This is a genomic window from Streptomyces sp. CB01580, assembly GCF_001905795.1.
Classification (GTDB): domain Bacteria; phylum Actinomycetota; class Actinomycetes; order Streptomycetales; family Streptomycetaceae; genus Streptomyces.
In genome coordinates this window covers 114,082-171,752 of the sequence record NZ_LIXJ01000007.1, presented here as the reverse complement: position 1 = coordinate 171,752, position 57,671 = coordinate 114,082, and the positions used below count along the sequence as shown (strand labels likewise).

Below are 57,671 nucleotides of genomic sequence, written 5' to 3'. Positions count from 1 at the left end.
GCGAGGTCACATGTTGAAACTTGAACAAGGTAGCTGCTACAGTCATTCTCGTTGAAGGTTAAACAACACCTCGATCGCCGCTCGCCCAGTCCCCCGAGGAGAAGCCATGGCCCTGTTCAGCCGCAAGAAGAACGACACCCTGTCCGCCACCGCCGCCGCCTCCCCCGACGTGGACCCGGCCCTGGCCGCCCTCACCGGCGAGTACACGATCGACCCGGCCCACAGCAGCATCGGCTTCACCGTGCGGCACGCCATGGTCACCAACGTGCGTGGCGCCTTCGGCGAGTACGAGGGCAAGCTGGACCTCGACGGTCACGACCCGGCCCGCTCCAGCGCCTCGATCGACGTCAAGATCGCCAGCATCGACACCGGCATCGCCGACCGCGACGGCCACCTGGTGAGCGGCGACTTCTTCGACGCCGAGAAGTTCCCGGTCATGACGTTCCGTTCCACGCACGCCGAGCAGCTGGGCGGCGACAAGTACCGCATCGCCGGCGACCTCACGATCAAGGACGTCACGCGTCCGCTCGCCATCGACCTGGAGTTCAACGGCTCCGCCACCGACGTCTACGGCAACGAGCGCGTCGGCTTCGAGGGCAGCACGGACATCCTGCGCTCCGACTGGGGCCTGACCTGGAACGCGGCGCTGGAGACCGGTGGCGTGATGGTCAGCGACAAGGTCAAGCTGAACTTCGACATCTCCGCGATCAAGGCCGCCCCTCAGGCCTGACGCCGCTGCCGCGTCCTTCTCCCCCTCGTGCTCCCCGCCCCCGGTCGGTCCGGGCCGGAGCACGACCACGAGCGCGCCCGCCTTCCCCCTACTCCCCCGCCAGGGCCGGAAGGCGGGCGCTCGGCATGCGTGGCGCCGGGCCGGTCACCGGTGGCCCGGCTCGTCGTCGCCGCCCCGCCGCCCACCGTCCCCGCCGTCCGGGGCTCTCCCGCCTTCCCCACCGGCCCCGCCGTCCTCTCCGTTCCCGGCGCCGGTGTCCATGTCGAGGCCGTCGGTGCCGAGTCCGTCGAGGTCGAAGCCGGTGCCCGTGTGGTCCTCGGACTGCCCCCCGACCGTCTGCTCCGACCAGATCACCTTGCCCGTCTCGGTGTAGCGCGTGCCCCAGCGTTCGGCGATCTGGGCGACGAGGAACAGGCCCCGGCCTCCCTCGTCCGTCGTCGCCGCGTAGCGCAGATGCGGCGAGGTGTTGCTGGTGTCGGACACCTCGCAGGTCAGGCTGCGGTCGTACAGGAGGCGGACCTCGATCGGTCCGGTGCCGTAACGCACCGCGTTGGTGACGAGTTCGCTCAGGATCAGCTCGGTGGTGAACGCCTCCTCGTCCAGGCCCCGGTCGGCGAGCCATTCGGCGACGTTCCTGCGGACCCCGGCCACGGCCGCCGGATCGGTGGCCACGTCCCACTGCGCGACCTGGTCGGGATCGAGGATGCGGGTACGGGCCACGAGCAGCGCGACATCGTCGGTCGGCGGGTCGGGCAGCATCGCTTCGAGCACGTCGTCGCAGGTCTCCTCCGGCGTGCGGTCGCGGCCGGCGAGCGCGTCGCGCAGCAGCTCCAGCCCGGCGTCGATGTCCCGGTCGCGGCGCTCGACGAGACCGTCGGTGAAGAGGACCAGCCGACTGCCCTCAGGCACGTGGAACTCGGTCGCCTCGAACGGCATCCCTCCGATGCCGAGGGGCAGACCGGCCGGGCCCTCGGGGAACTCGACGGTGCCGTCGGGGAGGACCAGCGCGGGGCCGGGGTGGCCGGCGCGGGCCACCGAGCAGTTCCCCGACACGGCGTCGTAGATCGCGTACAGGCAGGTCGCGCCGCTGACCTCGGCGCCGCAGTCGTCGGCCGCCCCGGCCAGGTCCATCCGGCCGACGACCTCGTCCAGGTGTCCGAGAAGCTCGTCGGGGGCCAGGTCCAGGGCGGAGAAGTTGTGGATGCTGGTCCGCAGCCGCCCCATGGTGGCGGCGGCGTGCAGACCGTGTCCGACCACGTCGCCGACGACCAGCGCGACCCTGGCTCCGGGCAGCGGGATCACGTCGAACCAGTCGCCGCCCACCTCGGCCCGCGCCGGCAGATAGCGGTGTGCGATCTCCAAGGCGTTCTGCTCGGGCAGGCCGCGGGGCAGCAGACTGCGCTGCAGCGCCACCGCCATCTCGTGCTCACGGGTGTACCGGCGGGCGTTGTCCACGTTGACCGCCGCCCGGGCGACCAGTTCCTCGGCGAAGGACTGGTCGTCGTCGTCGAACGGTTCGGCTCCGCCGAACCGCCAGAAGTTCGCCAGGCCCAGGATGACGCCGCGCGCGTGCAACGGTACGGAGAGCACCGCGCGGAACCCGAACCGGCGAAGGTTCTCGGCCCGTTCGGGATTCCAGTTCCGCCACCCCAGCCGGGCGATCACATCGGGCCCCAGCCCGCACTCCGCGATGTCGATGCGCATGGCCGCGGTCCTGCTGGGCAGCAGGCCGACCTGGTGGCCGACCGGATAGAGGGGCTGGCGCGGATCCGTGGACGCGATGGCGGTACGGCGCATGTCCAGCGGGACGGCGGCACCGATGGCGGTCTCCTCCCCGGGCGGTGGGGGGTCGGCGAGGTCGACGGTGGTGACGTCGGCGAATCCGGGGGTCGCGACATCGGCCAGCTCCTGGGCCGTCCGGGTGACGTCGAGAGTGGTGCCGATCCGGGCACCGGCCTCGTAGAGCAGCATCAGCCGCTCCCTGACGAGGGCCGCGCGGCCGGTGACGGCGCTCAGCTCCGTGGTGTCGCGCAGTGTCACCACGGAGCCGACGGGGCCGCCGTGCTCGTCGGTGTGGCGCACGTTGACGGCCAGCAGCCGGTTGCCGCTGCGCAGCACCTGGTCCGTGACGATCCCGCCGCCGGTGAGGAGCGCGGTGGCGTCCGCGTCCAGCCCCAGGTCCGCCACCGCCCTGCCCTCCGCATCCGGAGGCAGGTCGAGGAGCCTGCGCGCCTCGTCGTTCGACAGAGTGAGCCGCTGGTCGGCGTCGACGATCAGGACGCCTTCGCGTACGGCGTGCAGCACCGCGTCGTGGTGTTCGTACATACGGGTCATCTCGGCGGGTTCGAGCCCGTGCGTCTGCCGGCGCAGTCGTCTGCTGAGGAGGGCCGCGCCGAGCGTCGTGATCGCCGCCGTGGTGAGGGCGGTGGCGACGGCGAGCGGGACGTACCGGTCGGCCACGCTGTTCACCGACCGGTCGGTGAGCCCCACCGACACCACTCCGGCGACCGATCCGTCGGGCCGCACGACGGGCACCACCGAGTTGACCGAGGGGCCCCAGCGGTTCCGGATCAGCTGGGTGACGCTCCGGCCGGCCAGCGCCTCCTTGTACGGACCGACGAGCCGCTTCCCGATCTCCGAGGGGTTGGGGTGCGTGTAGCGGATGCCCTGGGGCGTGGCCACCACGACGTAGTCGACATGGGTCGACCTGCGGACCTCCTCCGCGCGCGGTTGCAGGTCGGCGCTGGGTTTCCCGCCGTCCAGCGCGGCCACGGTTCCGGGCGCCTGCGCGAATGTCTGGGCCACGCTGAGGGCGCGCGTCCGGGCCTCGTCCAGAGTGGCCCGGCGGCCCTGTGCGACCAGGGCGATCGCCCCTCCGACGACGAGCAGGAGGACGAGCACGAGCACGAGGCAGAAGACCTGGCCGGCCACGGTACGCACCGTGAACAGGGAACGCAGTTCGCGGACCGGGGAGCGGTCCGCCGCGTCCTCCCCGGGCGGCGGCGCGGGTGGGGCGGGGCCCGGGTGGCCCTCCTCGTGCTGATCCGGCCGCCGGACGGAGCGTCGCAGCCTCGCCCGGAATCGACCGATACCAGACATGGATCCAGGTCTAGCACGAATCACCCATATCCGAGAGGCCGTCCATCCGTGGGACGACCGGCGGTCCGGCGGCTCGGCCCTCGGAGGGACCGGCGACCGGCCACCTGGGAGATCCGGGCGGTCGGTCGTCCGGGGACCGGCGTCCGGCGGCTCAGAATCCGCCGCCGTCGAAGCCACCGCCTCCCCCGAAGTCGCCGCCCCCGCCGAAGTCCCCGCCGCCGAAGCCTCCGCCGTCGAACCCGGACGGGTCGAAGTCGGAGCCGGAGAAGTCCCCGCCGCCCCAGCCGCCGAAGTCGCCGCCGCCGTACTCCGCGGCGTACGCCGGGCTCGACAGCATGGAGCCGAGCACGGTGCCGACCAGCAGACCGGGGAGCAGTCCGCCGCCGAAGTAGCCGCCCGCCCAGGGGCCGTAGGCAGGGCCCGCCTCCCAGTACGGGCGGCGGCCGTCGTCCGTCTCGACGGTGCGGCTCAGCGGCTCCTCGCCCGCGCGCAACCGGGCCTCGTCCGCCGCGCAGACCGGAACCTCGCGGGCCGTCCCCCCGGAGGGGGACCACCGGACGTCGGTGACCGAGGGTCCGTGGCGCGGGTCGAAGAAACACGGCGGGCGCCGGACCGGCGGTTCGCGGCCGGTGCGACGGGCCTCCAGCACGGCGAGGGAGAAGCGGCCGTCCTCCAGAGCCCGCGTCACCGCGCGTACGTCGGAGGGGTGGCGGGACCGGGCCATGAGGACCTTCGCGGTCTCGTAGGAGTCGAGGGCCCGTTCGTAGTCGGCGCGCATGGCGTCGTCGGCACCCGGCTCGGCGGGGTGGAAGTCGAGGCGTTCCAGGGTCTCGCCGTACGCGGTGATGTCCTCGTCGACGACCACCCGGAGCTTGTCGAGGGCGGCCCGCTCCTCCTCCGCCCTGCGCCTGCGGCCCCGCCGGGCAACCAGGTAGGCCGTGCCGCCGCCCAGCACCAGGATCGCGCCGAGCACGATCAGTCCGGCGGCGGGGGGCCCGCCCCGCCCGGTGGAGCCGCCCCAGGAGGCGGGGGCGCTGCCCCTGGCCTGCTCGACGGCCCGGTCGACGAAGGCGTTCAGCTGGGTCGCGGCAGCGGTGTCCGTCCCGGGCGCCTTCACGGCGGTGGTGAGGTTCCGGACCGCCTGTGTGGGCATGACCTGCGGGTCGGCGCCCGCGGCGAACCCGTCGCCGAGGCGGACCGCGTAGACACCGGTGATGCCGGTGTCGGTGCGCAGGGTGGGCAGCACGGTCCGTTCCGGGAAGGCCGCGGTACGCGGCAGGACCGCCACGAACACGGGTTTGTCGGCGTCCTTGATCTTCCGCGCCAGGGCCGCCGCCTGGCTCGGGGAGAGCTGATCGGCGGCGGCCGGGTCGACGTACACCGGGCTCTTGCGCAGCGCCCGCGCGACGTCCTCGACGGTCGACGCGCCGACGGCCGCCCCGCGCCCCCGGTCCGACACGGCTGGGACGGACACGGCCGCCGGGACCATCGGGGCGGCCGGGGCGTGCGCCGTGGCGGGCAGCGTCGACGACAGCACCAGCAGGAGCAGCCCGGCCAGGTAGATCAGGAACGCCCTGTTCCGCATACTTCGACGCTAACCCGGGCGGGCGAACCGTGCTCCGCCGGCCGCCGCGCCACCTGCCACCGACCGCCCCGCCCAGCGCCGCCCGCCGCCGTGCCGCCGTGCTACTCCGTGGGCTCGATCCCGGCCCGCAGCAGCCCGTACGTGTACGCGTCCTCCAGCGCCTGCCAGGACGCCGCGATGACGTTCTCCGCCACGCCGACCGTCGCCCACTCGCCGTTGCCGTCGCTCGTGGTGATGAGGACGCGCGTGGTGGACTCCGTGCCGGTGCGGCCTTCGAGGATGCGGACCTTGTAGTCGACCAGTTCCAGCTTGGCCAGCTGCGGGTGGATCCGCTCCAGCGCCACGCGCAGCGCCCGGTCGAGGGCGTTGACCGGGCCGTTGCCCTCGGCGGTGGCGACGATCCGCTCGCCCTTGGCCCAGAGCTTCACGGTCGCCTCGTTGGCGTGCGTGCCGTCGGGGCGGTTCTCGACGATGGCCCGCCAGGATTCGGTGCGGAAGTAGCATCGGCGGCGGCCCTCGGCCTCGGCGCGCAGCAACAGTTCGAAGGACGCGTCGGCCGCCTCGTAGGTGTAGCCCCTCAGCTCGCGCTCCTTGACGCGCTCGACGACCCGGCCGACGAGTTCGCGGTCGCCGCCGAGGTCGATGCCGAGCTCCTTGCCCTTGAGCTCGATGGAGGCGCGGCCCGCCATGTCGGAGACCAGCATCCGCATGGTGTTGCCGACCAGCGCGGGGTCGATGTGCTGGTAGAGGTCCGGGTCGACCTTGATCGCGGAGGCGTGCAGCCCGGCCTTGTGGGCGAAGGCCGAGACGCCGACGTAGGGCTGGTGGGTGGACGGGGTGAGGTTGACGACCTCGGCGATCGCGTGCGAGACGCGGGTCATGTCGGCCAGCGCGCCCTCGGGCAGGACGGTCTTGCCGTACTTGAGTTCCAGCGCGGCGACGACGGGGAAGAGGTTGGCGTTGCCGACGCGCTCGCCGTAGCCGTTGGCGGTGCACTGGACGTGGGTGGCGCCCGCGTCGACGGCGGCCAGGGTGTTGGCGACGGCGCAGCCGGTGTCGTCCTGGGCGTGGATGCCGAGCCGGGCGCCGGTGTCGGCGAGCACGGTGGAGACGGTGGCCTGGACCTGGGCGGGGAGCATGCCGCCGTTGGTGTCGCAGAGGATGACGACGTCCGCGCCGGCCTCGGCTGCGGCGCGGACCACGGACTTGGCGTACTCGGGGTTGGCGCGGTAGCCGTCGAAGAAGTGCTCGCAGTCCACGAAGACCCGGCGGCCCTGTTCGCGCAGGTGGGAGACGGTGTCGCGGACCATCTCCAGGTTCTCTTCGAGGGTGGTGCGCAGGGCAAGTTCCACATGGCGGTCGTGGGACTTGGCGACCAGGGTGATCACCGGGGCGCCGGAGTCCAGGAGCGCCTTGACCTGGGGGTCCTCGGCGGCCCTGCCGCCCGGTCTGCGGGTCGCGCCGAAGGCGACCAGCTGGGCGTTCTTGAACTCGATCTCCTGCCGGGCGCGGGCGAAGAACTCGGTGTCACGGGGGTTGGCACCGGGCCAGCCGCCCTCGATGAAGCCGACGCCGAAGTCGTCCAGGTACCGGGCGATCGTGAGCTTGTCAGCGACCGTCAGATTGATGCCTTCACGCTGGGCCCCGTCGCGCAGCGTGGTGTCGAAGACATGGAAGCCGTCGTCGGTGGCCTGGGCCGTGGCCTTGGTGGTCATGCTGGTCTGACTCCTGTCGGATGAGTGGATCCGGACGATCTGGCTCCACTTGCCCCCATCATCCCGCGTGCCTCGCCCCGGCCGTGGTGAGGGCCGGAAAACGAAAAAACCCCTCGCGGGTGCGAGAGGTCTGCGCGCGGGTCTGGGGCACGGTGGCCGTGCCGCACGGGTGGTGCGGGACGGTCACTGCGGACCGGCGCGCCTGTTGCCAATAATCATGACGAACGAGGGCACGGAAGCAGTGTCGCACAGGGTCGCCTCCGTGCCGCGCCGTGTCTCAGGATGCGGGCGTGACGCTCGTGGTCCCGGCGGCTCCGGAGGGCTCGGCCCGCTTCCCTCCCGGCCTTCCGGTGCCGACCCGCCCGAGGTCGATGTCCCGGGTCTCCCGCATCGTGAGATAGACGACCAGGGAAACCGCGGCGCAGCCGGCCACGTACCAGTAGAAGCCGGACTCCGCCCCCGCCTTCTTGAACCAGAGGGCCACGTACTCGGCGGTGCCGCCGAAGAGCGCGTTGGCGAGGGCGTACGGGAGTGCGACGCCGAGGGCGCGGACGCCGGTCGGGAAGAGTTCGGCCTTCACACAGGCGTTGATGGAGGTGTATCCGGTGACGACGACCAGGGCGAGGAGCGCCAGCCCGAAGGCGGGCCAGAAGGTTCCGGCGTGCCGGAGCAGCGTCATGATCGGCACGGTCAGGAAGGTGGAGCCGATCGCGAAGGTGATCAGCAGCGGGCGGCGGCCGATCCGGTCGGAGAGCAGTCCGGCGAGCGGCTGGAGGCACATGAAGACGAAGAGGGCGCAGAAGCTGACGAGCGAGGCGGTGGACTTCTCCATCCCGGCGCTCCTGGAGAGGAACTTGGTCAGGTAGGTCGTGTACGTGTAGTAGGCGACGGTGCCGCCCATGGTCAGGGCCATCACCAGGAACGCCTCGCGCCTGTGCCGCCACAGCGCCCTCAGCGTGCCCCGGTCCCGCTGCTCGGCGGCGCCCGATTCGGCGTACACCTCGGTCTCCAGCATCGAGCGGCGCAGGTAGAAGACGACCGCGGCGCCGAGCGCGCCGATGATGAAGGGGATCCGCCAGCCCCAGCTGTGCAGGGCCGCCTCGGACATGGTGCGCTGCATGACGATCTGGAGGCCGAGGCCGACGAGTTGGCCGGCGGTCATGGACACGTACTGGAAGCTGGAGGCGAAGCCGCGCCGGCCGGGGGCGGACGCCTCGGTGAGATAGGTGGCGCTGGCGGCGTACTCGCCGCCGACGGAGAGGCCCTGGAGGAGCCGGGCCAGCAGCAGCACGGCGACCCCTCCGTATCCCGCGGTGTCGTATGTCGGCGCGGCGGCGATGAGGATCGCGGAGGCCGACATGAGGGTGACGGTCAGGGTGAGCGCGGCCTTGCGGCCTCTGCGGTCACCGATCCGGCCGAGCAGCCAGCCGCCGACCGGTCTCATGAAGAAGCCCACGGCGAAGATGCCCATGGTGTTCATGAGGTTGGCGGTCTCGTTGCCCTCGGGGAAGAACGAATCCGCGAAGTAGACGGCGAAGGTCGCGTACACGAACCAGTCGAACCACTCGACCATGTTGCCCGCGGAGCCGATCCAGATCTTCTTCCACTGCTCTCGTCCCATGGTCCGTCACCGTGCCCGAACGGCCGGGAGCGCAACAAGGGCGCAACGGGCAACGATCACACGTACTTACGTGCGTTTCGTTCACGAAGACGCGGGCGGCTGCGGGGCGATGAGTGTTTCGTCGATGAACTCGCGCACCTGGCCGATGACTTGAGTCCGTCCGGTACCGGGCAGACCGACCGCGACATGGACGCTGAACCCGTCGAGCAGGGCCCGCAGCCGGGTGGCGAACCGATCGGCGTCGACGGTACGGAACTCCCCGCGCGAGGCCCCCTCCGCGAGCAGCGCCACCAGGTCCCGGTGCCAGGCGCCCTCGATGGCGGACTGCCGGGCGCGGGCGTCGTCGTCGGCGTTCTGCGAGCGGTTCCAGACCTCCAGCCAGAGCGTCCAGTGCGGGTCGCGGGGGCCGTCGGGGAGATACAGGCCCAGGTACGCGTCGAGCCGTTCGCGTACTGCCCCGGGCCCGGCCAGCAGGGTGCGCCGCCGCTCGCCGAGCCGGCCCTCGCTCCACTCCAGGGTGCGGAGCAGCAGTTCGTCCTTGGTGCGGAAGTAGTAGAGGAGATGGCCGCTGCTCATGCCGACCTCGCGGCCCAGCCCGGCCATGGTGAGGCCGTCGAGGCCCCGTTCGGCGATGGTGGCCATGGCGGCGGCCAGCACCTCCTCGCGGGGCGGGGCGGTGTTGCGACGGCGTGGGGCGGAGGGCACGGTTGGGACCTTCGGCTGCTGTTGTCGGGTGGCCTCGGACGTCGGGACCCTCGGCCGCTGTGGTGGCCCGGCTCCCGGAGCCCGTCGGGTGACCTTCGACCGGAAGGTCACCCGGGCAGGCTCTCAGACCTTCGGCTGCTGCTGGGTGATGCAGTGGATGCCTCCACCGCCCGCGAAGATCGTACGCGCGTCGACGAGGGCGACCGTGCGGTCGGGGAACAGTTCACGGAAGATCGCCGCCGCCTCCTCGTCGCGCGGGTCGTCGAAGGCGCACAGGACCACGCCGCCGTTGCAGAGGTAGTGGTTGATGTAGGAGTAGTCGACCCACTCCCCCTCGGCCTCGAGCACGGTGGGGGCGGGCACCTCCACGACGTCCAGGGAACGCCCCCGGGCGTCGGTGGCGGCGCGCAGGATGCGGACGGTCTCGCGGGTGATCTCGTGGTCGGGGTGGGCCGGGTCCGGCTGGACGTGGACGACGACGGTGCCCGGGCGGGCGAAGGCGGCGACGATGTCGACGTGCCCGAGGGTGCCGTACGTGCCGTAGTCGCCGGACAGTCCGCGCGGCAGCCAGATGGCCTTCTCGGTGCCGAGCCGGGCGTGGATCTCGGCCTCGACCTGCTCGCGGGTCCAGCCGGGGTTGCGCTCCGGGCCGAGCTGGACGGTCTCGGTGAGCAGCACGGTGCCCTCGCCGTCGACGTGGAGGGCGCCGCCCTCGTTGACGAGCGGGGAGCCGTGCACGGGGACGTCGGCGAGTGAGGCGACGGCGCGGGCGATGTGCTGGTCGTGCTCCCAGCGGGCCCAGTCCTGGGCACCCCAGCCGTTGAACGTCCAGTCGACGGCGGCCAGTCGGTGCCCGTCGGTGACGAAGGTGGGTCCGATGTCGCGCATCCAGGCGTCGTCGAGCGGGCGGACCACCAGGTCGATGTCCGGGCCGAGGAGCGCGCGGGCGCCGTCCTCCTGACCGGGGCCGACCACCATCGTGACGGGTTCGAAGCGGCGGACGGCGCGGGCGACGGCGGCCCAGGCGCGCCGGGCCTCGTCCAGTTCGGCCTCGGTGTCGAAGGTGGGGTTGGGGCCCGGCCAGGCCATCCAGGTGCGCTCGTGCGGGGCCCACTCGGGGGGCATGCGGAAGGTCATGGAGTGTCCTTGAGTGATTCTCGGGTGCTCGGGGAGGCGGGTCGCCGGAGGGCGCCCGGCCGTCGGACGGCGCCGAACGCCGGGGAGCACCGGGCGTGCGGCGGACGCCGGGCTCCGGGGGTGCGGGGCGTCAGAGGAAGTAGAGGCGGTTGAGGGAGACGGACTCGGCGGGCTCGGAACGCAGCGGGTCGCCGTCCAGCGTGACCAGGCCGCTGCGGGTGTCCACGTCGACCGCTCCGGTACGGGAGTTGTGGACGAGGTCGCCGGGGCCGATGCCGCGGGTGCCGCGTACGCCGACGCGGCGCCGTCGGGTGGGCATCAGGTCCGCGCCCAGCTCGGTCGCCGCCTGCGAGACGAAGGCCACGGAGAGATCGGCGGCGGTCGCCCCGTACGCCCCGAACTGCGGTCCGAGGACGAGGGGTTCGCAGGTGTCGGTGGCGGCGTTCGGGTCGCCCGTGACCCCGTACGCCGGGAATCCGGCCTTCAGCACGAGCTGCGGTTTGGCACCGAAGAACTCGGGCCGCCACAGCACGATGTCGGCGAGCTTCCCGGTCTCGATGGAGCCGACCTCGTGCGCGAGACCGTGGGCGATGGCGGGGTTGATGGTGAGCTTGGCGATGTAGCGCAGCACCCGGGCGTTGTCGTCCGCCGGTCCGTCGCCGTCCAGCGGTCCGCGCTCGGCCTTCATCTTCCCGGCCATCGCGAAGGTGCGGCGCACCGTCTCCCCGGCACGTCCCATGCCCTGCGCATCGGAGGAGGTGATGCCGATGGCGCCCAGGTCGTGCAGCACGTCCTCGGCGCCCATCGTCCCAGCCCGGATCCGGTCGCGGGCCATGGCGGCGTCGCCCGGCAGATCGGTCTTGAGGTCGTGCACGGAGACGATCATCCCGTAGTGCTCGGCGACGGCGTCCCGGCCGAAGGGCAATGTCGGGTTGGTGGACGAGCCGATGACGTTCTCGACGCCCGCCATCCGCAGGACGTTGGGGACGTGTCCGCCGCCGCAGCCCTCGATGTGGAAGGCGTGGACGGTACGGCCTTCGAGCACCCGCAGGGTGTCCTCGACCGACAGGCACTCGTTCAGCCCGTCGCTGTGCAGGGCGACCTGTACGTCGTGCTCCTCGGCCACCCGCAGCGCGGTGTCCAGGGCGCGGGCGTGGGCGCCCATGTCCTCGTGGACCTTGAAGCCGCAGGCCCCGCCCTCGGCGAGCGCCTCGACCAGGGGGGCGCGTCCGGAGGACGAACCCCGGCCCAGGAAGCCGATGTTGACCGGCCAGGCGTCGAAGGCGTTGAATGCGTGGCGCAGCGCCCAGGGCGAGTTGACGCCGACGCCCCAGACCGGGCCGAACTCCTGACCGATGATCGTGGTGACGCCCGAGGCGAGCGAGGCCTCCATGATCCGTGGCGAGAGCAGGTGGACGTGCGTGTCGACGGCGCCCGCCGTGGCGATCATCCCCTCCCCGGAGACGATGGTGGTGCCGGTGCCCACGACGACGTCGACGCCGTCGAGGGTGTCCGGGTTGCCCGCCCGCCCGATGGCCGCGATGCGTCCCTCGCGGATGCCGATCGACACCTTGCGGATGCCCTGCACGGCGTCGATGACCAGGACGTTGCTGATGACGACGTCACAGGTGTCGCGGACGGCCGCCGCCTTGAGGTGCAGCCCGTCGCGGGCGGTCTTGCCGAACCCGGCGAGGAACTCGTCGCCGTACGCCTGGGCGTCGGACTCGACGCGCACGGTCAGCCCGGAGTCGCCGAGCCGGACCAGGTCCCCGGCGCGCGGGCCGTGCACGGAGGCGTACTCGTGTCCGTCGATTCCGTCGATGCTCATCGCCGCCCTCCTCGTTCGGTGCCGTGTCCGGATTCCGCCGCGCCGTCCGGCTCCGGCGTCGGTACGTCCTCCCGTTCGGGCACCGGGCCGGCGCCCAGGTAGCCGCAGGCCGCCGCGCGCCGCAGGGCCTCCTCGCGCGCTCCGGGCGCGTCGAGCGGGCCGTCGACGAGCCCGGCGAACCCGATGGCGATCCGGTCCCCGCCGATGGGCACCAGCCCCACCTCGACGCTCTCCCCCGGACCGAACCGGACCGAGGACCCGGCGGGGACGCACAGCCGCGTCCCGTAGGCGGCGGACCGGTCGAAGTCGAGCCGGGGGTTCGCCTCGAAGAAGTGGAAGTGCGAGGTCACGGAGACCGGGACGGTCGCGGTGTTGCGGACGGTCAGTCGCGTCGCGGGCTCGGGCCCGGGGGTGACAGGACCGGGAACGACGGCCCCGGGCGCGTCCTCGCCGAGTCCGACGCCGTCGCCCAGCGGGCGGGGCACCACGGCGAGCCGCGAACCGTCGTCGAAGACGGCCTCCACGTGGACCTCGGTGACGACGTCCGCGACACCCGGCAGCACGTCGTCGGGCCCGAGCACGGAGCGCCCCGCCTCGATGGCCTCGGCGAGCCTGCGCCCGTCGCGGGCCGCCTCGCAGACCGTGTCCGCGATCAGTGCCGTCGCCTCGGGGACGTTGAGCCGCAGCCCTCGGGCGCGGCGGGCCCGGGCCAGTTCGGCGGCACCGAACAGCAGCAGCCGGTCCCGTTCCGTCGGGGTCAGTCGCACGCCTGCACACCTCCTGTTTAGAGCAGCACTCTAACCATGAGGGCAGGGAAATGGGAAAGATGCCTTCACCACATTCGAGTGCTGCTCGATAGGTCCCGGCGACGGGCGGAGCTGCGGTCGGTGCGACGGGCGGACACGACGAAGGCCGCGCCCGGCATGGAGCCGGGCGCGGCCTCGGGGCCGTACGCGATCGGGAACGCCTCACAGGACGCCCGCGCCGCAGAACATGGCGCGAACGCAGCGTCGCCCTTCCGAAGGGCGACGCTGCGTTCGAAAAAACGCACTAGTGCCGCTCCCGGCACTAGCCGAGCGGGTGCATCCAGCCGTGGGTGTCCTCGGCGACCCCGCGCTGGATGTCCAGCAGCCGCTCACGCAGCTTCAGCGTGACCTCGCCGGGGCCGCCGTCGCCCTGGGGCCACTCGCCGCCCTCGCACTTGACGGTGCCGACGGGAGTGATGACGGCGGCGGTTCCGCAGGCGAAGACCTCCGTGAGGGTGCCGTTCCCGGTGTCCTCGCGCCACTGGTCGATGGAGACGCGGCCTTCCTCGGACTCGTAGCCGAGGTCGCGGGCGACCGTGAGCAGCGAGTCACGGGTGACGCCGGCCAGCAGCGAACCGGTCAGGGTCGGGGTGACGATCTTGTTCCCGTACACGAAGTACAGGTTCATGCCACCGAGCTCCTCGACCCACTTGTGCTCGACCGCGTCGAGGTAGGCGACCTGGTCGCAGCCCTTCTCGCTCGCCTCGGCCTGGGCGAGGAGGGAGGCGGCGTAGTTGCCGCCGGTCTTGGCGTCGCCCATGCCGCCGGGGACGGCCCGCACCCGGTTCTCGGAGAGCCAGATGGAGACCGGCTTGACGCCGCCGGGGAAGTAGGCACCGGCCGGGGACGCGATGACGACGAAGAGGTACTCGTTGGCGGGCTTCACCCCGAGACCGACCTCGCTCGCGATCATGAACGGGCGCAGGTAGAGCGACTCCTCGCCGCCGTGTGCCGGAACCCATGCCTTGTCCTGCTGGACCAGCAGGTCGCACGCCTCGATGAACGTCTCGACCGGCAGCTCCGGCATGGCCAGCCGGCGCGCCGACGCCTGGAACCGCCGGGCGTTCGCGTCGGGGCGGAACGTGGCGACGGAGCCGTCGGGCCGACGATACGCCTTGAGCCCCTCGAAGATCTCCTGGGCGTAGTGGAGCACGGTGGTGGCGGGGTCGAGGGAGAGCGGACCGTAGGGGACGAGCTGGCCGTCGTGCCAGCCCCGGCCCTCGGTCCACCGGATCGTCACCATGTGGTCGGTGAAGTACCGGCCGAATCCCGGCTTGGCCAGAATGGCCTCGCGCTCCGCGTCGGACAGCGGGTTCGAGGAGGGCTTGAGCTCGATCGTGGGCGTCGTCATGAGTGCGTGTCCTTCACCTGTCGTGTGTGTGGGACCGCACTCGCGCCGCTCCTGCCGGGCGGGCCCCGGGACGTCCGGATCCGGACCGACCCGCACACGAAGGGTGGGCGGCACGGGTCCCGGTGCGCCTCTACGCCGTGGTGTCGCCCCTCAGCATGGTCGTGAATCGGCCATGTGCGGTCCGTCACCCGGCAGCCGCGCGCCTCGGTTCCCGCTCCGTTTTCCACCCTTCATGTGCCGGTCCGTCCGGCCGCGAGTCGCGGCCCCGTTCGATTATCGCTCCCGGGAGGCCGCGCACGAAATGACGCGAATGCGGTCCTGTGCTCGGTGGTGGCACCCGGGACCGCACAGAAGAAGCCGCCGGGTGCTGTCTGCGACCCGGCGGCCTCTATACGGAGTCGTCGGGTCAGCTCGCTACGCGTACCGCGAGCGCGTCGCCGATCTGGTCGGTGGTACGGGGCGAACCGCCGTCGCGCTCCGCCAGGTCGGCGGAGACGGCGTCCTCGATACGGGCGGCCTCGGCCTCGTGTCCGAGGTGGCGCAGCAGGAGGGCGACGGAGAGGATCGTGGCCGTCGGGTCGGCCTTGCCCTGGCCCGCGATGTCGGGCGCGGAGCCGTGGACCGGTTCGAACATCGACGGGAAGTCGCCCGTCGGGTTGATGTTGCCGGAGGCGGCCAGGCCGATGCCACCGGTCACGGCGGCGGCGAGGTCGGTGAGGATGTCGCCGAAGAGGTTGTCGGTGACGATGACGTCGAAGCGCTCCGGCTGGGTGACGAAGAAGATCGTCGCGGCGTCGACGTGCAGGTAGTCGGTGGTGACCTCGGGGTACTCGACCGCGACCTTGTCGAAGATGTTCTTCCACATGTGGCCCGCGTACACGAGGACGTTGTTCTTGTGAACGAGCGTCAGCTTCTTGCGCGGGCGGGCGGCGGCCCGCTCGAACGCGTCACGGACGACGCGCTCGACACCGTAGGCGGTGTTGACGCTGACCTCGGTGGCGACCTCGTGCTCCGTACCGGTGCGCAGCGAGCCGCCGTTGCCGGTGTACGGGCCCTCGGTGCCCTCGCGGACCACGACGAAGTCGATGTCCGGACGGCCCGCCAGCGGGGTCGCGGTGTTCGGGAACAGCTTCGACGGACGCAGGTTGACGAAGTGGTCGAAGGCGAACCGCAGCTTCAGCAGGAGCCCGCGCTCCAGGACGCCGGACGGCACGGAGGGGTCCCCGATCGCGCCGAGCAGGATGGCGTCGTGGCCCTTGAGGGCTTCGAGTTCCGCGTCCGGCAGGGTTTCGCCGGTGCGGTGCCAGCGCCGGGCGCCGAGGTCGTACTCCTTGGTCTCCAGCTTCACATCCTGCGGGAGAACGGCCCTGAGGACCTTGAGGCCCTGGGCCACGACCTCCTGGCCGATGCCGTCACCGGGGATCACTGCGAGATTGATGCTGCGAGACATGTCCGCACCCTACTGCGCGTCCCACCCCATGACACGACGCGTCCACCATGTGGACGCGTCGGTAGCCGTCACGCGGTCGGGGACCCGGCTGTTCTCAGTGACCCGTGGAGCCGCCGTTGTCCCTGCGGTCGAGGGCGCGCTGGAGGGCGGCGGCGGCGTTCCGGCGCTCCGACTCGGTCGGGCGGTGGGTGTGACGGACGCGGCGGGCGGTCGTCTCGGCCATGATGGATCGACTCCTTGAGATCGCGAGGACTTCGAGATCGAAAAACCGTGAACGTGATGTCGAGATCGGGATTTCGAGGCGCCGGAAGGGGCGGGGAGTCGGCGCCGCAGGGGTTGCCTGCGCGGGGCGCGCGCACTCACGACCGCCGGTCGCTGGATCGAGCGAGACGTTCGGCTCCTACAAAGCTAGGACAGCTCGGCCGGTCTGTCTCCACAATTACTCGGACTTCCTACTATCTGAGACGGAGAACACTCCGCCCGCCCACAGCCGCCGGCCCGCGTGCCCCGCCGGCCCTCGCCGTCACCGGCCGCGCCTCACCGGCCTTCCCGCCCCACCGGCCCGCGTGCCTCACCGGCCTTCCCGCCCCACCGGCCCGCGTGCCTCACCGGCCTTCCCGCCCCTCCGGCCCGCCCCGGCTCACAGCACGTCGCCGTCGCGCCAGTCGAAGACCAGCGCCCCGGGATCGGCGGACAGATCCCCGGGACCGGCGGGCGGGACGTCGGGGCGGCCTGCGGTCAGGTCCCCGGGGGGAACGGGCAGCGCCCCGCCCGCCACGCCCCTGACGTACGTGGAACCCTCCTCGTCCGGCAGCCGCTCGATCCCGTGCGACCCCTGCACGGCGATCCGTCCGGGCCACACCCACCAGCCGCGCCCGGCGTACATCGCGGCGCCCTCCTCCGAGGCGGAGAGGGCCGCGAAGGCGTACGCCCTGTCCACGACCTGTTCCAGGGCGGCCATCACCCGCCCGCCGAGCCCCTCCCGGCGCCGGTCGGCGCGGACCGCGACGGCCTCCACATAGCCGATCCGGTACGAGCGGCCCGCCAGGACCACCCGGCGCTGGCCCACGCTGCCGTGGGCGAGGATTCCGCTGTCGTCACGGATGTACGCGTGGATGCCGCCGAGGGTGTGGTCCCAGTCCTCGTCGCTGAAGTCGCCCTCGAAGGCGGTGTCCAGGAAGGCCCGGAGCTCGTCGAGGGCGGCCGGGGCGAGCTGATGGGTGTGCGCGGTACGCAGGGCGGGGGCAGTCGGCTCGGTCATGGTCGTCAGCCTGCCACGCGGAGAACCCGACGGGCGCCGAATAAGCCCCCCGCCCCGCGAGAGCCGCGCACGAGCACCGCCCCGTCGTCCACCGGACACTGACCGACGGTACGCACACGATCTGTCCGGCCGCACCCTGGTCCGGACCACCGTCCGCCCGTCACACTGCCCGCATGTCCGACATCACAGCCCCGCCCAGGCCCTGGGCCCCCGTCCACGGCGAGCCCTACCGCCCCGTCCCCTACCGGCCCGAACGCATGCCGGCGGACGAATCCCTCACCCGCGCCGCGGAGTTGAGGCGGCGGATGGACGAACGCAGGACCGTGCGCCGGTTCTCGGCGGATCCCGTCCCCGAGCAGGTCCTCAAGGACGCGATCGCCTGCGCCGCCACCGCCCCGTCCGGCGCCCATCAGCAGCCGTGGACCTTCGTCCTGGTCAAGGACCCGGAGGTACGGCACCGCATCCGCGAGGCGGCGGAGAACGAGGAGCGGATCAGTTACGACGGCAGGCTCGGCGAGGAGTGGCTGGCGGCGCTGCGCCCGCTCGGCACGGACGCCGTCAAGTCCCACATGACGGACGCCCCGGCGCTCGTCGTGGTGTTCCAGCAGCGGTACTGGCTGGGCGAGGACGGTACCAAGCGCAAGCACTACTACGTCGACGAGTCGGTCGGCATCGCCGTCGGCATGCTGCTGTCCGCGCTGCATCTGTCGGGTCTGGCCGCGCTGGTCCACACGCCGAGCCCGATGCGGTTCCTGGGCGAGGTACTGGGCCGGCCGGAGAACGAGAAGGCGTTCGCGGTGATCCCGGTCGGCTATCCGGCCGACGACTGCGAGGTGCCCGACCTGGTCCGCAAGTCGATGGACCAGGTGCTCGTGGAGGTCTGAGCCCGCGTGCCCTTGCAGACCCCGGGCCGCGACGGACCCGGCGCGCGAGGGGGCGCGATGGAAGCCGCCTCCCGGCCGGCAGGGGAACCGGTCGGGAGGCGGAGTTCGGGCGGGGCGCCGGTGGGGCGGCGCCCCGCGAGGGCGTCGCCCCCCGGCGGGGGCGACGCGAGGGATATCAGCCCTGGTGGGGGTAGGTGTACTCGGTCGGCGGGACCAGCGTCTCCTTGATGGCCCGGGTCAGGGTCCAGCGCTGGAGGTTCTGCGGGGCGCCCGCCTTGTCGTTGGTGCCCGAGGCGCGGCCGCCGCCGAAGGGCTGCTGGCCGACCACGGCACCGGTCGACTTGTCGTTGATGTAGAAGTTGCCCGCGGCGTACCGCAGCTTCTCCATCGTGTACGCGGCCGCGGTGCGGTCGCCCGCGATGACGGAACCGGTCAGCGCGTAGTCGGAGACCGACTCCATCTGCTCCAGCATCGCGTCGTACTGGTCGTCCTCGTAGACGTGCACGGCGAGGATCGGGCCGAAGTACTCGGTCGTGAAGACCTCGTTCTCCGCGTCGGTGCACTCGATGACGGTCGGGCGGACGAAGTAGCCGACCGAGTCGTCGTACGTGCCGCCCGCGATGATCATGCAGGACGGGTCGGCCGCGGCACGGTCGATGGCCGCCTTGTTCTTGGCGAACGAGCGCTCGTCGATGACGGCACCGATGAAGTTCGACAGGTCGGTGACGTCGCCCATGGTGATGGAGTCGACCTCGGCCGCGAACTTCTCCTTGAAACCGGAGTTCCAGATGGAGGCCGGAATGTACGCGCGGGAGGAGGCCGAGCACTTCTGGCCCTGGAACTCGAAGGAGCCCCGGGTCAGCGCGGTCTTCAGGACGGCGTGGTCGGCCGACGGGTGGGCGACGACGAAGTCCTTGCCACCGGTCTCGCCGACGAGCCGCGGGTAGGTGCGGTAGTTGGCGATGTTGTTGCCGACCGTCCGCCACAGGTGCTGGAAGGTGGGGGTGGAGCCGGTGAAGTGGATACCGGCCAGGTCACGGTGGTTCAGGGCCACCTCGGAGACGGCGAGGCCGTCGCCCGTCACCAGGTTGATGACGCCCTTGGGCAGGCCCGCCTCCTCCAGGAGCCGCATCAGCAGCACGGCGGCGTGGGTCTGCGTCGGGGACGGCTTCCACACCACGACGTTGCCCATGAGGGCCGGGGCGGTGGGCAGGTTGCCCGCGATGGCCGTGAAGTTGAACGGCGTGATCGCGTAGACGAAGCCCTCCAGCGGGCGGTGGTCCATGCGGTTCCACACGCCCGGGGAGTTGGCCGGGGGCTGCTCGGCGAGGATCTGGCGCGCGTAGTGCACGTTGAAGCGCCAGAAGTCGACGAGCTCGCAGGGGGTGTCGATCTCCGCCTGCTGGGCGGTCTTGGACTGGCCGAGCATCGTGGAGGCGGCCATCGTCTCGCGCCAGGGGCCGGCGAGCAGCTCGGCGGCGCGCAGGATGATCGCGGCACGGTCGTCGAAGGAGGTCGCCCGCCAGGCCGGGGCGGCGGCCAGCGCGGCGTCGATCGCGTCCTGCGCGTCCTGCTCCGTGGCGTTGGCGTACGTGCCGATGACGGCCTTGTGGTTGTGGGGCTGCACGACGTCGAAGCGCTCACCGCCGCCCATCCGCTTCTCGCCTCCGATCGTCATCGGAAGCTCGATCGGGTTCTGGCCGAGCTCCTTGAGCTTCGTCTCCAGGCGGGTGCGCTCCGGGGAGCCCGGGGCGTAGGTGTGGACCGGCTCGTTGACCGGCGCGGGGACCTGAGTCACAGCGTCCATGAGTGCCTTGTCTCCTCGTGTCGGGGTTCGGGGTCGGGGGTCGGCCGAGCGGGTCAGCTCTTGGTGAGGACGGAGCGGCCGAAGAACAGCAGGTTCGCCGGCTTCTCCGCGAGACGGCGCATGAAGTAGCCGTACCAGTCGGTTCCGTACGCGGTGTACACACGCATGCGGTGGCCCTCGGCGGCGAGCCGGATGTGCTCCTCGCTGCGAATGCCGTACAGCATCTGGAACTCGTACTCGTCCAGTTTGCGCCCTGCCTTGCGGCCCAGCTCCTGAGCGATGGCGATCAGCCGGGGGTCGTGCGACCCGATCATCGGGTAGCCCTCGCCCTCCATCAGGGTCCTCAGGATGCGGACGTACGCCTTGTCGGTCTCGGCCTTGTCCTGGTACGCGACGGAGGCGGGCTCCTTGTAGGCACCCTTCACGAGGCGGACCCGGCTGCCGGCGGCGGCCAGGCGGCGGGCGTCCTCCTCGGTGCGGAACAGGTACGCCTGGATCACGCAGCCGGTCTGCGGGAAGTCCTTCCGCAGCTCCTCGTGGATGGCGAACATGGAGTCGAGGGTGGTGTGGTCCTCCGCGTCCAGGGTGACCGTGGTGCCGATCGCGGCGGCGGCCTCGACGACCGGGCGGACGTTGGCGAGCGCCAGCTCGTGGCCGCCGTCCAGGGACTGCCCGAACATGGACAGCTTCACGGACATCTCGGCCCGGGTGCCCAGCTCCAGGTCCTTGAGACGGTCGATCAGCTCCAGGTAGGCATCACGGGCGGCGGCGGCCTGCTCGGGGGTGGTGATGTCCTCGCCCACCACGTCGAGGGTGACTTCGAGGCCCTTGTCGGCGGCGTCCCTGATGATCGGGACGACCTGGTCGACGGTCTCACCGGCGATGAACCGGTCGACGACCTGCTTGGTGCCGGGCGCGGCCGAGATGAAACGGCGCATCTTGTCGCTGCGGGACGCGGCGAGAATCACGGGACCCAGCACGGGGCACCTCCACGGAAAGTACGAACGAAGGCCGTACCGGTGCGGAGGGAAACGCGGCGGTACAGCACGGAGAACCACCGTGAAATCTAAGGATCGCTCCGATCCTGGGCCATCGACAGCTGTCACGCATCCGTTGCCCAGATCTCAGACATATGTCTGAAGGGGTGCGAGAATGGTCGGGTGAAGCGCGATTACCAGGAGCTGGTCGACGAGATCTCCGGACTGCTCGGCGCCCCCGCCACGCTGGAGAACCGCGATTTCGGCCTGGTCGCCTTCGGGGCCCACGACAGCGACGACGACACGGCGATGGATCCGGTCCGCACCCGCTCGATCCTGACCAGGCGCTCCACACCCGCCGTCCGTGCCTGGTTCGAGGGCTTCGGCATCACCCGCGCCACGGGCCCGGTCCGCATTCCGCCCGCTCCGGAGGCCGGGGTGTTCCGCGGCCGGATCTGTCTGCCCGTACGCCATCGGGGGGTGGTCCTCGGGTACGTGTGGCTGCTCGACGCGGACCCCGGTCCGACCGAGGAGCGGCTGGCGGCGGCGATGGACGTGGCGGCCCGGATCGGGGTGCTGCTCTCGGAGGAGGCGCGGGCCGGCACGGACCTGTCGCGGGAGTTCGGCGCGGTCCTCACCGCCGGGCCGGGCTGGCAGCGCGACATGGCGTTGGCCGCGCTGCGCGAGTCGCTGGGCCGGGACGCGGAGGAGCTTCACACGGTGGTGTGCGTGTCGCCGTGGCCGGGCGAGGCACCGTCGGTCGGTACGGTGCCGTCGGCGGCGGCGCTCTCCTCGGTCGCGGCGCCCGGACCGGGCGGTCCGCCCTCGCTGGCGGCGCTGGTCCGGCTGCGTTCCGCCGACTCCCTCGACCCGGCCCGCACCGCCGCCGGGCGGCTGTGCTCGACCGCCGGACGGGGCGCCACCGCCGGGATCGCGGCGGCCCGCCGGGGCCTGACGGATCTCGCGGTGTCCTGGCACGAGGCATCGGCGGCGGCCCGCGCGGCGGCGGCCGAGTCCCGCTTCGGGACGGTCACCGAGTGGTCGGCGATCGGCCCGTACCGGATGCTGACGGCGCTCCCTGCGGAGTCGGCCGCGGACCCGGCGGTCCGCGGCCTGCTCGCCCCCGCGCACGCGGACCTGGCCCGCACCGCCGAGGTGTTCCTCGACTGCGCGGGCCAGGCGTCGCGGACGGCCGCTGCGCTCGGCATCCACCGCCAGACGCTCTACTACCGGCTCTCCCGCGTCCACCAGCTCACCGGCCTCGACCTGAACGACGGCGAGGACCGGCTGCTGCTGCACATGGCCCTCAAGGGCGCCCGGCTCTGAGCGGCGAGGTGCGGGACACGAAAAGGGACACAAGAAGGGCAGGGCACGAGGCTCGAAGACGGCCGGCGGCACGGGGATGCCGAGCCGCCGTCGCGCGAACACGGCCGAGCACGGGTCACCGGGCCGTGGGGACGCGAGGCCGGCCCTCGCTCCCCGTCAGCGGTCGTCGTCCGGAGCCGTGACCGGGCGGTCGCTGACGAGAGCCGCGATCACCAGCGGGGCGTCGCCGTCGCTGTGGCCCACGGTCACCGCGGCCCAGCGGCCCGTACCGCCCACCGGGCCCCACACCACCAGGTCGCCGTAGAGGTCCTGCCGGAACAGCGCCTCGAACAGCGGATCCACCCGGGCGCCCTCCTGCCGTCGCAGCAGCGGCACATGGAGCCCAACCGCGTGATGCGGGCCCCAACGATGGTCCAATTCCGCGGCCAGGGCGGCGAGGTGGGCCTCCGCCGCCTCCTGCGCGTCGTTCCACTCGGGGGCGTACACCCCGGTCAGCGCATCGCCCTCCCACAGCGGGACGACGCGGAAGCCGTCTCCGCCGGTGCCGGTCCACTCCCCCGTCTCCGGATCGCCCTCGGCCACCACGGGCCCGGACCCCGGCAGCGGGGCCGTCAGCAGCGCCTCGACGTCGGCCAGCGCCCGGGCGAGGGCGAAGGGCTCCCCTGCGCGGCAGGTCACAGCACCGCCCGGTCCATCGGACGGGGCAGCGGATCCAGCGCACCGGCGTCGCGCAGCCGCTCGTAGGCCGCCACCACCTCGGCGGTCACGTCCGCGCCCGCGTCCGCGATGCGCAACAGCACGCCGCCTCCGGGCAGTTCCTCCCGGACGGCCTTCAGGTCGCCGGGCACGAGGGCGGCGCGCCCCGGGGAGAGGTAGCCGGCCCGGCCCACCACGGGGTCGCCGACGGAGTACCCGGCGTCGTCCTCCAGCGCGTCGAGCACGTCGTCGTCACTCACGTCGCCGAAGTCCGGCTCCCACTCCCGGGCGAGGACGGCGAGGAGTTCCGCCCCCGGGACCTCGGCACCGTCCGGCACCTGGAGCGTCATCACGAACGACTGGAGCAGGAACTCCGGTGCGCCCCCGGCCAGTCCGCTCAGCTCGGTCCGCAGACCGGGCGCGTCCGTGCGGTGCAGCCGCAGCGCCGTGCCCGTGAGATCGGACCAGCCCTCGGCCGCCTGCGCCACGCGCAGGGCGCCGAGCAGCGCCCCCTCGTCCGCGGGCAGTTCGGTCTCCGGGCCGGTCCCATGCACCTGCCGCCACGGGCCCGCCCCGGTGGCGCCGCCCTGTGGCACCGCCCCGGGGAGCAGTGCCGTGATCCCGTCCAGCGTCCGCTTCCAGCGTCCGGCGAGCGCCTCGGCCGACTCGGGCCGGGGCCCCCAGAAGGCCCGCACTACACGTCGCATGCACTTTCCTCCGTCGAGCTTCGTCCTCGGGCGCGGCGGGCGGTCCCGGCCGAACGCGGCCGGACCGCCACCGCGTGCAGGCTACTCGTCGAAGGCCCCCGGTTTCCTGGTGCTGTCGTTCGGCTTCGGCTTCGTGTGCACCACCTTGATCGGCAGGCCCTCGTCCCGGAACGCCTGACGGGCCGCCTTCGCCACGTCGGGGTCGGAGAAGTGCCACTCCACGGCCCGGCCGCCGGACGCCTCCACCTGGGCCCTCGCCTCGGCAACGAACTTGTCCTTGCCGGACTTGGTGAGCGTGCCCGGTTCGGTCTGGGACAGGTAGCTCTGGTAGCCGTTCTTGGCCTCCAGGAAGGTCTGCCTGCCGGAGTCCCAGCCGTCGTACTCCACGGCCGGCTTGCCCTCCTTGGGGTGCGGCACGACGTACTCCTGGCCCCGGTTGGTTCCGGTGACCTGCTCCTGGTAGCGAAGCCAGGACTCGTTCTTCCAGTTGGGCGCGGGGTTGCGGTCGCGGCTGGCCCAGTAGCCGTCGCCCAGGTCCGCGTCACCGAGCTTGCGGTCCTTGAGGTCCTCGGCCCAGGACGGCGGGTTGTAGTTGCGCGGGTCGGAGGTGTCGTTGCGGGTCGGCTCCGAGTACTTCTTCTTGTCCAGCTCGGCCTTGCGGGCCCGCTCCGGCTCCTCCAGCCGCTTCTGCTCCAGGTGGGCGGCCCGCTCCTCGGCGCGCGCCTTCTCCGCCGCGGCCTTGGCCGCCTCGTCGCAGCCGCCGTCCGCGAGGACGACCCGGCCGGTGGAACCGGACGCCAGCACACCGGTGCCGGCCCCCGCGACCCCCATGGTCCCGCCGCCGTGGCGCACCAGGGCCGGGCCGGACGCGATGACGCAGCCCGTGCGGCGCGCCGCGTCCTCCGCCGCGTCGGCGGCGTCGTCGGCCTCCTTGGCCGCCTTGCGCACGCCGTCGAGGTCGCCGAGTTCGGCGGCCTTGCGGGCGCGGCGGGCCGCGCCTCCCGCGTCGTCGACGGCCTTCGCCACCGTCTCGGCGATCTTGCCCAGCTTGCCGAGTTTGCCGACCTTGCCGACGACCTTCGCCACGTCATAGCCGGGGATGAAGAGGGAGCCGACGTTCCAGATCACGTCGGTGACGGCCCGGGTCTTCTCCCCGTTGTTCCAGCGGTCACGGACCTCGTCGCCGACGAAGACGTCGTCACCGACCTTGACGACGGTGTTGACCGACGCCGAGCCCCAGTCCCAGAGCGCCCCGAGGTAGTCGCCCTTGTCCCACTTGTCGGCGGCGTCCTTGGAGTCCTTCGACCACTGGTCGCCGAGCTGCTTGCCGTAGTCCGCGATGCCGGACCAGGTCTCGGGCTTGAACAGGTCGATGATCCCGGCGATGTCGCCCCAGACGCCGTCGACCGCCACGCCCTTGACGACCTGCGTCGTACGGTCCCAGGCACAGCCGAAGAAGCCCCAGCCGCTGCAGTCCTCCTCGTCGTCCTTGCCGCCGCCGTTCTTCCCTTCGCCGTCCTCGTCGGACGCGGGCGTGTCGTAGGCGGCCTCGGGCTCGTCGTTGTCCTCCGGGTACGTGTCCACGCCGCTGCCCGGCCGGCCGTCGTCGGGACCACCCGTGCCGCCGCTGCCGCCCGTGGAGCCGGACGAACCCGAGGAACCGCCGTTCGCCCCACCGCTGCCGCCGTCGGCGTTCCCGCCGCTCGCTCCGCCGCCGCTCGCGTTCCCGCCGCTCGCGTCGCCACCGCCGTCGCCCGCGCCGGAGGGGCCGCCGTCCGTGCCGCCGGTGACCGTCGCACCGCCGTCCGCGCCCGCGTCGCCTCCGCCGTCGGCTCCGCCGCTCGTGGCACCGCCGTCCTTCCCGGGACCGGCCTCCACATGGCCCGAGCCGTCCCCCGAAGCCGGGCAGGAATAGCCGCTCAACGAGCAGATCGCGGCCTGGAGTTCCGCGGTGATCCGGCCACCGAGGCCGCTCAGCGTCATGGCCGCGATCAGCGCGACGACGATCAGCACCAGGCCCAGGTACTCCAGGGCCGACTGCCCCCGGTCCCGGCGCCAGGTGATCATGTGGGAGAGCGAGAACCGGCGCTTCGCGCCGCGTTCCCCGACGGGCTTCGCGCCCCGCTCCACCGGCGGCAGCAGGAACCAGGAACGGCTCTGCGCCCGCGTCAGGAGGACCAGGATCAGGATGGGCAGGAGCAGCTGCACGAAGCCGCGCGCCGAGCCGTCCCCGATGTTGGCCACGCCGCCCAGGACCAGCCACGCCTGTACGGCGACCAGCCCCCACCAGACCCGTCTGCCGCCGGTGCGCAGGCGCCGGGCCAGCAGCAGGCCCAGCACGCCGGGCGCGGCGGCGTACAGCAGGATGCCGAGGACCTGGGCCCCCATCGCGTCCACCGCGAACGCCGAGCCCAGCAGGCCGAGCCCGCCCAGGACCGTCGCGCCGAACAGCACGAACAGCAGCAGCCGTGCCGTGTTGAGCGGACGCGGAAGCTCCCGGTGCCCCGGTCTCATCGGGGCCGGTCCCCCGGGAACCGGCACGCCACCGACAACAGACATACGTGCCCCCCGACCCCCGATGTCAGCAAGTCACATGACAGCGACTCACCCTAGGGTCGGGGCCGTCCCGCGTCATGGGTCTCAGGACCCAACGCCGGGCCCACCCCGAGCGCGTGAGCCCCCGTCACCGCCCGGTGAAGCGGTCGCCCGCACGCGCGAGCCCGCGCCGGCAGGGGTGCCGCGCGGACGGGAAAAGCGGGCGACGGGGTGGCAGGGGATGCGGGGAAAGGGGTACACGGGCAGGGGGCGCACCGCGATGTACGCGGGCAGGGGGCGCACCGCGATGTACGCGAACGTTCCGGTGCCGCTGGAAGCGCGCCGCGCGAGGAACGCGACGCGAGCGGCGTCGTCAGGACGCACGCCCTTCGAGGACCGCCTTCAGTCCGTCCGTCAGATCCTGTGCGGACGGCGCCGAATCGCTGTCCATCAGCCACTGCACCATCACGCCGGCGAGCAGTGCCTGGCAGAACAGCCCCGCCACCCGGGCCTTCTCGGGGTCCTTCTCGGGGTCGATGCCGAGCATGTTCTCGGCCAGCCCGTCCCGCCCCTCGCGCTGTGGGCCGATCAGCGCCTTCCGCAGCTCCGGGTCCTGGTCGATCCGGGAGATGACCTCCATCTGGAGCTGCCAGACCGAACGGGTCCGCTCGTAGCTGTCGATCACCCGCTCCCAGGTGTCACGGAACTGGTCGAGCGGCGTCCCGGGGGCCCCGCCGGCCTCGTCCGTGTCCTCGCCCCGCCGTTTCGTGAGCACATCGCCCCACTCCTCGGTCAGCTTGAGGAAGGCCAGGTTGAGCAGGGCCTCCTTGGAACCGTAGTGGTAGCCGATGGAGGCGAGGTTCGTGCCGGAGGCGGCCACGATGTCGCGCGCCGTCGTCCGTGCGTACCCCTTTTCCAGCAGGCAGCGCTTGGCGCCTTCGAGCAGATCCTCACGGTGTCCCATGAGAGCAGCGTACCCGGCATGCAGACGTCCGTGTAAGACGTACGTCTAGATGCCGGGCAGGCCGGGTCCGGGGGCGCCGTGAGGGTGCGGCCGTCAGTCGGTCAGGTTCACCGTACGGGCGGAGGTGGCACCGATCTCCGTGGAGATCTCGGCGAGCACCGAGGCCGGGACGTCGTCGTCGACGGTGAGGACGACCAGCGCCTCACCGCCCGCGCCCGTCCGCGACACCTGCATGCCCGCGATGTTCAGACCGGCCTCGCCGAGGATCCGGCCGACCGTGCCGACGACGCCGGGGCGGTCCTCGTAGCGCAGCACCAGCATGTGGTCGGCGAGCGCCAGGTCCACGTCGTACTCGCCGACGGCGACGATCTTCTGGAGGTGCTTGGGCCCGGCCAGCGTGCCGGAGACCGCGACCTCGTCGCCGTCCGCGAGCGTGCCGCGGACGGTCACCAGGTTGCGGTGGTCGGGCGACTCGGAGCTGGTGGTGAGGCGGACCTCGACGCCGCGTTCCTGCGCGAAGAGGGGGGCGTTCACGTACGACACGGTCTCGTCGACGACATCCTCGAACACGCCCTTCAGTGCGGAGAGTTCGAGCACCTTGACGTCGTGCTGGGTGATCTCGCCGTACACCTCGACGTCGAGCCGGACCGCGACCTCGCCCGCCAGCGCGGTGAAGATCCGGCCGAGCTTCTCGGCGAGCGGCAGACCCGGGCGCACGTCCTGGGCGATGACGCCGCCCTGGACGTTGACCGCGTCCGGCACCAGCTCGCCGGCGAGGGCCAGGCGCACGGACTTGGCGACCGCGATGCCCGCCTTCTCCTGCGCCTCGTCCGTGGACGCGCCCAGGTGCGGGGTGCAGACGACCTGGTCGAACTCGAACAGCGGGGAGTCCGTGCAGGGCTCCTTCGCGTACACGTCGAGACCGGCACCGGCGACCCGGCCCTCCTTGAGGGCGGAGGCGAGCGCCGCCTCGTCGACGATGCCGCCGCGCGCGGCGTTGACGAGGCGCACGGTGGGCTTCACCTTGTGCAGCGCCTCGTCGCCGATCAGGCCGACCGTCTCGGGGGTCTTGGGCAGGTGCACGGTGATGAAGTCCGACACCTCCAGCAGCTCGTCGAGCGAGAGGAGCTTGACGCCCATCTGGGCGGCACGCGCGGGCTGCACATAGGGGTCGTACGCGACGATCTTCATACCGAAGGCCGACATGCGCTGGGCGACCAGGACACCGATGCGGCCGAGGCCGACGACGCCGAGGGTCTTCTCGCTCAGCTCCACGCCGGTGTACTTGGAGCGCTTCCACTCGGCGTTCTTGAGCGCGGTGTTGGCCTGCGGGATGTTGCGCGCGGTGGCGATCAGCAGACCGCAGGCCAGTTCGGCGGCGGTGACGATGTTGGAGGTCGGGGCATTGACGACCATCACGCCGGCCTTGGTGGCGGCGGAGACGTCGACATTGTCGAGGCCGACGCCCGCGCGGGCCACGACCTTCAGCTTCGTGGCGGCGGCGATGGCCTCGGCGTCGACCTTGGTGGCGGAGCGCACCAGGATGGCGTCGACGTCGACGATCGCGGGGAGGAGTTCGGCACGGTCCGCGCCGTTGCAGTGCCGGATCTCGAAGTCCGGGCCCAAGGCGTCAACCGTGGCGGGCGACAGCTCTTCAGCGATGAGTACGACGGGTTTCGAGCTCACGTGAGTCCTCACAGGTCCAGTGCGGACGGCCGTCCCGACGGCCGCAGGCGGTGGAGGGGCTTGCCGCGTGGAAGACGCACGACACTGTGGGCCTGACGCGTGTATGTGTGGAGCAGTGTAGTCATGCGCCGGGGCGCGCACTGCGCCCCGTTGGAAGGATCACCCACACGGAGTGGACGACTTGTACACACGTGCGCGCAGCCTCTTCCGGCGGTGAATGCGACGGGGGCGGACCGGCGCTCCGGTCCGCCCCCTGGGCGTGCTTACGCGTCCTCGTCGTTGACCCAGCTCATGAGCTTGCGCAGCTCACGGCCCGTGGTCTCCAGGAGGTGGTCGCTGTCCGCCTTCTTGTACTCGTTGTAGCGGGGCAGACCGTTGTGGTACTCGTCCATCCAGTTCTTGGCGAAGGAGCCGTCCTGGATCTCCGCGAGGACCTTCTTCATCTCGGCCTTGGTGGCGTCGGTGATGATGCGCGGGCCGGTGACGTAGTCGCCCCATTCGGCGGTCTCCGAGATGGACCAGCGCATCTTCTCCAGGCCGCCCTCGTACATGAGGTCCACGATGAGCTTCAGCTCGTGCAGGCACTCGAAGTACGCGATCTCCGGCTGGTAGCCGGCCTCGACCAGGGTCTCGAAACCGGCCTTGACCAGGGCGGCGGTGCCGCCGCAGAGGACGGCCTGCTCACCGAACAGGTCGGTCTCGGTCTCCTCGGTGAAGGTCGTCTTGATGACGCCGGCGCGGGTGCCGCCGATGCCCTTGGCGTACGACAGCGCCAGCGCGAAGGCGTTGCCCGTGGCGTCCTGCTCGACGGCCACGATGCAGGGGACGCCGCGGCCCTCCTCGTACTGGCGGCGGACCAGGTGGCCCGGGCCCTTCGGGGCGACCATGCAGACGTCGACACCGGCCGGCGGCTTGATGAAGCCGTAGCGGATGTTCAGGCCGTGGCCGAAGAACAGCGCGTCGCCGTCCTTGAGGTTGTCCTTGATGGACTCCTCGTAGACCTGGGCCTGGATCGGGTCCGGGACCAGGATCATGATGACGTCGGCCTCGGCGGCGGCCTCGGCGGGGGTCACCACGCGCAGGCCCTGCTCCTCGGCCTTGGTCTTGGACTTGGAGCCCTCGTGCAGACCGACACGGACGTCGACACCCGAGTCGCGCAGCGACAGCGCGTGGGCGTGGCCCTGGCTGCCGTAGCCGATGACCGCGACCTTGCGGCCCTGGATGATGGACAGGTCGGCGTCGTCGTCGTAGAACAGCTCGGCCACTGGGTCTCTCCTTGGTGTGCGGGTGGTGCGTCCCACCGTACGGCGGGATACGTCGGAAACGTTTACTGATCTCGCCATACGGGCGGCGAGGGGGCGACGTCCCGGTGCCGCCGCGACGGCGGCACCGGGACCGGCACTAGGCCGTACGGTCGAGGGCGCGCAGCGACCGGTCGGTGATCGAGCGCGCGCCGCGCCCTATGGCGATGGTGCCGGACTGGACCAGCTCCTTGATGCCGTACTGCTCCAGCATCCTGAGCATGGCCTCCAGCTTGTCGGCGCCGCCGGTGGCCTCGATCGTGACCGCCTCCGGGGAGACGTCCACGGTCTTGGCGCGGAACAGCTGGACGATCTCGACGATCTGGGAGCGGGTCTCGTTGTCGGCGCGGACCTTCACCAGGACGAGCTCCCGCTGGATCGCAGCGGAGGGCTCCAGTTCGACGATCTTGAGGACGTTCACGAGCTTGTTGAGCTGCTTGGTCACCTGCTCGAGGGGCAGGCCCTCGACATTCACGACGATGGTGATGCGCGAGATGTCGGGGTGTTCGGTGGTTCCGACCGCGAGCGAGTCGATGTTGAAGCCGCGGCGGGAGAACAGGGCGGTGATCCGGGCGAGGACACCGGGCTTGTTCTCGACCAGGACGGAGAGCGTGTGCTTGGTGGACATGGCGTCGGTCTCTCTCGGTCTCTCAGTCGTCTTCGTTGTCGCCGAAGTCGGGGCGGACCCCGCGGGCGGCCATGACCTCGTCGTTCGAGGTGCCGGCGGCGACCATCGGCCAGACCATGGCGTCCTCGTGGACGATGAAGTCGATGACGACCGGACGGTCGTTGATGGAGTTGGCCTCTTCGATGACCTTGTCCAGGTCGGCCGGGTCCTCGCAGCGGATGGCGTGACACCCCATGGCCTCGGACAGCTTGACGAAGTCCGGGACTCGGGTGCCCTTCGCCGGGACGCCCTCGGTGTCGGCACCGGAGTGCAGCACCGTGTTGGAGTACCGCTGGTTGTAGAACAGGGTCTGCCACTGGCGGACCATGCCGAGCGCGCCGTTGTTGATGATCGCGACCTTGATCGGGATGTTGTTGAGCGCGCAGGTGGTGAGTTCCTGGTTGGTCATCTGGAAGCAGCCGTCGCCGTCGATGGCCCAGACGGTGCGGTCCGGCGCGCCGGCCTTGGCGCCCATCGCGGCCGGGACCGCGTACCCCATCGTTCCGGCACCGCCGGAGTTCAGCCAGGTGGCGGGCCGCTCGTAGTCGATGAAGTGGGCGGCCCACATCTGGTGCTGGCCGACGCCCGCGGCGAAGATCGTGCCCTCGGGGGCGAGCCGGCCGATGCGCTGGATGACCTGCTGCGGGGACAGACTGCCGTCCTCGGGGAGGTCGTAGCCCAGCGGGTACGTCTCGCGCCAGCGATCGAGGTCCTTCCACCAGGACGCGTAGTCACCGACATGACCCGCGGTGTGCTCGGCCTGGACGGCCTGGACGAGGTCGGCCAGGACCTCGCGGGCGTCGCCCACGATCGGCACGTCGGCCGCGCGGTTCTTGCCGATCTCGGCCGGGTCGATGTCGGCATGGACGATCTTGGCATACGGGGCGAAGCTGTCCAGCCTGCCCGTGACGCGGTCGTCGAACCGGGCGCCGAGGGCGACGATCAGGTCGGCCTTCTGCAGCGCGGTGACGGCGGTGACCGAACCGTGCATGCCCGGCATTCCGACGTGCAGCGGGTGGCTGTCGGGGAATGCGCCGAGCGCCATCAGCGTGGTGGTGACGGGCGCTCCGGTGAGTTCGGCGAGGACCTTCAGTTCGGCGGTGGCCCCGGCCTTGATGACGCCGCCGCCGACGTACAGCACCGGGCGCTCGGCCTGGGTGATCAGCTTGGCGGCCTCGCGGATCTGCTTGGCGTGCGGCTTGGTGACCGGGCGGTAGCCGGGCAGGTCCTGGGTGGGCGGCCAGCTGAACGTGGTCTGCGCCTGGAGGGCGTCCTTGGCGATGTCGACGAGGACGGGGCCCGGACGGCCGGTCGAGGCGATGTGGAACGCCTCGGCGATGGTGTGCGGGATGTCCTCGGCCTTGGTGACGAGGAAGTTGTGCTTGGTGACCGGCATCGTGATGCCGCAGATGTCCGCCTCCTGGAAGGCGTCCGTGCCGATCGCCCCCGAGGCGACCTGGCCCGTGATCGCCACCAGCGGGACGGAGTCCATGTGGGCGTCCGCGATCGGCGTGACCAGGTTGGTGGCACCGGGTCCCGAGGTGGCCATGCAGACGCCGACCTTGCCGGTGGCCTGCGCGTAGCCGGTGGCGGCGTGTCCGGCGCCCTGCTCGTGACGGACCAGCACGTGACGGACCCGGGTGGAGTCCATCATCGGGTCGTAGGCCGGAAGGATGGCGCCGCCGGGAATGCCGAATACCGTGTCGGCCCCCACCTCCTCGAGGGAGCGGATGAGGGACTGCGCGCCCGTGACGTGCTCAACGGTGGCGGCGGGCGATCCGCCGTTACGGGCCCGCGGCTGGGGATGGTGGGCCCCTGTGGCCTGCTCGGTCATCGGCATTCTCTTCTCGAAGCTGAGGGTTCGTGCGGGGTGTTCTGCGGCGTTTGCGTGGTTCCGGTGCAACAAAAAACCCCTCGTGCCATGAGGCAAGCGAGGGGAGCGCGTCGGTGTGGTCTGCAGAGTGCCATCGAGGGACTCTGCTTCAGCCGACGCGCTGTCCAAGTACGAGAATTCGGGTGCGCATGGCATCGACCCTCTCTCCGACGCACACGACGTGTCAAGTGGGTGGGACGGGCGTCTCAGCATGTGAGCCGCTGAGGAGTGGGATCGAGCCGCCCGTCAGGACGGGTTCCGCGGTGGCGGTGCCGGGCATCGGGAACGTGCCCCGGGTCAGGGCGCGGCGCAGCCGGTACTCGTCGAGCGGCCCGGAGAACGCCATCCCCTGTCCGTGCGTACAGCCCATGGCGCGCAGGGCCAGGACCTGCTCCGGCACGTCGACCCCGTCGGCCACGGACTGCATGCCCAGGTCGCAGGCGATCCGCAGCAGGCCGCTGGTGATCTTGTGGAGGCGGGCGGACTCCACGACGCCCTCGACGAGACCGCGGTCCAGTTTGAGTACGTCGATGGGGAGCCGGCGGAGCGCGTTTATGGCCGCGTATCCGCTGCCGAATCCGTCGAGCGCGATGCGCACGCCGAGGCGGCGCAGTGCCACGAGGCGTTGTTCGAGTTCGTCGAAGGGGATCCGGGGGTCGCTCTCGGCGACCTCGATCATCAGGGTGCCGGAGGGCAGGCGGTGCCGCGTGAGCAGGGCCTCGATGGAGCCGGACGGCGTCCCCTTGTCGAGCAGTCTGCGGGCGGGGAGCCGTACCGCGACGGAGACCTGGTGTCCGGCCCTGGCCCGGTCGGCGGCCTGCTCGATGGCCTCTTCGAGGAGCCAGCGGCCGAGTTCGGCGGTGCGGTCGCCGTCCTCGGCGACGCGGAGGAACTCGGCGGGGGTGAACAGGATGCCCTGGGCGGACCGCCAGCGCGCCTGGGCGGCGACGGCCGCCACGGTGCCGCTGGCCAGGTGCACCACCGGCTGGTGGAGCAGGGCGAACTCGCCGTCGCGCAGCGCGTTGCGGAGCCGGGCGGCCAGCTCCGAACGGCGGACGACCTCGGCCTGCATCTGCGGGGCGTACAGCTCGACGCGGTTCTTGCCGCCCGCCTTGGCCCGGTACATGGCGAGGTCGGCGTTGCGCATGAGGTCGCTGGGGGTGATACCGGGCTCGGCGAACGCGACCCCGATGGACGCGGCGACCCTGACCTCGCCGGGGCCGACGCCGACGTGGTAGGGCCGGGAGAGGGTGAGACGGAGTCGGTCGGCGATCTCGTGGACCTGGCACTCCCGGGCGGACTGGTCGCCCGCGCCGTCGCCGAGGATGATCGCCGCGAACTCGTCGCCGCCGAGGCGGGCCGCGGTGTCGCCGGCCCGGACGGACTCCTGGAGACGGCGGGCGGCCTGGACGAGGAGTTCGTCGCCCGCCTGGTGGCCCAGACGGTCGTTGACCGCCTTGAAGCCGTCGAGGTCGATGAAGAGCACGGCGGTGCCCGCGTCGCCGGTGCGACGGCCGCCGAGAGCCTGCCGTACCCGCTCGGTGAACAGGGCGCGGTTGGGCAGGCCGGTGAGCGGGTCGTGCTCGGCGTTGTGCTGCAGCTGGGCCTGGAGCCGCACGCGTTCGGTCACGTCGCGGCTGTTGAGGATCAGCCCGCCCTGATGGCGGTTGACCGTGGACTCGACGTTGAGCCAGTCGCCCGTGCCCGATCTGAAGCGGCACTCGATCCGGGTGGTCGGTTCCTCGCTCTGCGGGGCGGCGAGGAACCGGCGCAGCTCGTGGACCACGCCGCCCAGGTCGTCGGGGTGGATGACCGAGGCGAGCTGGGTGCCGACCAGGTCCTCGGCGTCGCGCCCGTACACCCCCGCGGCGGCGGGGCTGACGTAGCGCAGGACGCCGGTGGGGGCGGCGATCATGATGACGTCGCTGGAACCCTGCACCAGCGAGCGGAAGTGGTTCTCCTTCTGCGCCAGCTCCTGGGTGAGGGCGATGTTGTCGACGAGCATGATGGCCTGCCGGACCACGAGGGCGAGCGCCACCGTGCAGCCGGTGAAGACCACGACGCGGTCGACCGTACGGCCCTCGACGGCGTTGTAGAGGATGCCGAGGGTGCAGACGGCGGCGGCGAGGTACGGCGTGAGAGCGGCCAGCGAACCGGCGATGGGCCGGCTACTGGCCTGGCGCGGCGCTTCGCGCGGCGCCAGGACGTCGCCGGAGGCGGCGCGCACGCCCCAGGGGGCGTAGGCGAGGAGCAGCGAACCGGCGAACCAGCCGGCGTCCAGCAGCTGGCCGGAGTGGTACGCCTGCCGCAGCAGCGGCGAGGTGAACAGGGCGTCGGACAGGACCGTCACGGCGAGTGCGGCGATGGCCGTGTTCACCGCGGAGCGGTTGATGTTGGCGCGGCGGAAGTGCAGGGCCAGCACCATGGAGACCAGCACGATGTCGAGCAGCGGATAGGCCAGCGAGAGCGCCGCGCGGGCCACGCTCGTCCCCTCGGCGTCCGTGACGTGCGCGGTGTGGGCGAGGGCGAGGCTCCAGGAGATGGTGAGGAGCGAGCCGCCGATCAGCCAGGAGTCGAGCACGAGGCAGAGCCATCCGGCCCGCGTGACGGGACGTTTGGCGAGGACGAGCAGCCCGATGACGGCGGGCGGCGCGAAGCACAGGAAGAAGACGTCGGCGAGGGAGGGGCTGGGCACCCGGACCCCCTGCACGACCTCGTACCAGCCCCAGACGGCGTTGCCCCCGGCCGCCATGAGCGAGGAGAACGAGAACAGCAGCCAGGCCGGGCGGCACCGGTCGCCGTCGGCGCGCGCGTAGAGGTAGCAGGAGACGGCGGCGATCAGCGCGGCGGCGCTGAGACCGAAATCCCCCATGAAGAGCGCCACTTCCGGCGAGCCCCAGCCGAGGGCCGCCCCGACCGCGTAACCGCCGCAGACGAGGCCGAGCAGGATCTGCGAGACCACCGCGCCGGTCCCGCCGACGGCCGACCGCCGGGCCAGGAACGCCCCGAAGGCATCGCTCGGCGCGCTCACCGGCGCACACCCGGCGCCGACCGGCGCACGCGCGCCCGGCACACCACTGGGACCCGTCCGCGGTCGGCCGCCCCCGCCGACGCGCGGGCGGGCGGCCGGCACCCGCCGTCGGGACACGGCAGCCGTCGGCCGCCGTGCCGTGTCGGATCGTTCGCCCCTCGGCCGTACATCACCCATCGCCCCCTCGTGTGTTGCGTCCTCCCCGGCACCGTCCCTCCTCGGCGCAGCGCCCCTTTCGGGACGATACACCAGACCGGTCACTCAGGGACATAGTCCATCTACGCTGCGTGACGATCAAGGTGGCGGTCGAGACGGAGCGCAGTCATACGGGCCCGTAGCGTGGTCGGTTCATGGGTATCCCGTGATCATCTTGTGGTTCGCTCCCTGGCCGTCCCTTGGTGCGCAACATGATCAGCCGGTGGTGTGCACGACGTTCCGCAACGGCTCCCCCGCGGCGAAGCGGCTCAGTTGAGCGGTCAACAGGCGCTTGGCGCGCGGCAGGAACGCGGAGCTGGTGCCGCCCACGTGCGGGGAGACGAGGACGTGGGGCGCGTGCCAGAGGGGGTGTCCGGCCGGCAGGGGTTCCGGGTCGGTGACGTCGAGGGTCGCGCGCAACCGGCCGGACTCCAGTTCGGCCAGTAGTGCTCCGGTGTCGACGACCCCGCCCCGCGCCACGTTCACGAGCAGCGCGCCGTCCGGCATCGCGGCGAGGAACTCCGCGTCCACCAGCCCCTGTGTGGACGGGGTCAGCGGGGTGGCCAGCACGACGACGTCCGACTCGGGCAGGAGCGCGGGCAGGTCGTCGAGCGTGTGCACGGGGCCGCGCTCCGTCGTCCGCGCGGAGCGTGCGACGCGTGCGACGCGTGCGCACTCGAAGGGCGCGAGCCGGTCCTCGATGGCCGCGCCGATCGCCCCGTACCCCACGATCAGCACGGACTTGTCGGCGAGCGCGGGATAGAAACCGGCCCGCCACTCCTCCCGGTCCTGGCCGCGGACGAATCCGGGGATGCCGCGCAGGGAGGCGAGGATCAGGGTGAGGGCGAGCTCCGCGGTCGACGTCTCGTGGACCCCCTTGGCGTTGCACAGCCGCACTCCCGGGGGCAGCGCCCCGAGGCTCGGTTCCACGTGGTCGATGCCCGCGGTGAGCGTCTGCACGGCCCGGACCCGTGTCATGGCCGCGAACGGACGGGTCGCGGTCCCGGCGTCCGACATGTACGGCACGACGTAGAAGGCGCAGTCGGCCGGGTCCGCCGGGAAGTCCCCCGTGCCGTCCCAGAAGCGGTAGACGAGGCCGTCCGGAAGCCCCTCGATCTCTTCGGCGGGATACGGCAGCCATACGTCGTGGGGCCGCGTCGAGGCGGTCGGAGTCGTCGTGGTGGCCCGGGTCGCCGGAGTGGTCGTGGTCGTCGTGGTCGTCGAATTCGTCGGAGTCATGGTCAGAAGGCTATGGCCGGTCCCGGCACCGGGCCGCGTCCCGGCAGCCGGGCGGAGCGGGCCCGGGCCGTCAGGAGCCGTACGGGGAAAGGCGGTCGGCGGGAGGCTGCGCGAGGCGCGGCGGTCGGCAGAGGTTAGTTTGGGGTGCGTTGTGGTCCCGTGACGGCGGGGCCGAGGGAGGGTTCGGGGAGTTGGAGCGCAGGAGTCTCGGTGCGGCGGCGCTCGCCGTGGGTGCGGTCGGACTTGGCTGTATGCCGATGAGCTGGGCGTACAGCGCGTCGCAGCGGCGCGGTGACCGAGCGTTGCGGGCGGTGCACGCCGCGCTCGACGCGGGGGTCCAACTGCTCGACACCGCCGACATGTACGGCCCCTTCACCAACGAACTGCTGGTCGGCCGGGCGCTGAAGGGCCGCAGGTCCGATGCCTTCGTCTCCACCAAGTGCGGCCTGCTGGTGGGTGATCAGCACATCGTCGCCAACGGTCGGCCCGGATACGTGCGGCGTGCCTGCGACGCCTCGTTGCGACGGCTGCAGACCGATGTGATCGACCTGTACCAGCTCCACCGGGCCGACCCCGAGGTGCCGGTCGAGGAGACCTGGGGCGCGATGGCGGAGCTGGTGACGGCCGGGAAGGTGCGGGCGCTCGGGCTGTGCGCGGTCGGGGCGCGGGCTTCCCGGCGGCTCGGGGCCGGTATGTACGACGAAACGATCCGTCAGCTCGATCGGGTGCAACAGGTCTTCCCGGTGAGCGCGGTCGAGGCCGAGCTCTCGGTCTGGTCGCGGGAGGCCCTGGTGTCGCTGCTTCCGTGGTGTTCGGCGCGGGGCGTGGGGCTCTTGGCGGCGATGCCGCTGGGGAACGGCTTCCTGACGGGCACCCTGACTCCGGGACAGGGGTTCGAACCGGACGACCTGCGGGCGCGGCACCCCCGGTTCACGGCCGAGATGATGGCCGCGAACCAGCCGGTGGTGGCCGGGCTGCGCCGGATCGCCGAACGGCACGGGGCGACCGTGGCACAGGTGGCGCTGGCCTGGGTGCTGCGGCAGGGGCCGCACGTGGTGCCGATCCCCGGGACGAAGCGGGAGCACTGGGCGGTGGAGAACGCGGGGGCCGCCGGGCTGCGGCTGACCGAGCGGGACCTCGTGGAGATCGCCCGGCTGCCCCCGGCACGGGGGTCCTGGGACTGAGCGCGGGACCGGGATCGGTCATGGGGCCGGGCGCGCGGGGAGCGGGGGCGGCGACGGGGCCGCGACGGAACGGCCCGGGCCGATCGCGCGGGGTCCCGTGGGGCGTGGCCGCGGGGACCAAAGCCCGTTCCGGGGCATGGCCGTGGCGTTCCGGCGTCGCGCTCGTGACGCCGATCGGCCGAGGAGATCGGCCGGGACGGGCGTCCCGGGGCGGGCCTCGGTGTAAGAACGGTATCCGGGTCGTCGAAGGCGTTGAAGGGACCGGTGCTGTGCGCGGTGTTCTGTTCGGAACGGTAAGAGGCCGAGGCTCCGCGGGCGGTGGAGGGCGGCCTCGACGCGCTGCCCGGGGCGTGGCCGGGGCCTCGCTGGCCGCGGGTGCGCTCCTGCTGGCCTCGGGGTGTTCCTCGGACGTCGGTGCCGTCGGCGGACAGGTCGGCGGCATGTCCCCGTCCCGGACCGCCGCCCCCTCGGCCACCGGCCCGGCGGCCACGCCGTCCGCGACGCTCTCCCCGCCGCCCGCGAAGGGCTCGGTGCGGGTGGTCTCCACGCTCACCGAGGGCCTCGGCTCGCCGTGGGGGCTGGCGGAGCTGCCCGACGGCGATCTGCTGGTGTCCTCGCGCGACAAGGGCACGATCACCCTGATCGACGGGAAGAGCGGGAAGAAGACCCTGCTCGGCGCCGTGCCGGGGGTCGCGCCCGGCGGGGAGGGCGGGCTGCTGGGCATCGCCGTGTCCCCCGACTACGGTTCGGACCATCTGGTGTACGCCTACTTCACGACCGCGTCCGACAACCGGATCGCGCGCATGCAGTACGACGAGAACGGCACGACGCCGGGCCGCCTGCTGGGCGCGCCGGACACGATCCTGCGGGGCATCCCGAAGGGCTCGGTCCACAACGGCGGGCGGATCGCCTTCGGCCCGGACCGCATGCTGTACGCGGGCACCGGTGACACGGGCGACGATCGGCTGGCGCAGGACAGGAAGTCGCTGGGCGGGAAGATCCTGCGGATGACCCCTGACGGCAGGCCCCTGCACGGCAACCCGGAAGCCGACTCCGTGGTGTATTCGTACGGACACCGCAATGTGCAGGGGCTGGCCTGGGACCAGCACAAGCAGCTGTGGGCGTCCGAGTTCGGGCAGGACACCTGGGACGAGCTGAACCGGATCGTGCCGGGCGGCAACTACGGCTGGCCGCAGGCCGAGGGGAAGTCCAGGAAGAAGGGATTCATCGATCCCGTGGCACAGTGGAAGACGTCCGAGGCGTCCCCGAGCGGGATCGCCTTCGCCGAGGGCTCAATCTGGATGGCGGCCCTGCGCGGTGAGCGGCTGTGGCGGATTCCGTTGTCCGGCAAGGAGAACGGGGAACCCCTGGCGGCCCCGCAGTCGTTCCTGGAGGGGAAGTACGGCCGTCTGCGCACCGTGCTCGCCGCGGGCGGCGACAAGCTCTGGCTCGTGACGAGCAATACGGACACGCGCGGCACCCCGAAGCCGGGAGACGACAGGATCCTGGTGCTGGAGGTGCGGTAGCGGCTACAGCGGTGAAAGGGCGTGCGGCCGGTGTTCAACTTCTTCGAGGAAATCTTCGCACCGGGTCGCAGGCACGCCGCCGAGGAACGCAAGCGGCTGGAGCTGTCCCGCGTCGATCTCGGCGTCGGCGACCCGGGGCGCGGTCCGATAGATCTGGCCTCCGGGAAGGTCGTCGTCCGCGCGCCCGGGAGCGGCAGGACGCCCGGTGACGGCCGGCCGGACGGCGACGCGTGCGCCCCGTCGGCGGGCCGGGGTCCGGCGCCGGAGGCCGTGTCCCGCCGCATACCGGGGGCCGCGTCTCCTCGCACACCGGACACGGACCCCGACGCGGGCCCGGACGCGGAGCCGCGCGACGGCGGCGCTTCGGAGGGCGGCGCCGGGGCGCGGCCGTAGCCCGGACCGCCGGGCTCGTCGAGTACGTCCGGTGCGGCGGGGCCGACGGAGCCGGAGGCACGTCACAGGCCGTCGGTGGCGTCCTGGGCGGGGTACAGCCGGAGCCGGTGGGCGAGGGCGGCCGCCTCGCCCCGGCCGGAGACGCCGAGCTTGGCGAGGATGTTGGAGACGTGCACGCTCGCGGTCTTGGGCGAGATGTACAGCTCCTCGGCGATCTTGCGATTGCTGCGGCCCGCGGCGACCAGCCGGTGCACTTCCTGTTCGCGTCTCGTCAGTCCGAGGCGCTCCAGGGCCCGCGCTGCGGCCTCCCCCGGGTGGTGCTCGGCGTGTTCCACCGCCGCGCCGGTGTCGTCGTCCGGGTCGGGAACGGTGACGGCGGAAGCCGCGGTGGCGGTCACGGCGGCCGGTGTGCCGGGCCTCTCGCGTTCGCCGTCGACGCGACCGCCGACCGGGCCGGGTCCGGCGAGGGGGACGCGGGCGCGTCCGGCCAGCCGCTCGACGGTCTCCGCCAGTGGTCGCGCGCCGAGCCGGAGGGCGGCGCGGTGGGCCTCGTGCAGCAGGACGGTGGCGGCGGGCCGGTCGCCGGGGGCGCCCAGGAGGGCCACGGCCCAGCGGCGGCGGATCCGCGCCAGCTCGTAGGGGCGGTGCAGGGGCGCGAAGGCCGCGGCGGCGCGGGACCAGTGGTCGGGGGCGTCGTCCCCCTCGGCACGGGCCAGTTCGGCTTCGACCCACAGGGCGTACGCGGCCCATACGGGAACGAGCGTCGGCAGCCGCTTCAGACGGGCCCGGACGGCGACGAGAACCACCAACCGGTCGGCGTCCGCGGTGGTGCGGCCCCGGAAGTCCGCCTCGGCCGCGGCGGCGACGAGGAGCAGCGGCAGCGCGTACCGCTGGGTCCCGGGCCGGAAGTCCTCGTCCGCCAGGGTCTCGAACACGGCCCGCGCCTCGGGCAGCCGGCCCTGCCGGACCGCGAGGCTCATGGTGTGCCGTACGAAGGTGATCCGGTGTCCGGGGTGAGGGACGTAGGAGCCGGATCCGCTTCGGGACAGGGCGAGTTGGATCTCTGCCTCGGCCAGATCTCCACGAGCCAGGGCGAGTTCGGTACGGCAGGAGGCGACATGGGCCCGAGCCTCCTCGGACCGGGCGGCACGTGCCGCCGCGGCGACGGTCGTCCGGCTCTCGTCCCAATGCCCGAGGGAGAACAGCGAGTTCGCCCGGTCGCAGCGGACGGATGCCTCCATGTCGGCGATGCCGAGGGCGCGGGCGGTGTCGATTCCGTCGTCGGCGGCCGCCACGGCTTCCAGCGAGCGGCCCATGGATTCGAGCGTGGCGGGGAGGGCGGTGGCGGCCCGGCTCATGACGTCGGCCAGGCGCAGTTCGCCGGCCTTCTCGCGGACGGCGTACATCTCGGCGATGCCGTCGTCCACGCCGCCCGCGTCGGCGGTGAGCCGGCCGCGTACGAGTCCGGCGTGCAGCGCGACACGTTCGTCCCCGACGAGCCGGGCGTACTCCACGGCGCGGTCGGCGGCCGACAGCGCGTTCGGCCCGGGCCGGTGCCGGGCGCCCCATCCCGCCACGTTCATCAGGACGTCGGCGTGCACGGATGACGGGGGCAGTCCGCGCACGAGATCCTGGGCGCGGGCCAGTTCCCGTCGGCCGTCGCCGTGTCCGAGGTCCTGTGCCAGCCGGGAGCGCCGGACCCAGAACCAGGCGGCGCGCAAGGGATCGTCGCCCGCGTCCTCCAACACGCGCGTGGCCTTCTCGGCGAGGGCCAGGGCACGTTCGCGTTCACCGCCGAACCGGGCGGCGACGACCGCCTCGGCCATCAGGTCGACATGATCGGGACGGGCGGCGTGAGGGGTGCGGCGGGTCTGGTCGTCGCCGTCGTCGCGGCCGAAGCGGGCCACGCGGTCGGCGCGACGGATCGGCGTGGTGCGGGAGTCGAGGTCGCGGGCCGGGCGGTTCTCGGGGCGGCCGAGGGGGCGCAGGGCGTCGCGCACCGCGCCGGGGGCCCGGTCCCACAGCTCCATCGCCCTTTCCAGCAGGCGGAGTTGTTCGGCGAACGCGTACCGGCCGCGGGCCTTGGCCGCCGCGTTCAGCACGGCCGGGAGTGCCTTGGCGGCGTCGTGTGCGCCGTACCAGTGACCGGCGAGCCGGGTCGCGTGTTCGCCCTCGCGGACAAGGGCGGGGTCGGCCTCCAGTGCCTGCGCGTAGTGCCGGTGGAGACGGGAACGCTCGGCGGGCAGCAGATCGCCGTCGACCGCTTCGCGCACCAGTGAGTGGCGGAACCGGTACCCGTCGCCCTCCGGGGTGGTAAGCAGCAGACCGGCGCCGACGGCCGCTCGCACCGCGCCGACGAGGCGGTCCTCGGTGGGCGCGTCCCCGGTGAGCCGGGCGACGGCGGCCAGTAGCCGGTGCTCGACGGCGCAGCCGCCCCCGGCGACGATCCGGACGATGCCGCGGGCGTCCTCGGGCAGGGCCTCGACCCGGACGAGCAGGAGGTCGCTGAGCGAACCGGGGAGCCGTGCGCCGGGCGGCCGGGAGCGGTCGCCGTTCTCCAGGTCGCGGGCGAGTTCCTCGACGAAGAAGGCGTTGCCGTCGGAGCGCGCGTGGATCTCGTCGACGAGGCCGGGCTCCGGGGCGGCGGCGAGGATCCCGGTGAGCTGGCGGCGGACTTCGCAGCGGTCGAAGCGGGCGAGCTCGATGCGCTGGACGGTCCGCAGCCGACCGGTCCGCAGCCGGTCGAGTTCGGCGAGGAGGGGACGCAGCGGGTGGCGGCGGTGGAGGTCGTCGGAGCGGTAGGTGCCGATGACGACGAGGCGGCCGGCGCGCATGGTGCAAAGGAGGTGGGCGAGGAGATGGCGGGTCGAGGCGTCGGCCCAGTGCAGATCCTCCAGGACGAGGACGACGACGCGTTGCGCGCAGACACGTTCCAGGAGTCCGGCGGTGAGTTCGAAGAGGCGGGCGGTGCCGTGCCCGTCGGTCGCGTCGTGCTCGGCCCTGCCGAGTTCGGGGAGCAGCCGGGCCAGTTCGCCCTCCTGCCCGGCGCAGGCCGCGGCCATCTCGTCGGGCAGGGCACGGCGCAGGGCGCGCAGGGCGGTGGAGAAGGGGGCGTACGGGAGGCCGTCGGCCCCGGTGCCCACGCAGCCGCCGACGGCGGCGACGGCCCCGCGTCGTACCGCCTCGCCCAGGAACTCCTCGACCAGTCTGGTCTTCCCGACGCCCGCCTCGCCGCCGATCAGCAGGGCCCGGGGCCCGTCACCGGCGGCCCGGGTGAGCGCGTCCACGAGCGCGGCGAACTCGGCCGCGCGGCCGACGAACACGGGGCTGACGGACACCGGATCGACGGGCGGCGAGCCGTCGGAGACGGGACCGCCGGGCACGGGACTGACGGACTCAGGACTGACGGGCCGGGTCTCCACATCGCCGAGCATCGCACACGGGCCGAGAGCGCGGGTCCGGGAGCAGCAGTCCGCAAACGCGAGTCCCGGAGCACGGATCCGGGAGCAGCGGTCCGCAAACGTGGGTCCCGGAGCACGGATCCGGGAGCACGGCCCCGGAACCGGGGCGTCGGCCGTCGTGTACGTCCCGCCACGCCGACCGCGTCCAGCCGTTCCCATCCGTCCCCGCGCCTTTGGCCGTTCAGGACTTCCCACCGCCCCGGCCCACGCGTCCCCACGCCACTGGCCGTTCCTCGCCGTACGGACCCATGGTGGTGCGGCGGACGACGCCCCCCGTACGCCGTCCGCCGCACCGCCTCTCGCCGTACCGCCGTCGAGGACTCAGTCCGCGGCGGCGAACGAGGCCCGCAGCCGGGCCATGTAGTCGGCGAGCGCGGGGGCCCAGCACCCGTAGTTGTGTCCGCCGTCGCAGGTGGGGGCCAGTGACGACCCGTCGCCGTAGTCGACGAGACGGGTGCGCAGCCCGAGCTGGTCCGAGCGGGCCTTCACCCGCTCTGCGGCGATCGCGGTGAAGTGGTCGATGAGCCCCTGGTCACCGGTGTAGAGCGTGGTCTCGGTCTCGGCGAGCGCGGACAGGTTGGCCGGGGAGGCCGGGTTGACCGCCTTCCAGACTCGGTCCGCGTCGAACACCGGGTAGGGGGAACCGTAGATCGCGTCGCTGTCCACGGTGGGCCCGTATCCGGTGCACTTGCCGGTGCCGGAGGGCGTGGAGGTGCTCACGGCGCACCACGCGCCCGTCAGGTTGAGCTCCGTGGCCAGGACCGCTCCCCGGATCTCCGCCATGTCGAAGTCGATGCCCCCGGACAGGGAGGCGGCATGGCCGAAGAGATCGGGACGGGCCTCGGCGTAGTGCAGGGCGCCGGAACCGCCCATCGAGAGACCGACGACGGCCCGGTGGGCCCGGTCGGCGACGGTCCGCAGGTTCGCGTCGATGAAGGGGACGACCTGATCGAGGTGGAACGTCTCCCAGTTCGCCGCCCCCACGACGGTGTTCTGCATGACCCAGTCGGCGTACCAGCCCTTGAGGCCGCCGTCCGGAACCACGGTGATCATCGAGTCCGAGCGCAGTGCGGGGGCGGCCGCGGCGTCGTTCACGTTCCCGCCCCCGCCGTGCAGGAAGTACGCCACCGGCCACCGCCGGTCGGGGTCGGAGCGATAGCCGCTGGGCAGGAAGACGCGGATCTTGTGCGGGCCCGACACCTGCGGTGTGGTCACGGTGATGGTGAAGTCGTTCGCGGAGTGCACCTCGGTGCCGCCCGGGACCTGGGTCAGTCCGAACCCGTCGGACAACACGGGTGGATCGGAGCCCTCGGCGTGCGCGGCCGGTGTCGCGAGCGTCGCCGTCACCGTCATCGCGGCGGCGACGACGGCCGTTCTCGCGTGCAGTCTCCAGGCGTTCAGTGCTGATCTCATCGGTGATCCTTCCCGGGAGCGGATGTCTCTCATGGTTTGCGGAGGAGGGAGGAGCGGAGGGAGCGGACGCCCTTCAGGCTTCGGAGCGCTCAGAGCGCGCAGAACGCGTCCGTCATGCCCTTGCCCGTATCGGCCTGCCCCTTCGTCCCGGCGAGCATGTGGTACTCGTTGTTCGTGTGCAGTGCCTGCTCGGAGCCGTCCTCACTGGTGAGCCACTCGCTGAAGTAGCCGAGCACCGCACCGTTGTGGCCCCACGCCCACTTCCCGCAGGGCAGCTTGACGTGTTGGATGCCCAGGCCGTAGCCGGCGGTGCCCTCGGCGTTCACCGGCACCGTGGTCTTGAGCTCGGCCAGCTGCGCGGGCGCCAGGAGCTTCCCGGTCAGCAACGCCCGGGAGAACGTGGCCAGGTCGTCCAGCGTCGAGACCATGGCACCGGCGCTCCCGGTGACCTGCACGTTGGAGACCGTGCCGTCGCCGATGAGGAGGACGCGCAGGACGTAGCCGTGGAGGTAGTTGCCGTACAGGGCGGGGTCCTCGGTGGGGAAGCTGGTGTCGCGCAGACCGAGGGGTTCGATGATCCGCCGCTGGACCTCGGTGGCCGGGTCCGAGCCGGTGACGGCCTTGATCACCATGCCCGCGAGCACGTAATTGGTGTTGGAGTAGCCGAACTTCTCCCCCGGCTCGGTCTTGGGCGCGCTCCGGGCGAGGCCGATGTCGACCAGGGACTGCGGCGCCATGGCCTCCCTCGGGTTGGTGTTGAGGTAGTACGGGGTGGACACCTGGAGGGCGCCGAGGTAGTCGGGCAGGCCCGAGGTGTGGTTGAGGAGCTGGCGGATCGTGACCTTGGCGCCGTCGTAGCCGTTGGCGGCGACGGCGCCCGGCAGCCATCGGGCGACGGTGTCGTCCAGGGAGAGCCGGTGCTCGCCCTCCAGCTGGAGCAGCACGGTGGAGATGAACGCCTTGGTGTTGCTGCCGATCCGGAACTGCGCCTTCGGGTCGGCGGGCGCCTTGGTGGACAGGTCACCGACCCCCGCCTGCACGTACTGGGCGCTGTCCCCCTTGCGCACCATGCCGATCACGCCCGGGTATCCGTCGGCGACCCCCTGCTGGGCGCCGGACCGGAGGATGTCGGCGGGGGTCGGTTCGGCGGCGGTCGCCTGGCCGGCACCGCCCGCCAGGAGACAGACGGCGACGGCGGCCGTCAGCAGCCGGCCCCGGCGCCGCGACGACGACCGGCGGGCTGCTTTCCCGCCGCCGGAACGACCGGCTTCCGTCGACGTACGGGCCGCGGGACCGGCGAACATGCTCACGCTCATGCGTTTCTCTCCTTCTCGACCGGAATGACGAGATCGTGCTGGAATTACGGAATCGTGGTGGCGCGGAACGGCGGGATGACGCGGTGGCGGGAACAGCGATGTTCACGCCTGTCGACCACACACGGGTCGCGCACGTATCGACCGCGCACGAATCCCGCACATGTCAACTCGCATGTCTCACGGGCCTATCGACTGCACGCGGCCGCGATCAGCAGCAACAGCAGGACGAATCCCACCAGTTGAAGACACCCGTTGCCACCCTCCGGGTTCTTCCGGTTGGCCTCGACATGGCCACCGGGAGGAATCCCGGGATGCTGCTTGGTGTAGTGGTCCATCTGACGTCGAGCGCCCTCGGATTCACTGAGCCACGACGTCTTGAAACCGCATTCACCGCACCAGAAGCGATATGCCATGCCGACTCCTCCTATGTGGTGGCGGGAGGCATTTCCATGGGCGCCGGCCGGGGCCGGCGTCCGAACGGCTCCGCTCACCGCGGATCCGCTCGCCGCACCGGCCGGACACCCATGAGCCTGGCGTTCGCGCTGCTCGGGGGACAGGTCATGGCACCGGTCATATATGACCGGTCGTCACGGTAGGCTCATCGGCGACCGCGCTCGGTGGTGAAAGGGTGTCGAAGTGACCGATCGGCTCGGCACTCTGTTACGTCGGCTGCGGACCCGATCGGGGCTGACTCAGGAGCAGTTGGGGGAACGGTCCGGGGTGAGCGTCAGCACCATCCGCAGGCTGGAGACGGGGCGGTCGAAAGATCACCGGCTGGGGACGCTGAACCTGTTGGCGGACGCCCTGGAGGTCGGGCCCGACGACCGGCGGCAGATCGCGGCCCTGCTCGCGAAGCTCCAAGCGGTCGCGCCCGGTCCTGGACCGGCCGCACCCGGTCCCGCGTCGGCCGAACCCGCCTCCCCCGCAACCGAATCGGACGCGAGCGCTCCCGAACCGGCGTCCAGCGCACCCGGATCACCCCTCGGCATTTCCGAACAGGTCGCGACATCGGGTGAGTCGATCATCACCGCCTCATCGGATTCGGCCACGGGAGTGCGCCTTTCGAGTTCCGGCACAGCCGATTCGCCCGGCACCCCGCCCGTACCGCATTCCGTTCCGGCGGCCCGCGCCCTGTCTCCGGTGGACGTCCGAGGTGCGCTCGCCGACGCCGCCGCCGAATTGGCGAGGGAAATCGGGCGTCGCTGGCGGCGCGAGGAGGAACAGCGCCGGGTTCACGACCCGTTTCCGTTACCGGTGCGCTGGCGGGAGGCGCCGGAATTCCTGACGGACTATCCGGAGAACATTCAGCGCCTTCCGTCGGGCGCGACTCCGCACCGAATGGACCTGGAGGGCGACGTGCGGAGCGTGGCCGAGGTCTACCGGAGGATCCGGTCCGGACGGCTGGTGATTCTGGGCCGGGCCGGATCGGGCAAGTCGATCCTGACGATCAGGTTCGTCCTGGATTATCTGGAGGACACGGACCTCGCCGACAAGGTGCCGGTGATCTTCAGTCTCGGCTCCTGGGACCCGACGGCGATCGCGTTGCGGGACTGGCTGGTCGACCGGCTGGTACGCGATCATCCGCATCTGGCCCGCCGGGCCCCCGACGGGGGACCGCTGGCCGCCGCCCTCGTCGACGCCGGTCTCGTACTGCCGGTCCTGGACGGCTTCGACGAGGTCGCGGAGGGACTGCGGCAGGCGTCGCTGGAAGCGCTCAACGCCACCTCTCTTCCGCTCGTCCTGACCAGTCGGCGTGCCGAGTTCGCCGAGGCGGTGCATGCGGCGGGGGCGCCGCTCGTCTGGGCGGCCGGGATCGAACTCACCGACCTCGCCCTCGACGACCTCGTGGCCTATCTGCCCAGGACGGCCCGGCCGATCGTCCGCGGCAAGGGCGTCCGCGGTGAAGGCGTCGACGGTGCGGGCGCCGACGGCGACGGGTGCACCCGGGACGGTGCGGTGTGGGGGCCGGTCCTGGACGGGCTGCGGGACCGGGAGGGCCGGGCGGTGGACGTACCGCTCGCCAGGGTCCTGAACACCCCGCTCATGGTCGTCCTGGCGCGGACGATGTACAGCGAGGCGCCCGACCGGAATCCGGTGGAACTGCTGGACACGGAACGGTTCCCCGACGAGAAGTCCCTGGAGGAACACCTGCTGGCGGGCTTCGTACCGACGGTCTACCGGGGCCACGCCGCCGAACTGACCGCCGCGGACCTCCGGCGCGGCGAGCGGAACCGGGTCCGGACCCGTCCCCGGACCGGGGACGGGAACCGGGACCCGGAAGGCACCGAGCGCTGGCTCGGCTACCTCGCCCACCACCTGGCCCGGCTCGACCGCGACCAGCAGGACCTCGCGTGGTGGCGGATCAGCGGCTCCGTACGGTTGTCCACGCGCGTCGCGGCCGTCGCGCTGGCCTCCGCGCTGAGCGTCGCCGTGTCCGAGTGGCTGGTCGCCCTGTTCTTCATTCCGATGGCGTTCGGCGATTCCCTCCTGCTGGGTTCCCTGATGGGGACGTGCGCCGGTCTCTCCTTCGCGAGCGTGTACGGGATCATGGCCGCGGTCGGCGCCGGGGCCTTCGAGCCGTCCTACGTGCGGCTGAGACTGCACCGCAGGGGCGAGGGCATCGGCCGCCGTCCGGTCCGCGTGTTCACCACCCGGTTCGGGGCCGTCCTGCTGGGCGGATTCGTCATGGGCGTCGGGTGCGCGAGCTCCCTCGCCCTCCAGCGCCGGCTGTCCTACGGCATCCCGCTCACGAACGAGCGGGTCATCGAGGGCACGCTCATCAACATGCTGGCCTTCGGCCTGATCTTCGGGGCGGGCGCCGGGCTGGTGTTCGGCCTGCTGGCCGTGCTCGAAGCGCCCCTGGACGTCGCCTCGGCGGCCACCCCCGCCGGTCTGCTGGCCTGGAACCGCACGACGGTGGGCCGACAGGTCCTCGTCCTCATTCCGGCGCTCACCCTCGCCATCGCCCTCGACGGCTATCTGTTCACCGATCTGTTGCAGGAGTTCCTCGGACCGATGAACTGGGCGTTGGAGGACGGACTCGTCATCGGGGCGGTCGGCGGCCTCGGCGGCGCGCTCTCGTACGCGTTCTCGTTCACCGCCTGGGGCCAGTGGGTGATCCTGGCCCGCGTCTGGCTGCCCCTGACCGGCAAGCTGCCCTGGGACACGGTCGCCTTCCTGGACGACGCGTACCGCCGGGGCGTGCTGCGCCAGACCGGGGCGGTCTACCAGTTCCGCCACATCCGGCTCCAGCACCACCTCGGCCGCTCGTACCGCGAGCAGCAGGCCCGGTACGCCCCGGCCCGATTCACCGGCCGGAAGTGACCAGGGGCGCGCCGTTACGCGCTCCCGCCCCGCACCGCCGCGGCGTCAGGCGTTCCGGGCGCGCCACTCCGGGGCCAGCACGGACCAGACCTCCGAGTCGTGCCGCTCCCCGCGGTAGAGGTAGTTCTGGCGCAGCACTCCGTCGCGCCGCATGCCGAGCCGCCGGGCCACGGCGATGCTGCGGGTGTTCGTGCTGGTCGCCTGCCACTCCACGCGGTGCATGCCGCGCTCGTGGACCGCCCAGTCGATCAGTTTCCGCGCCGCCCGGGTGACCAGGCCGCGCCCCTCCCCCGCCGGTTCCAGCCAGCAGCCGATCTCGCAGTTGCCCGAGTCCGCCTCGAAGATCCGGAACAGGACACCGCCGACGAGCGTGCCGTCCAGCCAGATGCCGTAGAGCCGTCCGGTGTCGTTCGCCCGCTTCTCCGCGTACCGCAGGAGCAGCGCGCGTGCCGAGTCCGCGTCGGTGGCGAAGGAGGCGAAGGGGATCCAGGGGTCGACGAGTGCGCGGGCCCGGTCCATGTGGGCGAGGAACTCCTCGGCGTGCCACACCTCCAGCGGGCGCAGCTCCGCCCCCTCGCCTCCGCGGCCCCCGTGATCTCCCCGACCCGCGTGGCCGCTGCCGTCCCCGCGCTCGCCGCTGTCCCTGCCGTTCGTGTCGTCTGCGTCGCCGAGGGTTATCGCGAACATCATGCTCCGTCTCGAACCGTCTTCGTCTCCCGCGCGGCCCCGACCTGTTCCGCCGGTGGCACCGCGTGCGCCTCTCGCGCGATCCTCGCATGCGCCGTGCCGCGCTCCGGAGTCTCGATGCTGATCCGCGGCAGCCAGCGGTCCAGTCGGCGCGGCAGCCACCAGTTCGCGCCCCCGAGCAGATGCATCAGCGCGGGGACGAGCAGCGTACGCAGGACGAAGGCGTCGAGGGCCACGGCCGCGGCCAGCGCGATCCCGAACATGGCGATGACCCGGTCGCCGCTGAGGACGAACGCGAGGAAGACCGAAATCATGATCACCGCGGCGGAGTTGATCACCCGGCCGGTCTCGGCGAGACCGACCCGTACCGCCCTCCGGTTGTCACGGGTCTCCAGCCACTCCTCGTACATGCGCCCCACCAGGAACACCTGGTAGTCCATGGAGAGCCCGAAGAGCACGGACACCATGATCACCGGCAGGAACGGCTCGATCGGACCGGAGCTGCCCAGGCCCAGCAGTTCGCTCCCCCACCCCCACTGGAAGACCGCCACGACGACCCCGAACGAGGAGGCGACGGCGGCGACGTTCATCACGGCGGCCTTCAGGGGGATGGCGATCGACCGGAAGGCCAGCAGCAGGAGCAGGCAGCCGAGTGCGATGACCACGCCGACGAAGAGCGGCAGCTTGTCCATGACGGTCCGGGCGAAGTCGTCGTACCCGGCCGTCACCCCGCCCACATGGGCCTGGAGCGAGGTGTTCGCCTCGGCCTTCGGGACGACGTCCGAGCGCAGCCGGTCGACGAGGTCGCTGGTGTCCCGCGACTGCGGTGACGAGGTCGGTACGACGGTGACGAAGGCGGTGTCGCCGCCGCTGCTGTACGTGACCGGGCCGACCGACGCCACTCCCTCGGTGGCGCGCAGCGTGGCGGGCAGGCCGTCCATCGCGAGCCGGTCCCCGGCACCGTCGAGCTGCGCCACGATCGTCAATGGGCCGTTGACGCCGGGCCCGAATCCGTCGGACAGCAGGTCGTACGCCTGCCGGGTGGTCGACGAGGCCGGGTTGTTGCCCTGGTCGGAGGTGCCCGGGTGGAGGGAGAGCGTGGGCAGCGCCAGCACCAGCATCACCGCGGCGGCGAGTGAGCCGAGCAGTTTGGGGTGGCGTTCGACGAACCCGGACCAGCGGGCGGCGAACCCGGTGGGGACGTCGGGCCGCGGCCCCTCCTCGGCGAGCCGGGCCCGTTCGCGGCGGCTCAGCGCCCGCATCCCGATGAAGGACAGCAGGGCGGGCAGCAGCGTCACGGACGCGGCCACGGTCAGGACGACGGTGAGCGAGGCCGCGATCGCCACGCCGTTGAGGAATTCCAGTCGCAGGACGAGCATGCCGAGCAGCGCGACGCACACCGTGGCCCCGGCGAAGACGACGGCCCGGCCGGTCGTGGCGACGGCGCCGCGCGCGGCGTCGGCGACCGGCATGCCCTGGCGCAGACCGGCGCGGTGCCGGGTGACGATGAACAGTGCGTAGTCGATGCCGACGCCCAGCCCGATCAGCATGCCCAGCATCGGGGCGAAGTCGGCGACGGTCATCACATGACCCAGCAGCATGATGCCCGCGTACGCCGTTCCGACGGAGACGAGGGCGGTGGCGATGGGCAGCATGCTGGCGGCGAGGGAGCCGAAGGCGAGGAACAGGACACCGGCCGCGACGACGACCCCGATGACCTCGCTGAAGTGGATGGCGGGCGCCTCGGTGAGGGCGACGGCCGGTCCGCCGAGTTCCACCCGGAGGTGGTCGGCCTCGGCCGCCTTCGCCGTGTCCACGAGGGCCTGCGCCTGGTGCACGGGGATCGCGTCGGACGGCCGGTCGAAGGTGACCGTGGCGTAGGCGGTGTGTCCGTCGGGGCTGATCTGTCCGGCGCCGGACGCCCCGTACGGCCCGGTGACGGCGCCGACTCCGGGCAGTTCCTCGACCGCGTGCAGGGTGCGGGTCATGGTCTGCCGGACGTCGGCGGCCCGCACGGTGGAGTCGGTGGTGTGCCAGACGATGGTGTCCGTGTCCCCGCCGAGGTCCTTGAAGCCGTCCTTCAGGAGATCGGCGGCCCGGCCGGCCTCCGTGCCGGGCACGTCGTACTGGTTGGAGTACGCGGAGCCGGCGAGGCCCGCCGCGGTGGCGGCGCCGCCGAGGGCGAGAAGCCAGACGAGAACAGTGACGAGGCGGTGCCTGATACACCAACGGGCAAGGGCGGCCACCTGACGTGCTCCCTGACGGTTCGCGGACGGTTCGCGGCTCTTCCGGCGCACGGCTCGTCGGGCTCGTGCCGCCACGGGTGGGTGGCGCACGGCGGAACGAGACATGGAGCACCCGCGAAGAACGCATGACGTGGGTATGTCCACTCTCGCAGCTGATGGTGATCCTTTGCCCCATTCGTGGCATTACTCACAAGGTCCGCCCGCGAGCGGTGCCTGGTGCCTGGTTCCTTGTGCGTGGCGCCCCGGCCGCGGTGCGGTCGGGCGGTCACGGTCCCTCGCGCCGCGGCGAGCGCGTCCACCACGACCCGCTCCACCGGGGCGCCGCGCCGCCCGAGGACCTACGGGGCCATGCCCACCAGCGGGGGGCGGCGGGAGCGCCCGCACGCCGCCCGGGTCGCCGGCCCGCCGGCCGCCGTGAACGGCCGGTCCCGGCCGTCGCCGTCAGCCGGAGACGCTCGCCCGGCCGTTCTCGATGTGTCCCATGAGCCGGCGCCGGAAGCCGCCCTCCCCGTCGACGGTGACCTCCAGGTCGTACCAGCCGTGCGCGTCCGCCGCCGAGTGCACCACCGTACGGCTGCGTCCCGGCTTGACCTTGACCGTCCTGGTCCAGTCGCGCAGGTCCGCCTCGTCGACGTATCCGAGCGGCCGCACGGTGAAGGTGAGCGTCGTCCGCCCGTTGTTGCGCAGGACGAGATGCAGATCCCGCTCGTGCGCGTCGATCCGTGAGCCGACCTCGGCACCGGCCAGGGCGGCGCCCGCCGCGGGCCCGGCGAACTCGCGGCGGAAGCCGTTGGGGCCCGTCACCGTGAACCGGTACGCCGAGCCGTTGACGGGCACCGACCAGTGCGCCGTGCCCTTCACGTCGCGGTGCTGCGGCACGGGGAACTCGCCCGCGTACGGGTACAGCGTGAAGTGCGCGGAGGAGCGGCCGGTGTTGCCGAGGGCCACGCGCACCTCGCCGCCCACCAGCCGGGCCTGCGCGTCCGGCTGGTACGGCAGCGGGCGGGCCGGGCGCACCCCGGGCTCCTGTGCGGGCATGTGCTGCACGAGCGGCGGCCTCGGCGCCCAGCGTCCGGTGAACGGCGGGATGGCGCCGGGCCGTTCCACGTCGGGCCGCCGCCGTGCGCGCTCGAAGTCGAAGGCCGAGGTCAGATCGCCGGTGACGGTGCGCCGCCAGGCGCCGATGTTCGGCTCCTCCACCCCGGTCCAGCGCTCCAGGAAGCGGATGACGGAGGTGTGGTCGAAGACCTCGGAGCAGACGTAGCCGCCCACGGTCCAGGGCGAGACGACGAGCAGTGGGACCCGCATGCCGAGACCGGTCGGCTTGCCCTCCCACCGCTCCTCGGCCACCTCCGGCGGCGCGACGGGCGGCGGCACGTGGTCGAAGAAGCCGTCGTTCTCGTCGTAGTTGATGATGACGGCGGTGTGCCGCCAGACCTCGGGGTGCCTGCCCAGCGCGTCCAGGATCTTGTAGACGATCGTCGCGCTGTGGACCGGCGAGGAGACGCTCGGGTGCTCGGAGTCGAGGGCCGACGGCACCAGGTAGGAGACCTCGGGGAGGGTGCCCGCCGCCACGTCCTTGGCGAACTCGTCGGCCAGCGTGCCGGTCTCGACCCTGCGCAGCCCGCGCTCGAAGAGGCTGCGCCCGGTCCTGTCCAGGGTGGCGACGCCCTGTTCGAGCAGCCCGAGCAGCCGCTCCCGCTCGGCGGCGTCCGCGTCCCGGACGGCCGAGTAGAACGACTCCATGTACGTGTGGCCACCGGTCCTCGCCAGCGCCTTGCGGGCGATCGCCTTGAAGGTGGCGAAGAACTCGATCTGGTTGTCGGTGAAGTTCTCCCACTCGGTGTACGTGCGCCAGCTGCGGCCCGCCTTCTCCAGCCGTTCCGCGTAGGTGCCCCAGTCGTACCCGGGGTGCGTGCCCTCGTCGTACGCGTCGTTGCCGACGGCCCGCTTCCCGTTCGGCTCGTAGCCCGTCTTCCCGCTCCAGAGGTGGTTGCGGTTGGGGCTGGTCGAGGAGTGGATCGAGGAGTGGTAGGCGTCGCAAACCGTGAAGGTGTCGGCCAGTTCATAGTGCAGCGGGATGTCGCGGCGGTCGTAGTACGCCATGGTGGCGGCCGTCTTCGCGCTCACCCAGCCGTTCATCCAGCCGTCGGCCCACGCTCGGCCGCCGCCGTTCCAGGAGTGGTCGAGCGCGCCGATGTACTGGAGGTCCTTCTTCTGCGTCTCGGCGGCACCCCGCACCGGGAACGGCAGCACGGAGGCGCCGAGCGGGGCGGGCTGCTCGAAGACCGGCCTGCCGGAGGGCAGCTCGATCGCGTTGCGGTCGCCGAAGCCGCGTACGCCCCGGAGCGCGCCGAAGTAATGATCGAAGGAACGGTTCTCCTGCATCAGGATCACCACGTGCCTGATGTCCCGGAGCCCACCGCCACCGGACCCGGCCGGGTGCGCCGGCTGCGCGGCCATCGCGGCCTGCAGCGACGGCGGCAGCAGCGACCCCGCCGCCGCGGCGCCGAACGCGCCGCCACCGAGTGCGAAGAGCCGTCGCCGTGAGATGTCCGTGGTCAAGTGAGCCTCCCGAGTCCTGTCGTATGGCCGGGAACGTAGTCACGCCAGGTGGCCTCGGGAAGGACTCCGTACGGCTCGGTGGTGAACGTCCAACACGTCGGCCGGAAAGTCCAACCGCCCCCACAGGCCCGCGACGGTCCGACGCCGGGTCGCCCACGGGGTCCGGTCCCGAGGCGCCCGCAGCCGTCCCGGTCCATGGCGCCCGCGGTGGCCCGGCCGAGGCTCGCGCGGCGGTCCGGGGCGGTTGCCCCCACCCGGCCGACGTTGACCGGCGCGGCACCCGCGCGGCAACCTTATGCACCGTCAATTCCAGTCACTGGGGGAACAGTTGAACAGTGGGTCGCACCACATCGGGCCGGACTCCACACCGGACAGATACCGCCTGCTCAACTCCATCGGGAGGGGCGGCGAGGCCGTCCTCTACCGGGCCGAGATCGAGCTCGACGGGGCGCCCGAGACCGTGGTCGTGAAGGTGCTGGACTCCAGGACCACGATCAGCGTCGAGCAGTTCCGGCGGCTCAGCGCCAGGTGGCAGGACCAGGCGGAGCTGCTGCGCTTCGTGAACCGTCCCGGTGTGGTCGGGGTGCGCGAACACTTCGAGGGGCCTCCCATCCACGGCCGGGGCGACGCGTCGACCGCGGCCGGACGGTCGCTCGTCCTGGTCATGAACCATGTGGAAGGGCTCGACCTGCGCGACTGGCGGGAGGAGCGGACCCTCGCCACCCACGCCGAGCGCCGGGAGGTGCTGCGGACCCTCGAACAGCTCGCGGACGTGCTGGACTGGCTGCACTCGGGGCGGGCGACGCCCTCCGGCCGCACCGTCGTCCACGGCGACCTGTCCCCGGGGAACGTCATGGTCGACCGGCACGGCCAGGCCACCCTGGTCGACTTCGGGCTGAGCAAGCTGACCGCCGACCATCAGACGGCGGAGGTCTGGTTCACCCCGGGCTACGCGGCGCCGGAGGTCTTCGAGGGCAAGCGGACGCCGAACACCGACCGGTACGCGTTCGGCGCGATCGCCTACTTCCTGCTCAGCGCCCAGTCCCCGCCGAGCACCCCCGAGCAGCTCCGGACGGCGCTGGCCGCGCTCCCCCAGGTAGCGGCGGCGGACCCGGACCGGGTCGAGCGGATCCTGCGGATCTGCGCGGTCGAACCCGACCGACGGCCGGAGAGTCTGTCGGCGTGGGTGAAGGACCTGCGCCCGGCGGTGGTGTCGACGACGGTCACCGGTGGCCCGGCCGTCTCGGTGCGCGACGCGGTACCCGGTACGGCCGGGACGACGGACACGGCACCGGGGTCCGCCGTGGCCCCGGCCGTACCGCCACCGCTCCTGACCCCGCCTCCCGGCTCCCCGCCCGCGACGTCCCCGGACGAGGGCGCCCCGCCCGCCTTCCCGCCGCCGATCACCGCCTCCGCCGATCCCGGAGTGCCGCTGCCCGCAACGGTGGATCCGGGCCCGGCGACGGGGCCCGACCCGGCCCGGGGAGCGGGCCCCGGTCCGCGACCGCACGACGCACCGCCCGCGTCGCCTCAGGCGTCGGCACAGCCTCCGCACGACATTCGGCCCCCGCACTCGACGCAGCCTCCGCGACCGTTCCAGGACCCCGCTCAGGAGACACAGGTCCCGGCCGCTCCGCAGAGGAACGGGAGCCGGAAGCGGATCGCCCTGTCGGCGGCGGCCGTGCTGGTCGCCGCCGCACTGGGCGCGGGCGGGGCATGGGCACTGCTGCGCGGCGAGGACGGCGACCGCCCGGCGGACGCGGTCGGCGCGTCCGCACCGGCGGACGCGGACCCCGGTCCGGACGCGTCGCCGGACGATTCCGGGGGCACGGACGACGAGGGCGACGGCCCGTCGCCGGACCCGTCGACGCCCGGGGTCGCCGACAACGCCACGGAGGTCTCGCTGACCACGCTGAATCCGGTGGCCGACACCGACGGGTTCGAGGTGGGCTCCGCGAACCTCAATACCCAACTGCACACGGACGCCTATGTGGCATCGCCGGACTGCACCACCGAGCCGTACATGGAGTTCAACCTCGGGCGCGCCTGGACCACTTTCGACCTGACGGCGGGGATCGACGACGACTCGTACTACGAGTCGGGGCGGCTGACCGTCAAGGTGGACGACACCACGCTCTGGGTCGGGACGCTCGAACTGGGCAAGCCGCAGAGGCTGTCCCTGAAGGTGGCGAACGGGCTGCGGCTGCGCATCCAGGTGGACGAGAACTGCGACGGCGCGAAACTCGCGCTCGGCACCCCGCTGCTCAAGCGGTAGCCGCGGGCGACGGGACGGACCGCGCACGACGGGCCCCGACCCGGGTCACGGTGTGGGGCGGTGCACCCGGCTCACGGGTGCACCGCCCCTTCCGGACGTACACGG

At 72.2% G+C, this 57,671-nt stretch carries 39 protein-coding genes; 8 read left to right on the top strand and 31 right to left on the bottom strand.

The window, feature by feature from the left end:
• Positions 1 to 106: 106 nt before the first annotated feature.
• On the top strand, positions 107 to 730 hold the full coding sequence (locus AMK22_RS13550; RefSeq protein ID WP_073784749.1) for a YceI family protein: 624 nt from the start codon (positions 107 to 109) through the stop codon (positions 728 to 730).
• Between the two features lie 144 nt (positions 731 to 874).
• Here AMK22_RS13550 and AMK22_RS13545 read toward each other — a convergent pair whose 3' ends face one another.
• The 12 genes from AMK22_RS13545 to AMK22_RS13495 all read right to left on the bottom strand — a co-directional run bounded on the left by AMK22_RS13545 (position 875) and on the right by AMK22_RS13495 (position 17,288).
• Positions 875 to 3,829 (bottom strand): SpoIIE family protein phosphatase, encoded by a 2,955-nt coding sequence (locus AMK22_RS13545; protein ID WP_073784747.1) that lies wholly within the window; start codon positions 3,827 to 3,829, stop codon positions 875 to 877.
• Between the two features lie 151 nt (positions 3,830 to 3,980).
• Positions 3,981 to 5,414, bottom strand: a complete 1,434-nt coding sequence (locus AMK22_RS13540) for a hypothetical protein (RefSeq protein WP_073784745.1) — start codon at positions 5,412 to 5,414, stop codon at positions 3,981 to 3,983.
• 101 nt (positions 5,415 to 5,515) lie between these two features.
• Positions 5,516 to 7,129, bottom strand: coding sequence for a citramalate synthase (gene cimA, locus AMK22_RS13535; protein ID WP_073784743.1), 1,614 nt, complete (start codon positions 7,127 to 7,129; stop codon positions 5,516 to 5,518).
• Positions 7,130 to 7,406: 277 nt separating this feature from the next.
• Positions 7,407 to 8,750 (bottom strand): MFS transporter, encoded by a 1,344-nt coding sequence (locus AMK22_RS13530; protein ID WP_073784741.1) that lies wholly within the window; start codon positions 8,748 to 8,750, stop codon positions 7,407 to 7,409.
• 81 nt (positions 8,751 to 8,831) lie between these two features.
• Positions 8,832 to 9,455, bottom strand: a complete 624-nt coding sequence (locus AMK22_RS13525; RefSeq protein WP_073784739.1) for a TetR/AcrR family transcriptional regulator — start codon at positions 9,453 to 9,455, stop codon at positions 8,832 to 8,834.
• A 123-nt stretch (positions 9,456 to 9,578) separates the two neighbouring features.
• Positions 9,579 to 10,592, bottom strand: a complete 1,014-nt coding sequence (locus tag AMK22_RS13520; protein ID WP_073784737.1) for an agmatine deiminase family protein — start codon at positions 10,590 to 10,592, stop codon at positions 9,579 to 9,581.
• Positions 10,593 to 10,722: 130 nt separating this feature from the next.
• Entirely contained in the window at positions 10,723 to 12,420 is a 1,698-nt protein-coding gene (locus AMK22_RS13515; protein WP_073784735.1) for an urease subunit alpha, read from the bottom strand.
• On the bottom strand, positions 12,417 to 13,187 hold the full coding sequence (gene ureA / locus AMK22_RS13510; protein WP_079186135.1) for an urease subunit gamma: 771 nt from the start codon (positions 13,185 to 13,187) through the stop codon (positions 12,417 to 12,419). Before ureA ends, AMK22_RS13515 begins: the two co-directional genes overlap by 4 nt.
• Before the next feature lie 301 nt (positions 13,188 to 13,488).
• Positions 13,489 to 14,577 carry a branched-chain amino acid aminotransferase gene (locus tag AMK22_RS13505; protein WP_073784733.1) on the bottom strand — a complete coding sequence of 363 codons (1,089 nt, stop codon included), beginning with the start codon at positions 14,575 to 14,577 and terminating at the stop codon, positions 13,489 to 13,491.
• A gap of 406 nt (positions 14,578 to 14,983) precedes the next feature.
• Complete coding sequence (locus AMK22_RS13500; protein ID WP_073784731.1) at positions 14,984 to 16,027, bottom strand: 3-isopropylmalate dehydrogenase; 1,044 nt, start codon at positions 16,025 to 16,027, stop codon at positions 14,984 to 14,986.
• Between the two features lie 94 nt (positions 16,028 to 16,121).
• Complete coding sequence (locus AMK22_RS41765; protein ID WP_274535421.1) at positions 16,122 to 16,250, bottom strand: hypothetical protein; 129 nt, start codon at positions 16,248 to 16,250, stop codon at positions 16,122 to 16,124.
• Between the two features lie 417 nt (positions 16,251 to 16,667).
• Positions 16,668 to 17,288: a GNAT family N-acetyltransferase gene (locus AMK22_RS13495; protein ID WP_073784730.1), complete on the bottom strand. Its 621-nt coding sequence runs from the start codon at positions 17,286 to 17,288 to the stop codon at positions 16,668 to 16,670.
• 173 nt (positions 17,289 to 17,461) lie between these two features.
• Between AMK22_RS13495 and AMK22_RS13490 the strand changes: the two genes are divergently transcribed.
• Entirely contained in the window at positions 17,462 to 18,172 is a 711-nt protein-coding gene (locus AMK22_RS13490; RefSeq protein ID WP_073784728.1) for a nitroreductase family protein, read from the top strand.
• Positions 18,173 to 18,347: 175 nt separating this feature from the next.
• Here the strand turns inward: AMK22_RS13490 and pruA are convergent, their stop codons facing one another.
• Together pruA and AMK22_RS13480 are read right to left on the bottom strand one after the other, a co-directional pair.
• Positions 18,348 to 19,979, bottom strand: coding sequence for an L-glutamate gamma-semialdehyde dehydrogenase (gene pruA / locus AMK22_RS13485; protein WP_073784726.1), 1,632 nt, complete (start codon positions 19,977 to 19,979; stop codon positions 18,348 to 18,350).
• A gap of 53 nt (positions 19,980 to 20,032) precedes the next feature.
• Positions 20,033 to 20,959, bottom strand: a complete 927-nt coding sequence (locus AMK22_RS13480; RefSeq protein WP_073784724.1) for a proline dehydrogenase family protein — start codon at positions 20,957 to 20,959, stop codon at positions 20,033 to 20,035.
• A gap of 180 nt (positions 20,960 to 21,139) precedes the next feature.
• On the opposite strand from AMK22_RS13480, the gene AMK22_RS13475 reads away from it, so the two are divergent.
• Positions 21,140 to 22,282: a PucR family transcriptional regulator gene (locus AMK22_RS13475; protein ID WP_073784722.1), complete on the top strand. Its 1,143-nt coding sequence runs from the start codon at positions 21,140 to 21,142 to the stop codon at positions 22,280 to 22,282.
• Between the two features lie 156 nt (positions 22,283 to 22,438).
• On the opposite strand, the gene AMK22_RS13470 is transcribed toward AMK22_RS13475, so the two are convergent.
• The 10 genes from AMK22_RS13470 to AMK22_RS13425 all read right to left on the bottom strand — a co-directional run bounded on the left by AMK22_RS13470 (position 22,439) and on the right by AMK22_RS13425 (position 37,176).
• The gene (locus AMK22_RS13470; RefSeq protein ID WP_073784720.1) at positions 22,439 to 22,960 is read right to left on the bottom strand and encodes a hypothetical protein; all 522 of its coding nucleotides are present in this window, start codon (positions 22,958 to 22,960) and stop codon (positions 22,439 to 22,441) included.
• Complete coding sequence (locus AMK22_RS13465) at positions 22,957 to 23,685, bottom strand: hypothetical protein (RefSeq protein ID WP_073784718.1); 729 nt, start codon at positions 23,683 to 23,685, stop codon at positions 22,957 to 22,959. Before AMK22_RS13465 ends, AMK22_RS13470 begins: the two co-directional genes overlap by 4 nt.
• An 81-nt stretch (positions 23,686 to 23,766) precedes the next feature.
• The gene (locus AMK22_RS13460) at positions 23,767 to 26,199 is read right to left on the bottom strand and encodes a Tox-REase-5 domain-containing protein (RefSeq protein WP_073784716.1); all 2,433 of its coding nucleotides are present in this window, start codon (positions 26,197 to 26,199) and stop codon (positions 23,767 to 23,769) included.
• 394 nt (positions 26,200 to 26,593) lie between these two features.
• Entirely contained in the window at positions 26,594 to 27,184 is a 591-nt protein-coding gene (locus AMK22_RS13455; protein WP_073784714.1) for a TetR/AcrR family transcriptional regulator, read from the bottom strand.
• A gap of 93 nt (positions 27,185 to 27,277) precedes the next feature.
• Positions 27,278 to 28,870 (bottom strand): phosphoglycerate dehydrogenase, encoded by a 1,593-nt coding sequence (gene serA / locus AMK22_RS13450; RefSeq protein ID WP_073784712.1) that lies wholly within the window; start codon positions 28,868 to 28,870, stop codon positions 27,278 to 27,280.
• Between the two features lie 263 nt (positions 28,871 to 29,133).
• A complete protein-coding gene (gene ilvC, locus AMK22_RS13445; protein WP_073784710.1) occupies positions 29,134 to 30,135 on the bottom strand; it encodes a ketol-acid reductoisomerase in 1,002 nt (333 codons plus the stop codon).
• 136 nt (positions 30,136 to 30,271) lie between these two features.
• Positions 30,272 to 30,799, bottom strand: a complete 528-nt coding sequence (gene ilvN, locus AMK22_RS13440) for an acetolactate synthase small subunit (RefSeq protein WP_073784708.1) — start codon at positions 30,797 to 30,799, stop codon at positions 30,272 to 30,274.
• Between the two features lie 22 nt (positions 30,800 to 30,821).
• Complete coding sequence (locus AMK22_RS13435; RefSeq protein ID WP_073784706.1) at positions 30,822 to 32,678, bottom strand: acetolactate synthase large subunit; 1,857 nt, start codon at positions 32,676 to 32,678, stop codon at positions 30,822 to 30,824.
• Positions 32,679 to 32,895: 217 nt separating this feature from the next.
• Positions 32,896 to 35,742, bottom strand: a complete 2,847-nt coding sequence (locus AMK22_RS13430; RefSeq protein WP_073784704.1) for a putative bifunctional diguanylate cyclase/phosphodiesterase — start codon at positions 35,740 to 35,742, stop codon at positions 32,896 to 32,898.
• 411 nt (positions 35,743 to 36,153) lie between these two features.
• On the bottom strand, positions 36,154 to 37,176 hold the full coding sequence (locus AMK22_RS13425; protein WP_079186133.1) for a 2-hydroxyacid dehydrogenase: 1,023 nt from the start codon (positions 37,174 to 37,176) through the stop codon (positions 36,154 to 36,156).
• A 191-nt stretch (positions 37,177 to 37,367) separates the two neighbouring features.
• On the opposite strand from AMK22_RS13425, the gene AMK22_RS13420 reads away from it, so the two are divergent.
• The 3 genes from AMK22_RS13420 to AMK22_RS13410 all read left to right on the top strand — a co-directional run bounded on the left by AMK22_RS13420 (position 37,368) and on the right by AMK22_RS13410 (position 40,279).
• Positions 37,368 to 38,360 carry an aldo/keto reductase gene (locus AMK22_RS13420; RefSeq protein WP_073784702.1) on the top strand — a complete coding sequence of 331 codons (993 nt, stop codon included), beginning with the start codon at positions 37,368 to 37,370 and terminating at the stop codon, positions 38,358 to 38,360.
• Between the two features lie 269 nt (positions 38,361 to 38,629).
• Complete coding sequence (locus tag AMK22_RS13415) at positions 38,630 to 39,886, top strand: PQQ-dependent sugar dehydrogenase (protein WP_443333290.1); 1,257 nt, start codon at positions 38,630 to 38,632, stop codon at positions 39,884 to 39,886.
• Between the two features lie 21 nt (positions 39,887 to 39,907).
• Complete coding sequence (locus AMK22_RS13410; RefSeq protein ID WP_073784698.1) at positions 39,908 to 40,279, top strand: DUF6191 domain-containing protein; 372 nt, start codon at positions 39,908 to 39,910, stop codon at positions 40,277 to 40,279.
• A gap of 62 nt (positions 40,280 to 40,341) precedes the next feature.
• Here AMK22_RS13410 and AMK22_RS13405 read toward each other — a convergent pair whose 3' ends face one another.
• From AMK22_RS13405 to AMK22_RS13390, 4 genes are all read right to left on the bottom strand, one after another.
• Positions 40,342 to 43,713 carry an AAA family ATPase gene (locus AMK22_RS13405; protein ID WP_079186131.1) on the bottom strand — a complete coding sequence of 1,124 codons (3,372 nt, stop codon included), beginning with the start codon at positions 43,711 to 43,713 and terminating at the stop codon, positions 40,342 to 40,344.
• 348 nt (positions 43,714 to 44,061) lie between these two features.
• Positions 44,062 to 45,153, bottom strand: coding sequence for an alpha/beta hydrolase (locus AMK22_RS13400; RefSeq protein ID WP_073784696.1), 1,092 nt, complete (start codon positions 45,151 to 45,153; stop codon positions 44,062 to 44,064).
• A gap of 89 nt (positions 45,154 to 45,242) precedes the next feature.
• Positions 45,243 to 46,469 (bottom strand): serine hydrolase domain-containing protein, encoded by a 1,227-nt coding sequence (locus AMK22_RS13395; protein ID WP_242433964.1) that lies wholly within the window; start codon positions 46,467 to 46,469, stop codon positions 45,243 to 45,245.
• Between the two features lie 185 nt (positions 46,470 to 46,654).
• The gene (locus AMK22_RS13390; protein ID WP_073784694.1) at positions 46,655 to 46,882 is read right to left on the bottom strand and encodes a hypothetical protein; all 228 of its coding nucleotides are present in this window, start codon (positions 46,880 to 46,882) and stop codon (positions 46,655 to 46,657) included.
• Positions 46,883 to 47,105: 223 nt separating this feature from the next.
• Between AMK22_RS13390 and AMK22_RS40050 the strand changes: the two genes are divergently transcribed.
• Complete coding sequence (locus tag AMK22_RS40050) at positions 47,106 to 49,793, top strand: helix-turn-helix domain-containing protein (protein ID WP_073784692.1); 2,688 nt, start codon at positions 47,106 to 47,108, stop codon at positions 49,791 to 49,793.
• Between the two features lie 45 nt (positions 49,794 to 49,838).
• On the opposite strand, the gene AMK22_RS13380 is transcribed toward AMK22_RS40050, so the two are convergent.
• From AMK22_RS13380 to AMK22_RS13370, 3 genes are all read right to left on the bottom strand, one after another.
• Positions 49,839 to 50,483 (bottom strand): GNAT family N-acetyltransferase, encoded by a 645-nt coding sequence (locus AMK22_RS13380; RefSeq protein WP_242433963.1) that lies wholly within the window; start codon positions 50,481 to 50,483, stop codon positions 49,839 to 49,841.
• Positions 50,480 to 52,726: an MMPL family transporter gene (locus tag AMK22_RS13375; protein ID WP_079186129.1), complete on the bottom strand. Its 2,247-nt coding sequence runs from the start codon at positions 52,724 to 52,726 to the stop codon at positions 50,480 to 50,482. Before AMK22_RS13375 ends, AMK22_RS13380 begins: the two co-directional genes overlap by 4 nt.
• 441 nt (positions 52,727 to 53,167) lie before the next feature.
• Positions 53,168 to 55,291, bottom strand: coding sequence for a phosphocholine-specific phospholipase C (locus AMK22_RS13370; RefSeq protein WP_073784690.1), 2,124 nt, complete (start codon positions 55,289 to 55,291; stop codon positions 53,168 to 53,170).
• Between the two features lie 328 nt (positions 55,292 to 55,619).
• Between AMK22_RS13370 and AMK22_RS40045 the strand changes: the two genes are divergently transcribed.
• Complete coding sequence (locus tag AMK22_RS40045) at positions 55,620 to 57,566, top strand: protein kinase domain-containing protein (RefSeq protein ID WP_079186128.1); 1,947 nt, start codon at positions 55,620 to 55,622, stop codon at positions 57,564 to 57,566.
• Positions 57,567 to 57,671 lie beyond the last annotated feature (105 nt).

What these genes read in the sequence shown, in the direction of transcription:
- AMK22_RS13520 (WP_073784737.1), bottom strand. Translation starts at nt 10,592, where the DNA reads ATGACCTTCCGCATGCCCCCCGAGTGGGCCCCGCACGAGCGCACCTGG.
- AMK22_RS13545 (WP_073784747.1), bottom strand. Translation starts at nt 3,829, where the DNA reads ATGTCTGGTATCGGTCGATTCCGGGCGAGGCTGCGACGCTCCGTCCGG.
- AMK22_RS13380 (WP_242433963.1), bottom strand. Translation starts at nt 50,483, where the DNA reads ATGATGTTCGCGATAACCCTCGGCGACGCAGACGACACGAACGGCAGG.
- AMK22_RS13460 (WP_073784716.1), bottom strand. Translation starts at nt 26,199, where the DNA reads ATGAGACCGGGGCACCGGGAGCTTCCGCGTCCGCTCAACACGGCACGG.
- AMK22_RS13465 (WP_073784718.1), bottom strand. Translation starts at nt 23,685, where the DNA reads ATGCGACGTGTAGTGCGGGCCTTCTGGGGGCCCCGGCCCGAGTCGGCC.
- AMK22_RS13425 (WP_079186133.1), bottom strand. Translation starts at nt 37,176, where the DNA reads ATGACTCCGACGAATTCGACGACCACGACGACCACGACCACTCCGGCG.
- AMK22_RS13405 (WP_079186131.1), bottom strand. Translation starts at nt 43,713, where the DNA reads ATGCTCGGCGATGTGGAGACCCGGCCCGTCAGTCCTGAGTCCGTCAGT.
- pruA (WP_073784726.1), bottom strand. Translation starts at nt 19,979, where the DNA reads ATGGACGCTGTGACTCAGGTCCCCGCGCCGGTCAACGAGCCGGTCCAC.
- AMK22_RS13495 (WP_073784730.1), bottom strand. Translation starts at nt 17,288, where the DNA reads ATGACCGAGCCGACTGCCCCCGCCCTGCGTACCGCGCACACCCATCAG.
- AMK22_RS13400 (WP_073784696.1), bottom strand. Translation starts at nt 45,153, where the DNA reads ATGAGATCAGCACTGAACGCCTGGAGACTGCACGCGAGAACGGCCGTC.
- AMK22_RS13490 (WP_073784728.1), top strand. Translation starts at nt 17,462, where the DNA reads ATGTCCGACATCACAGCCCCGCCCAGGCCCTGGGCCCCCGTCCACGGC.
- AMK22_RS13530 (WP_073784741.1), bottom strand. Translation starts at nt 8,750, where the DNA reads ATGGGACGAGAGCAGTGGAAGAAGATCTGGATCGGCTCCGCGGGCAAC.
- AMK22_RS13455 (WP_073784714.1), bottom strand. Translation starts at nt 27,184, where the DNA reads ATGGGACACCGTGAGGATCTGCTCGAAGGCGCCAAGCGCTGCCTGCTG.
- AMK22_RS13540 (WP_073784745.1), bottom strand. Translation starts at nt 5,414, where the DNA reads ATGCGGAACAGGGCGTTCCTGATCTACCTGGCCGGGCTGCTCCTGCTG.
- cimA (WP_073784743.1), bottom strand. Translation starts at nt 7,129, where the DNA reads ATGACCACCAAGGCCACGGCCCAGGCCACCGACGACGGCTTCCATGTC.
- AMK22_RS41765 (WP_274535421.1), bottom strand. Translation starts at nt 16,250, where the DNA reads ATGGCCGAGACGACCGCCCGCCGCGTCCGTCACACCCACCGCCCGACC.
- AMK22_RS13550 (WP_073784749.1), top strand. Translation starts at nt 107, where the DNA reads ATGGCCCTGTTCAGCCGCAAGAAGAACGACACCCTGTCCGCCACCGCC.
- AMK22_RS13500 (WP_073784731.1), bottom strand. Translation starts at nt 16,027, where the DNA reads ATGTCTCGCAGCATCAATCTCGCAGTGATCCCCGGTGACGGCATCGGC.
- ilvN (WP_073784708.1), bottom strand. Translation starts at nt 30,799, where the DNA reads ATGTCCACCAAGCACACGCTCTCCGTCCTGGTCGAGAACAAGCCCGGT.
- AMK22_RS13395 (WP_242433964.1), bottom strand. Translation starts at nt 46,469, where the DNA reads ATGAGCGTGAGCATGTTCGCCGGTCCCGCGGCCCGTACGTCGACGGAA.
- AMK22_RS13515 (WP_073784735.1), bottom strand. Translation starts at nt 12,420, where the DNA reads ATGAGCATCGACGGAATCGACGGACACGAGTACGCCTCCGTGCACGGC.
- AMK22_RS13505 (WP_073784733.1), bottom strand. Translation starts at nt 14,577, where the DNA reads ATGACGACGCCCACGATCGAGCTCAAGCCCTCCTCGAACCCGCTGTCC.
- AMK22_RS13435 (WP_073784706.1), bottom strand. Translation starts at nt 32,678, where the DNA reads ATGCCGATGACCGAGCAGGCCACAGGGGCCCACCATCCCCAGCCGCGG.
- AMK22_RS13390 (WP_073784694.1), bottom strand. Translation starts at nt 46,882, where the DNA reads ATGGCATATCGCTTCTGGTGCGGTGAATGCGGTTTCAAGACGTCGTGG.